This is a genomic window from Leisingera sp. ANG1, assembly GCF_000203975.2.
Lineage (GTDB): Bacteria > Pseudomonadota > Alphaproteobacteria > Rhodobacterales > Rhodobacteraceae > Leisingera.
Window position 1 is genome coordinate 7,327 of record NZ_AFCF02000003.1, and the last position, 57,671, is coordinate 64,997.

46 protein-coding genes and 1 pseudogene are annotated in these 57,671 nt (G+C 59.1%); 22 read left to right on the forward strand and 25 right to left on the reverse strand.

Annotation, left to right across the window (positions count from 1 at the left end):
• Window positions 1–81 precede the first annotated feature (81 nt).
• Window positions 82–846 (forward strand): hypothetical protein, encoded by a 765-nt coding sequence (locus tag GC1_RS06215; protein ID WP_156131904.1) that lies wholly within the window; start codon window positions 82–84, stop codon window positions 844–846.
• A gap of 204 nt (window positions 847–1,050) precedes the next feature.
• On the opposite strand, the gene GC1_RS06220 is transcribed toward GC1_RS06215, so the two are convergent.
• From GC1_RS06220 to GC1_RS06235, 4 genes are read right to left on the reverse strand one after another with little or no spacing between them, the layout of a single operon-like run.
• The gene (locus GC1_RS06220; protein ID WP_019294775.1) at window positions 1,051–2,235 is read right to left on the reverse strand and encodes an acetyl-CoA C-acyltransferase; all 1,185 of its coding nucleotides are present in this window, start codon (window positions 2,233–2,235) and stop codon (window positions 1,051–1,053) included.
• Window positions 2,232–4,352, reverse strand: a complete 2,121-nt coding sequence (locus GC1_RS06225) for a 3-hydroxyacyl-CoA dehydrogenase NAD-binding domain-containing protein (protein ID WP_019294774.1) — start codon at window positions 4,350–4,352, stop codon at window positions 2,232–2,234. Before GC1_RS06225 ends, GC1_RS06220 begins: the two co-directional genes overlap by 4 nt.
• An 11-nt stretch (window positions 4,353–4,363) precedes the next feature.
• Window positions 4,364–5,050 (reverse strand): dimethylsulfonioproprionate lyase family protein, encoded by a 687-nt coding sequence (locus tag GC1_RS06230; RefSeq protein WP_019294773.1) that lies wholly within the window; start codon window positions 5,048–5,050, stop codon window positions 4,364–4,366.
• Window positions 5,047–6,693 carry a fatty acid--CoA ligase gene (locus GC1_RS06235; RefSeq protein ID WP_019294772.1) on the reverse strand — a complete coding sequence of 549 codons (1,647 nt, stop codon included), beginning with the start codon at window positions 6,691–6,693 and terminating at the stop codon, window positions 5,047–5,049. The genes GC1_RS06230 and GC1_RS06235 overlap by 4 nt, the downstream gene beginning before the upstream one ends.
• Before the next feature lie 192 nt (window positions 6,694–6,885).
• Here GC1_RS06235 and GC1_RS06240 point away from each other — a divergent pair, with 192 nt between their 5' ends.
• Window positions 6,886–7,815: a LysR substrate-binding domain-containing protein gene (locus tag GC1_RS06240; RefSeq protein ID WP_152612437.1), complete on the forward strand. Its 930-nt coding sequence runs from the start codon at window positions 6,886–6,888 to the stop codon at window positions 7,813–7,815.
• Between the two features lie 74 nt (window positions 7,816–7,889).
• Here the strand turns inward: GC1_RS06240 and GC1_RS06245 are convergent, their stop codons facing one another.
• From GC1_RS06245 to GC1_RS06260, 4 genes are all read right to left on the reverse strand, one after another.
• A complete protein-coding gene (locus tag GC1_RS06245) occupies window positions 7,890–8,891 on the reverse strand; it encodes a sterol desaturase family protein (protein ID WP_019294770.1) in 1,002 nt (333 codons plus the stop codon).
• A gap of 9 nt (window positions 8,892–8,900) precedes the next feature.
• Window positions 8,901–10,568 carry an ABC transporter substrate-binding protein gene (locus tag GC1_RS06250; protein ID WP_019294769.1) on the reverse strand — a complete coding sequence of 556 codons (1,668 nt, stop codon included), beginning with the start codon at window positions 10,566–10,568 and terminating at the stop codon, window positions 8,901–8,903.
• Window positions 10,569–11,575: 1,007 nt separating this feature from the next.
• A complete protein-coding gene (locus GC1_RS06255; RefSeq protein WP_019294768.1) occupies window positions 11,576–12,475 on the reverse strand; it encodes a c-type cytochrome in 900 nt (299 codons plus the stop codon).
• Window positions 12,476–12,484: 9 nt separating this feature from the next.
• A complete protein-coding gene (locus GC1_RS06260) occupies window positions 12,485–13,084 on the reverse strand; it encodes a c-type cytochrome (protein ID WP_019294767.1) in 600 nt (199 codons plus the stop codon).
• A gap of 224 nt (window positions 13,085–13,308) precedes the next feature.
• On the opposite strand from GC1_RS06260, the gene GC1_RS06265 reads away from it, so the two are divergent.
• Entirely contained in the window at window positions 13,309–13,659 is a 351-nt protein-coding gene (locus tag GC1_RS06265) for a hypothetical protein (protein WP_193748118.1), read from the forward strand.
• Between the two features lie 120 nt (window positions 13,660–13,779).
• Here the strand turns inward: GC1_RS06265 and GC1_RS06270 are convergent, their stop codons facing one another.
• Entirely contained in the window at window positions 13,780–14,277 is a 498-nt protein-coding gene (locus GC1_RS06270) for a c-type cytochrome (RefSeq protein ID WP_237754564.1), read from the reverse strand.
• Between the two features lie 747 nt (window positions 14,278–15,024).
• On the opposite strand from GC1_RS06270, the gene GC1_RS06280 reads away from it, so the two are divergent.
• The 4 genes from GC1_RS06280 (at window position 15,025) to GC1_RS22370 (ending at window position 21,900) form a co-directional block, all read left to right on the forward strand.
• On the forward strand, window positions 15,025–17,226 hold the full coding sequence (locus GC1_RS06280) for an efflux RND transporter periplasmic adaptor subunit (protein ID WP_029204661.1): 2,202 nt from the start codon (window positions 15,025–15,027) through the stop codon (window positions 17,224–17,226).
• The gene (locus GC1_RS06285) at window positions 17,223–20,402 is read left to right on the forward strand and encodes an efflux RND transporter permease subunit (protein WP_029204660.1); all 3,180 of its coding nucleotides are present in this window, start codon (window positions 17,223–17,225) and stop codon (window positions 20,400–20,402) included. The genes GC1_RS06280 and GC1_RS06285 overlap by 4 nt, the downstream gene beginning before the upstream one ends.
• A gap of 35 nt (window positions 20,403–20,437) precedes the next feature.
• Window positions 20,438–20,782, forward strand: a complete 345-nt coding sequence (locus tag GC1_RS06290) for a copper-binding protein (RefSeq protein WP_029204659.1) — start codon at window positions 20,438–20,440, stop codon at window positions 20,780–20,782.
• 824 nt (window positions 20,783–21,606) lie between these two features.
• Entirely contained in the window at window positions 21,607–21,900 is a 294-nt protein-coding gene (locus GC1_RS22370) for a hypothetical protein (RefSeq protein ID WP_152610521.1), read from the forward strand.
• A 146-nt stretch (window positions 21,901–22,046) separates the two neighbouring features.
• On the opposite strand, the gene ctlX is transcribed toward GC1_RS22370, so the two are convergent.
• On the reverse strand, window positions 22,047–22,982 hold the full coding sequence (ctlX, locus tag GC1_RS06295; protein WP_039137114.1) for a citrulline utilization hydrolase CtlX: 936 nt from the start codon (window positions 22,980–22,982) through the stop codon (window positions 22,047–22,049).
• Entirely contained in the window at window positions 22,979–24,049 is a 1,071-nt protein-coding gene (locus GC1_RS06300; protein ID WP_029205077.1) for an ornithine cyclodeaminase, read from the reverse strand. Before GC1_RS06300 ends, ctlX begins: the two co-directional genes overlap by 4 nt.
• Window positions 24,050–24,190: 141 nt before the next feature.
• Here GC1_RS06300 and GC1_RS06305 point away from each other — a divergent pair, with 141 nt between their 5' ends.
• Together GC1_RS06305 and GC1_RS06310 are read left to right on the forward strand one after the other, a co-directional pair.
• Window positions 24,191–24,634, forward strand: a complete 444-nt coding sequence (locus tag GC1_RS06305) for an Lrp/AsnC family transcriptional regulator (RefSeq protein ID WP_019298505.1) — start codon at window positions 24,191–24,193, stop codon at window positions 24,632–24,634.
• A 56-nt stretch (window positions 24,635–24,690) separates the two neighbouring features.
• Window positions 24,691–25,623: a LysR family transcriptional regulator gene (locus tag GC1_RS06310; RefSeq protein ID WP_082008910.1), complete on the forward strand. Its 933-nt coding sequence runs from the start codon at window positions 24,691–24,693 to the stop codon at window positions 25,621–25,623.
• Here GC1_RS06310 and GC1_RS06315 read toward each other — a convergent pair.
• Window positions 25,620–26,336: a hypothetical protein gene (locus GC1_RS06315; protein ID WP_152610522.1), complete on the reverse strand. Its 717-nt coding sequence runs from the start codon at window positions 26,334–26,336 to the stop codon at window positions 25,620–25,622. The genes GC1_RS06310 and GC1_RS06315 overlap by 4 nt on opposite strands.
• 167 nt (window positions 26,337–26,503) lie before the next feature.
• Here GC1_RS06315 and GC1_RS06320 point away from each other — a divergent pair, with 167 nt between their 5' ends.
• Entirely contained in the window at window positions 26,504–27,571 is a 1,068-nt protein-coding gene (locus GC1_RS06320; RefSeq protein ID WP_019298508.1) for an Ldh family oxidoreductase, read from the forward strand.
• A 48-nt stretch (window positions 27,572–27,619) separates the two neighbouring features.
• On the opposite strand, the gene GC1_RS06325 is transcribed toward GC1_RS06320, so the two are convergent.
• The 4 genes from GC1_RS06325 to dctP form a co-directional block, all read right to left on the reverse strand.
• Window positions 27,620–28,057, reverse strand: a complete 438-nt coding sequence (locus tag GC1_RS06325) for a universal stress protein (protein ID WP_019298509.1) — start codon at window positions 28,055–28,057, stop codon at window positions 27,620–27,622.
• A gap of 21 nt (window positions 28,058–28,078) precedes the next feature.
• A complete protein-coding gene (locus GC1_RS06330) occupies window positions 28,079–29,362 on the reverse strand; it encodes a TRAP transporter large permease (protein ID WP_029205078.1) in 1,284 nt (427 codons plus the stop codon).
• A gap of 9 nt (window positions 29,363–29,371) precedes the next feature.
• On the reverse strand, window positions 29,372–29,956 hold the full coding sequence (locus GC1_RS06335) for a TRAP transporter small permease (RefSeq protein WP_019298511.1): 585 nt from the start codon (window positions 29,954–29,956) through the stop codon (window positions 29,372–29,374).
• 75 nt (window positions 29,957–30,031) lie between these two features.
• Window positions 30,032–31,069: a TRAP transporter substrate-binding protein DctP gene (gene dctP, locus GC1_RS06340; RefSeq protein ID WP_019298512.1), complete on the reverse strand. Its 1,038-nt coding sequence runs from the start codon at window positions 31,067–31,069 to the stop codon at window positions 30,032–30,034.
• A 413-nt stretch (window positions 31,070–31,482) separates the two neighbouring features.
• On the opposite strand from dctP, the gene GC1_RS06345 reads away from it, so the two are divergent.
• Window positions 31,483–32,439, forward strand: a complete 957-nt coding sequence (locus GC1_RS06345; RefSeq protein WP_019298513.1) for an arginase family protein — start codon at window positions 31,483–31,485, stop codon at window positions 32,437–32,439.
• Between the two features lie 367 nt (window positions 32,440–32,806).
• Here GC1_RS06345 and GC1_RS06350 read toward each other — a convergent pair whose 3' ends face one another.
• Window positions 32,807–33,685 carry a zinc ribbon domain-containing protein gene (locus GC1_RS06350; protein WP_052260494.1) on the reverse strand — a complete coding sequence of 293 codons (879 nt, stop codon included), beginning with the start codon at window positions 33,683–33,685 and terminating at the stop codon, window positions 32,807–32,809.
• A 33-nt stretch (window positions 33,686–33,718) separates the two neighbouring features.
• On the opposite strand from GC1_RS06350, the gene GC1_RS06355 reads away from it, so the two are divergent.
• On the forward strand, window positions 33,719–35,374 hold the full coding sequence (locus tag GC1_RS06355; RefSeq protein WP_039498495.1) for a plasmid recombination protein: 1,656 nt from the start codon (window positions 33,719–33,721) through the stop codon (window positions 35,372–35,374).
• Between the two features lie 148 nt (window positions 35,375–35,522).
• On the opposite strand, the gene GC1_RS06360 is transcribed toward GC1_RS06355, so the two are convergent.
• The 3 genes from GC1_RS06360 to GC1_RS06370 all read right to left on the reverse strand — a co-directional run bounded on the left by GC1_RS06360 (window position 35,523) and on the right by GC1_RS06370 (window position 41,464).
• A complete protein-coding gene (locus GC1_RS06360; RefSeq protein ID WP_029204626.1) occupies window positions 35,523–36,173 on the reverse strand; it encodes a hypothetical protein in 651 nt (216 codons plus the stop codon).
• 882 nt (window positions 36,174–37,055) lie between these two features.
• Window positions 37,056–38,693, reverse strand: a complete 1,638-nt coding sequence (locus GC1_RS06365) for a N,N-dimethylformamidase beta subunit family domain-containing protein (RefSeq protein ID WP_019294459.1) — start codon at window positions 38,691–38,693, stop codon at window positions 37,056–37,058.
• Between the two features lie 302 nt (window positions 38,694–38,995).
• On the reverse strand, window positions 38,996–41,464 hold the full coding sequence (locus GC1_RS06370) for a CoA transferase (RefSeq protein ID WP_019294457.1): 2,469 nt from the start codon (window positions 41,462–41,464) through the stop codon (window positions 38,996–38,998).
• A gap of 121 nt (window positions 41,465–41,585) precedes the next feature.
• Between GC1_RS06370 and GC1_RS06375 the strand changes: the two genes are divergently transcribed.
• Window positions 41,586–42,521, forward strand: a complete 936-nt coding sequence (locus GC1_RS06375; RefSeq protein ID WP_029204625.1) for a GlxA family transcriptional regulator — start codon at window positions 41,586–41,588, stop codon at window positions 42,519–42,521.
• 206 nt (window positions 42,522–42,727) lie between these two features.
• On the opposite strand, the gene leuB is transcribed toward GC1_RS06375, so the two are convergent.
• Together leuB and GC1_RS06385 are read right to left on the reverse strand one after the other, a co-directional pair.
• Window positions 42,728–43,840 (reverse strand): 3-isopropylmalate dehydrogenase, encoded by a 1,113-nt coding sequence (leuB, locus tag GC1_RS06380; RefSeq protein ID WP_019294455.1) that lies wholly within the window; start codon window positions 43,838–43,840, stop codon window positions 42,728–42,730.
• Window positions 43,837–45,030 (reverse strand): TauD/TfdA family dioxygenase, encoded by a 1,194-nt coding sequence (locus GC1_RS06385; protein WP_019294454.1) that lies wholly within the window; start codon window positions 45,028–45,030, stop codon window positions 43,837–43,839. The genes leuB and GC1_RS06385 overlap by 4 nt, the downstream gene beginning before the upstream one ends.
• A gap of 110 nt (window positions 45,031–45,140) precedes the next feature.
• Here GC1_RS06385 and GC1_RS06390 point away from each other — a divergent pair, with 110 nt between their 5' ends.
• From GC1_RS06390 to GC1_RS06430, 9 genes are all read left to right on the forward strand, one after another.
• A complete protein-coding gene (locus GC1_RS06390) occupies window positions 45,141–46,037 on the forward strand; it encodes a LysR family transcriptional regulator (protein WP_019294453.1) in 897 nt (298 codons plus the stop codon).
• Between the two features lie 179 nt (window positions 46,038–46,216).
• Window positions 46,217–47,245: a GlxA family transcriptional regulator gene (locus GC1_RS06395; RefSeq protein WP_019294452.1), complete on the forward strand. Its 1,029-nt coding sequence runs from the start codon at window positions 46,217–46,219 to the stop codon at window positions 47,243–47,245.
• Window positions 47,246–47,340: 95 nt separating this feature from the next.
• The gene (locus tag GC1_RS06400) at window positions 47,341–48,480 is read left to right on the forward strand and encodes an aromatic ring-hydroxylating oxygenase subunit alpha (RefSeq protein WP_029204624.1); all 1,140 of its coding nucleotides are present in this window, start codon (window positions 47,341–47,343) and stop codon (window positions 48,478–48,480) included.
• Window positions 48,477–50,018, forward strand: coding sequence for a choline-sulfatase (betC, locus tag GC1_RS06405; RefSeq protein ID WP_019294450.1), 1,542 nt, complete (start codon window positions 48,477–48,479; stop codon window positions 50,016–50,018). The genes GC1_RS06400 and betC overlap by 4 nt, the downstream gene beginning before the upstream one ends.
• The gene (locus GC1_RS06410; RefSeq protein WP_019294449.1) at window positions 50,002–50,802 is read left to right on the forward strand and encodes an SDR family NAD(P)-dependent oxidoreductase; all 801 of its coding nucleotides are present in this window, start codon (window positions 50,002–50,004) and stop codon (window positions 50,800–50,802) included. The genes betC and GC1_RS06410 overlap by 17 nt, the downstream gene beginning before the upstream one ends.
• A 10-nt stretch (window positions 50,803–50,812) precedes the next feature.
• Window positions 50,813–51,748: a 3-keto-5-aminohexanoate cleavage protein gene (locus tag GC1_RS06415; protein ID WP_019294448.1), complete on the forward strand. Its 936-nt coding sequence runs from the start codon at window positions 50,813–50,815 to the stop codon at window positions 51,746–51,748.
• Between the two features lie 12 nt (window positions 51,749–51,760).
• Entirely contained in the window at window positions 51,761–53,179 is a 1,419-nt protein-coding gene (locus GC1_RS06420; protein ID WP_019294447.1) for an aminobutyraldehyde dehydrogenase, read from the forward strand.
• Complete coding sequence (locus tag GC1_RS06425) at window positions 53,179–53,919, forward strand: SDR family NAD(P)-dependent oxidoreductase (RefSeq protein WP_019294446.1); 741 nt, start codon at window positions 53,179–53,181, stop codon at window positions 53,917–53,919. Before GC1_RS06420 ends, GC1_RS06425 begins: the two co-directional genes overlap by 1 nt.
• Window positions 53,920–53,938: 19 nt before the next feature.
• Window positions 53,939–54,877, forward strand: a complete 939-nt coding sequence (locus GC1_RS06430; RefSeq protein WP_019294445.1) for a 3-hydroxyacyl-CoA dehydrogenase NAD-binding domain-containing protein — start codon at window positions 53,939–53,941, stop codon at window positions 54,875–54,877.
• A gap of 125 nt (window positions 54,878–55,002) precedes the next feature.
• Here the strand turns inward: GC1_RS06430 and GC1_RS22795 are convergent.
• From GC1_RS22795 to GC1_RS06450, 3 genes and pseudogenes are all read right to left on the reverse strand, one after another.
• Window positions 55,003–55,758: pseudogene (locus GC1_RS22795) on the reverse strand (transposase); the annotation flags it as partial.
• 396 nt (window positions 55,759–56,154) lie between these two features.
• Window positions 56,155–56,853: a GntR family transcriptional regulator gene (locus tag GC1_RS06445; RefSeq protein ID WP_019294444.1), complete on the reverse strand. Its 699-nt coding sequence runs from the start codon at window positions 56,851–56,853 to the stop codon at window positions 56,155–56,157.
• 74 nt (window positions 56,854–56,927) lie between these two features.
• Window positions 56,928–57,653, reverse strand: a complete 726-nt coding sequence (locus tag GC1_RS06450; RefSeq protein WP_019294443.1) for a maleate cis-trans isomerase family protein — start codon at window positions 57,651–57,653, stop codon at window positions 56,928–56,930.
• Window positions 57,654–57,671 lie beyond the last annotated feature (18 nt).

The following is a 57,671-nucleotide window of genomic DNA, read 5'->3' on the forward strand; positions in this document are numbered from 1 at the left end:
GCCACGGTCAAGAAATCGCGCAAGCGCGCGGTGAAAGAGGCGCGGGCCCGCAAACAGCGGACCGCGCGGGAAACTGCAAAGATGATCCGCCGCCGCGATACGGCGGAGGCAGAGGCTGTGCAGAATAAAAAAGCGGCTGACGCCGCGAATGCTCTGAAAAAGAAAATTGTGGCCGAGGTCGGGGCATTGGAGCCGAGAGTGAAAGGGTATGAGGCAAGGGCCGAAGAAGCTGCAGAAAAGTACCGGGCCGAGACGGCAGCGCGGAAGTCCGAAGAGGAAAAACGCGCGCGGGTTATGCAAGAAAGGCAACAGGCCGAGCAGATGCTGAACGCCAAGAAGGCTGAGAAATCTAATCTGGCGGCTCAGCTGCTGCAGATGGTTCAGCACCGCGGTCAGGAAGAGAAAGCAGTTGCTGAGGCCCGGGCTGCCCGGCTGGCTGAGGAGAAGAGGCTGCAGGAGGCAGAAGAAAAGGTCCGGTTGAAGGCAACGGAGGCAGAGGTCATCACGGATGCCATCGGGACCGGGTTGGATTTGGTTGCTGATGGGGCGATTTGCTGGCGGGAGGCGTCTGCGGATCAGCAGGCCGGCCTGTCATGGGGCGCGGCCGCTCCGGATACCAAGGGTGCGCGGGATGAAAAGCTGAAAGAAATCCGCCCGGCAATGCGGATGGTCACGCGCATTGCTCAACTGGTGGCCCGGACCGTGAAACGCGCGCTCGCCAACGAACGGCAAAAGCTGAAGCAGGACGCGGATTATGTCCGCGGCTTGCGTCAAAAATGGGAACCGGAAGATGCAGCGCGACTGAAGCGGATCACGCTTGGTGGGATAGATAGCGGACCGAAATAAGACCGATTGCTTCCTTTCGTTGGGTGACAAGCTAAGGTTGGCTGTGCGGGACTTTTCAGACTTTCGCTGCGAGTTCTCAAATGGCTGCTATTTGCACATTGCGTCCGAGATGGGACGTGTCATCTGCGGAAGGCGACCGTCGCAGATGACAGGTCGTCGATGTCTCGGTCAGATAACGCTCCGCTTAAATTTACTTCAGTGGCGTCAGGCGACTTCGAACAACGCTGCGGCCCCCATGCCTCCGCCGACACACATGGACGTAACCACGTATTTTACGCCACGACGCTTGCCCTCAAGCAAAGCATGCCCGACTTGTCTCGCGCCTGTCATGCCGTAGGGGTGGCCAATCGATATAGCACCGCCGTTCACGTTGTAGAGTTCGGGATCAATGCCAAGATGATCGCGGCAATAGAGCGCCTGGCAAGCGAATGCCTCGTTCAACTCCCAAAGCCCGATGTCATCGATACCGAGACCTGCATTCTTTAACAGTTTGGGTATTGCATAGATCGGGCCGATGCCCATCTCTTCCGGTGCATTGCCCGCGACTGCCATGCCGCGGTAGATGCCAAGGGGTGTATGGCCATGCTGGTCAGCCATTTTGCCTTCCATGAGCACACAAGCCGAAGCGCCATCTGAGAGCTGGCTTGCGTTGCCGGCGGTGATAACGCCTCCATCAATGACCGGGTTCAATTGGCTAAGTGTTTCGACCGTCGAGCCCGGCCGGTTGCCTTCGTCTTTTGACAAGGTCACCTCTTCCAGGGTTTCCTCCCCGGATTCGCGGTTCCTGACCCGCTTGTTGGCGGTGATCGGGACAATCTCGTCGTCAAAGGCGCCAGCGGCTTGTGCCCGTGCAGTCCGCTTCTGGGAAAGCGCTGCGTATTCATCCTGAGCGTCGCGGCTTATCCCATATACCCGGGCCACATTCTCCGCCGTCATCAGCATCGGCATATAGGCGTGTTCGCACTGGGCGGTAACGCTTGGGTCCTTCTCATCACCTGCCCACTTCAGATACGCATTCTGCACGGCGGAAATATTCTCCTGCCCGCCTGCAACCGCAACGTTCTGCCCATCCACGATGATCTGCTTTGCGGCCGCCGCAATGGCCATCAATCCTGATGAACATTGCCTGTCGATCGTTTGACCTGACACAGTGACTGGAAGACCAGCTGCCAGCACGGATAAGCGGCCGACATTCAGCCCTCCTGTTCCGGCAGTCAGGACCGACCCGATCACAACATCTTCGATCAATCCTGGGTCCACAGCCGCGCGTTCGACCGCATGGCGAATGGCATGGCCCATCAGCGTTGGTGATTTGATGTTGTTCAGCGCACCCTTGAAGGCAACCCCAATAGGGGTTCGTGCGGTAGAGACGATAACGGCTTCTCTCATGATGTTCCCTTTTTGGCCTCAAAGTGCTCTGCAAGTGTCACGCCCGTGTTTGCGAGTTCCTCCAGCAAAGGCGCGGGTGTGAACCACATCTCGCCATAGGCGCCCAGCGATTGCCGGTAGTGGTTCATGCGGTCCAGAATGCGGGGCAATCCGACTTCATCCGCATACTGCATCGGGCCACCGCGCCAGTTGGGAAAGCCATAGCCGTTGACCCAGATCAGGTCGCAGTCGCCGGAGCGCGTTGCGATGCCTTCTTCCAGGATCAGAAAGCCTTCGTTGATCAAGGGGTACAGACACCGCTCAAGGATTTCCTGATCGTCGATATGTCGGTGCGCTACACCATGCCGTGTGGCCAGTTCTTCGCTGATTTGAACAACCTCGGGATCTTCAACCCGTGTCCGGCCCTCGTAGATATAGCTGCCTCGCCCGGTCTTCTGACCCAGTCGTCCCAATTCAAAAAGCCTGTCCTGGACTGCCTGGTATGCCGGATCATGCGCAATTTCACTTCGCCGCTCCTGACGCACGCGGGCACCCACATCGATCCCTGCCAGATCTGCCATCGCGTGAATGCCCATCGCCATACCGAAGGTCTCAAGGACATCGTCCACGTGTTTCGGCGTCGCTCCCTCAAGCAGCAGCCGGGACCCTTCGCGAAAGTATGGCTCCAGCATCCGGTTCCCGACAAAGCCGTAGCATACGCCCACCGTGACAGGGAGCTTTCGGATCTTCTTTGCGACTGTGATTGCCGTCGCAATGACATCGGGTGCGGTCTTGGCACCGCGCACCACCTCCAGCAAGCGCATGACATTGGCCGGGCTGAAGAAATGGAGACCAATCACATCCTCCGGACGGGACGTGAACGCGGCGATTTCATCGAGATCCAAGGTCGAAGTGTTCGAGGCCAGTATCGCGCCAGGTTTTGCGTGCCGGTCTAACGCTTCGAAAATCTGGCGTTTGACATTCATGCTTTCAAACGCTGCTTCGATGATCAGGTCGGCATCTGCGAGGTCTGCATAGCTGAGCGTCCCTGTGGCGTTGGATGCAATAGCCTCTGCCTGATCGGGACTGAGCCGTCCCTTGTCAGCTGCACGCTGGAAGTGCTTTGAAACCTGATTCAGCCCCTGTTCCAGCGCCCCCTGTGTGGTTTCCAAAAGCGTTACCGGAAACCCCACCTGAAGAAAGGCGATGGCGATGCCGCGCCCCATTGTTCCCGCGCCGATCACGGCGACCGATGCAATGTCACGTGGTCGCTGCCCGCGCGAAACGCCGGGAACTTTGGTGCATTCACGCTCTGCAAAGAACAGGTGACGGCCCGCGCGTGATTGGGATGTGTCGAGCAATTCGGCAAATCCTGCCTTTTCCTGCGCCAGCCCCTGGGGCAGCGGCAATTCGCAGGCGGCTTGAAGCGATTTCAGGCATCGTTCAGGGGCGACAAGGTTTTTGGATCTTGGCGCGATCTCGGTCCGGAAACCCGCGAGAAAACCCTTCGGATCAGGGTGTGCGACGGTCATATCCGCGCAACTGCGCTTCGGATCCCCCTCACGCGCAATCCTGGTGGCGAACTCTATAGCATGTGCGCGAAAATCCTGGCCGCTTTCGAACAGTGCGTCGACCAGCCCGCAGGACAGAGCAAAATCGCCTTTCACAGGGTCACCGGAAAGGATCATCCGTGTCGCCGCTTCCAGCCCGGCAATCCGTGGCAGTCGTTGGGTCCCGCCTGCACCGGGCAGCAGCCCCAGTTTGATTTCGGGCAGGCCCATCAATGCCTCCGGCGCGGCAACACGGTAGTCACAGGCAAGTGCGATCTCCAGTGCGCCACCCATCGCAGGGCCTGCAATAGCCGCGACAACAGGCTTCCTGCTGGTTTCAATCGTTACGCACAGGTCTGGCAGATCCGGTTTGTCCCAGACTGCCCCTGTGCGGAACTCGGCGATATCGGCGCCGCCGCAAAAAAGCGGCAGTGCAGAACATAAAACAATAGCTTTGACCTGCTCGTCAGCTTCCAACTCATGAACGGCCGAAGAGAGCGCTTGCCGCATCTTCAGGCCAAGTGCGTTCACTGGCGGGGCGTTCAGCTCGATGACTGCAACGCTGCCGCTGCGTTCTATAGAAAACATTTTGGGAAACCTCAGATGGACTTTTGGGCAAGACCTTGTTCGATCTCGGCCCAATCGTCGAAGTGGATGACATTGCAGCGTGAACTCACGTTCTCAAGCCAGACAAAGACCGAGAGGAACGGTTGATCATAGACCCGGGTGGCATGGGGCTCGCCCGCGGCGTTCCAGATAAGCGATCCAGCAGGATAGTCCTGCCATTCGCCGGATCTGAACCGCCAGCCGGATCTCTCGGACATGTTCAGATAAAGCTCAGGCGCGTCGTGGTTATGGTCGCGGTACAACGTCCGCGGACCCAGCATGAAGATACCCAGGCTAAAGTCCGAGTGGTGATGCCCGCAGGCGTCGGCGCCAATCAGCAAGGAATGCAAGTTGCACTTGATATAACCCTCTCCCAGGTCGGCGCCGGGCGGATAGAACTGCGCGTTGTCCTCGCGCCAGACCAGGTCATCCTTAGCCGCAGACAGGCATTTTGCGATTTCAAGTAGTTTGGGCTCGGTGATGCCGGCGATGGCTTGTGTCAGCACCTGATCATGACGGGTACCCTGGGGAGGGACATCACGCTGCCGCCTGCAGGAAAGATCCATGGCTGCAAGCTTGTCCAGCGTCAGATCAACACCGGGCGCATCGCTGCGGTGGGTCTCCAGATACGCGACAATGGCTCGGATGAGGGCCTGAATTCGGTGCTGCTTGTCTGTCATGGTTTCACATCCGCGCCTGTATAAATCTCTTGCCGTAAGAGCTTCTTGTCGAGCTTGCCAACACTGGTCCTGGGAAGCCGTTCGACAAAGAATATTCGGTCTGGCACCGCCCACTTCGACAGGTCCCCCATGTCAGCGCGCGACTGGAATTCTTCCAGGATGACTTGGCGCACCTGATCCGGTTCGGCATTCTTTGCAAGCTGAGCAACCAGCACCGGCCTTTCGCCCCACTTGGCATGTGGCAGGCCAATCGCGGCCACGTCTTCGACGCCGGCACAAGCGGAGGCTATGTTTTCCAATGCCAGTGACGAAATCCATTCGCCGCCGGTTTTGATCACATCCTTGAGCCGGTCAGTGATCTGCAACGATCCATTTTCACGGATGTAGCCAACATCCCCGGTGTGCAGATACCCCCCGGCCCACAGTTCGTCAGAGGCTTGCTCGTTGCCGAAATAACCCTGGGTCAGCCAGGGTGCCCGGGCAACAACTTCGCCGGTTGTTTCACCGTCAAGCGGGACGTCCTTCATATCTGGCGTCACAACACGAAGGTCGACAAGCGGGCCGGGAAAGCCGGTTTGCGCCTGTCTCTCCGGATCATCGCTGGACAGATCTGCCACCGTCAGAAACGGACAGGTTTCGGACATTCCATAAGCCGCATGCAATGATATGCCAGCCGCAGCAGCGCGGTCCTGCAGGCCGCGCGGCAAGGCGGCCCCGCCAATGATTACTTTCCACTGGCTCAGGTCTGTCTGCGGGCAGCCGGGATGGTCGAGCACCATGGACAGAATGGTGGGCACGCAATGGGAAAAAGTGACGCCTTCATCAGCAATCAGCCGCAGAACTTCGTCTGGCGTGTAGCGGCCGGGATAGACTTGGCGCACGCCCATCATCGTCGCAGCATATGGAAACCCCCATCCATGGACGTGAAACAGAGGTGTCAGCGGCATGTAGACGTCGCCGCGGTGAAACCCGGCGTTTCCGGGAAATGCGCCAAAACCAGCGATCAGGCCCAAAGTGTGAAGCACCAGCTGGCGATGGGAATAGCTCACCCCTTTGGGGTTGCCAGTGGTTCCAGTCGTATAGAACAGTGTTGCGGTTCGGCTTTCGTCAAAATCAGGAAATTCAAACCCGGTTGGAGCGCCCCCGATCCAGTCTTCGTAACCGTCTCCGTTTCCGATGGGGACAATGGTGATGTCCCGGTCAAAATCCGATTTGATCTCATCAATAAGCGGCATGAAATCCTGATGCACTATGATCAGGTCCGGCTGCCCATGGTTGATTGTGTAAAGGACCTGCGCAGGCGACAAACGCACGTTGATCGTGTGCAGCACAGCGCCCATCATCGGAACCGCAAAGAAACACTCAAGATAGCGGTGCGTATCCCAGTCCATGACACCAACACGCATGCCCTCGCCAATACCGCTGGTCTTGAGGGCATTGGCAAGCTGGCCGATGCGTTCGTTGAGCTGAGCATAGGTCAACCGCATATTGGAGCCGCTGACGATCTCTTGCCTGGCGGAGACCAGCCTGGAACGCGTCAGCAGCTGCTTGATCAGCAACGGGTAGCCATATGCATTCAGCGAAGGTGACGTGACGGACATACAGAAGGAATCCTTGGCTTTCTTCACTTGCCAATCTGCCATCTCTCAACGAGCCGAAGAATTGAAAGATTTTTGCATTCATCAAGGATTCCTAACCGGTGCGTTGAATGTGAAAATACCGTTTGACGGCATGTAAAGTTGGGCAAATATTCAATTCCACCCGCCGCCATAAATTTTGCCGCCAGTTAGGCAAGCTAAAGGATGACAGGCTGCATTCATCAAGGAGGCTCGCCGGTGACGACCCATATGCCAACATTGGTATCTCTGCGCGCCTTTGAAGCCGTGGCGCGTCACAAAAGCTTTCGCAAGGCAGCTGACGAGATCTGTGTGACGCACGCGGCCGTCAGCCATCAGATCAAGGCACTGGAAAATTCAATCGGGGTTCAACTGCTTGAACGCTCAAGCCGGTCCGTCGAACTGACGCCAGCCGGCGAACAGTATTATCCGCCAATCCGTGAACACATTCAGGGGATAATCAAGGCCACCCGGCGCATACAGGCGCCGGACGAGCCCGATGTGCTGCTCGTCCAGTCTTATGCGAGTTTCAATACAATGTGGCTGCAGCCCAGGCTTGCCGATTTCCTTCAGGACAATCCGAACACCCGCGTGCGCATAATCTCAACCTTTGAAGACGGTGACTATGATGCGCACAGATTTGACGCGGGTATCTTCAATGCTCCGCCTTTTGACAAGAGATTTAACTACAGCCCGTTGTTTGAAACCGACATTTACCCGGTGTGCGCTCCTGAGGCTTTGCGTGATCCGGACATGGGCATGACACTTGATGAATTAGAGAGATTCTTGCTGCTGAGCGTCCCAACCACGCCGTCAGATGTGGATGACTGGACCTGCTGGCTGGAGGCGGCAGGCCTCAGCCGCGACGACATGAAATTCGGATCCGTTTTTGACAATTATCCGCTTGTTCGTGAGGCAGTCCTGAAAAACCATGGGATTGGAATGGCGAGAGCGCCGTTCTGCGCTCGTGACCTTGAGAGAGGGCGCTTGGTACGACCGTTCGGTCTCTCCGTACCAGAGCCGAGTCAATGGTACCTTGCAACGCCAAGAAACCGTGCAGCGAACCCGAAACTGGCTTTGTTCACCAAGTGGCTTGAAGAGAAAATCGAAGCTGACCCGACGATGAGACGCATTCCAGCCAATGTTTAGGCGCCGTCATTCAGGAACCACCGGTCAGCGCGTTCCAGATCAACGCTGACCGTCCTGGGGTGTCACCAGGCCACTCATTTTGCGTGCATGCGTTTTTTGGTTTCGCGCACACGTTCCGTTGCCTCCGGGCTGCCATCATGAAAGCTGCCGAACCAGTTGTCCCAGGGCATTTCCGGGCCACCATAATTGCATTCGAAATACCGATGATGCAGTTGGTGATGGAACGACCCGATCTTCAGGTGGGCCTTGTCCCCCAACACCAGGTTTTCAAACCCGGCATGCGACGTGGCTGAAGCAAGCGCCAACGAAAATCCGATGAAGAGGAAGTGGATCGGATGCGCGGGCACAACCAAGAAGATCAGCAACAGGCTCATGTAGCCAACATGCTCAATCGGATGCATGGAAAAGCCAGACCACGGTGCGACTGAAACACTGCGATGATGCACCGAATGCACGCGTTTATAGATCCATGGGATGTGCAGTGCGCGGTGCAGCCAGTAGAAATGGAAGGATTGTACAACAGGCAACAAAAGAAACAGGGCAAAGAACCAGACCGGATTGCTCCCGGCCGTGATCATCGGTGCCCATCCATTGGCGTAAGCCATCCAAACGATGGCATCATAGAACGTCCAAACGGTCACGCCAGATAGGAGCGCGTAGGTGACATTGTCCCAATACTGATCGTTCCACAGGAAGATGCGTGCATTCCTGGCTGGTCCGCGCCGGTCGAACTTGTAGTCCTCGCCTTGCTTCTTCCATCCGTAAAGCCACAGATGCAGCCCTTGGGCAAAGAAGGTCATCAGGATCAGGTTGCGTGCCCAAAGCTGCAATACCCATCCCCAGCTCAAATGCTGCATCTGCTCCAACGGTGGCACCAGCCACGCCCAAATGGCCCAGGCCATCAGGGCGTAGATCAGGTATTCGGTGATCGGCAGCCAGTTAGTCGCAAACCACCGGAGTGTGGCGATAGGCCTTGGCGGCCACGAGAAAAGTGGCGTTACGGCGACAGGCAGGTCTGGATGCCAGTTCCATTCTTTGCTTGCGCCAGCTTTCAGGTGCTTTTCAGTGGCCGACATGGGCGCCCCCTATGCGTCCAGCCAGATCTTATCCATGTGAATTTCAAAAGTGGGGTGCATGCCCATCCCTTTCACATTTGGGCGGCTGTGATTGTAAAGGGAACGCCAATAGGGCTGCGTGATCACACCTTCGTCCAGCATGATCCTTTCCAGTTTGGCCATGATCCCTTTGCGTTTGTCAGCATCAGGGGTTGCCAGCGCGTCTGCCAGCAATTGATCGAATTCAGCATTGTTGAATCCTGTCTCGTTCCAGGCTTCGCCGGACCGGTAGGCCAATGCCAGAATTTGCACGCCAAGCGGGCGCATGTTCCAATTGGTCGAGCTGAAGGGAAATTTCGCCCAGTCATTCCAGAAAGACGCCCCAGGAACAACTGTTCGCTTCACCTTGATCCCGGCTTCCCGCAATTGTGCAGCCATGGCGTCGGTTGTGTTGCGGCGCCAGTCATCGTCGATCGAAATCAGCTCGTGCTCATAGTCTTCCATCCCTGCTTCCTTGAGAAGCTCCATGGCCCCGGTAGGATCGTGAGGTATCCGGTCGACTTCGGCATATTCGGGATGAATCGGACAGACATGATGGTTCTGTGCCGGTATCCCCAGCCCGTTGACCCCCAATTCGAGCAATACGGAATTGTCGACCGCCATTGACAGGGCGCGGCGCACACGTGCGTCGGCATAAGGTGCTTGCCCGTTCACTTCGGTGACCTGATTGGGGCGGATAACAATGGTCGCTGCCGTCACGGCTTCGTTTTGCTGCAGGCCCAGCCCGGTCAGCACCGCAACAAAATCACCGCTGGATTCGTAGTTGGCGTCGATTTCTTCCGCTTCATAGGAAGATAGGATGGTGGTCGGGTCGGTGCCAACGTCATGATATTCGATCCGGTCCAAATAGGCCCCCTGGCCCTCGTTCCACCACGTGTGGCCGTCTTTGCGGACCAGCACGGCTTTAACGCCGACTTCATGGCTTTCCAGGGTGTAGGGACCTGTCCCCAGTGGCGCCTTGAAAGGATCTGCACTGCCGGCGTCTGGATGCACGATAGCTGCGGGATAGTCCGCCATGCCGGCGATCAGTGTAATATCCGGGTTCGGCAGGTTCAGCCGTACGGTCGAGGCGTCGACCACTTCGATGGTTCCCTCAGCCGCCTTTGACGTATCGGGATCAATCAATGTCCCGAACCGGCCCGCCATGGAATTGCCTTCGGCCCCCTTATCGCACCACCGTTCAATATTGTATGCGACATGCTCCGCGGTAAGTGGATCGCCGTTGTGCCAGGTCACCCCGGGGCGCACATTCAGAATGTAGGTCTTTGCATCTTCGCTGATTTCCCAGCTTTCCAGAAGCATCGGCTCAAAGGTGAACTGATGCGTGTAGCGCACCAGATACTCAAGCCAGCCCCGGCTGATGTTGGCTTGCGGGCTGTCATCATAAGACCGCGGATCCTTGCCTTCCCGAACAACCATCCCGATCCGCAGCGTTCCGCCGGTCTTTGGTGTTTCTGACGCGAACGCCGGCGCATTCATGCCCAGCATGGCGTAGGCTGTTGCGGTAGTTGCCCCGAACGTTGTCGCCATGGCAAGGAATTCACGCCGGCTGACTTCGTCATTTCGACGCTTTGCATTGTGAGCAGAATCTTCGAGGGTTGTGGGCAGTATGTCACAGCCGGACTTGTAAAGTTTCATGATTTCCTCCCGGGTTGGCAGGAGGCAAACGCCGCGACCAGAGCCGGAAGGGCTTCTGGAATCATGAACGCTTACTTCCCATTGTCGTTGGCACGCCTGGGGTGAAACAAAGTCCAAGCCAAGGTTATGCCTTATTTGTAATGGCAATATGTATCGGCAGGCCCGCGTTCGAAGAACTGAAAAGATTTTTGGATCATGTACAATCAGTAACCGGTGCCGGATTGGAGCCGAACTTATGCACAGGTAATCTCGTTCCAAATTTGGCGAATATGAGCACCGGTACGACTGCTGGCGAGAACCTGTGGGAGGTGTCATCCTTCCTGTGAATGTCTCTTTTGCGCCGTTCACACTTATTCAAGCGTACTGCAGCATTGGCCGACTTGGGCTCTGACTGGGCATTCGCCGCACCAAGTGTGAACGACGGCAGGCAGCCCAAACGCGACCTTCGTATCAGGCGCAGTGCCAGCTCCGCTGCGGGTGCGAAGCATTTGGGTTATTTTCCCGAAAGCGGCCATCCAGCAGGTGGCGGCGGCCCCGGCTGCAGCTGCGCTCCACACCAGGTGACGCGATGCGCAGGAAGCGCCCTTTGCAAACTCGACCGTTTGACGCAACCGACCGAGGTTTTATGCTGCGGCGCAGCCCGCCGTTTCTGCCGTTCGCTGCGGCCGCGAGGTTCTGGAACCGGTGAAATTACACAGTGCGGGACTTTGCTGCCATTGCCCTTCCAGTTGTTTGCGGACGCAGCATTCTATTGCAGATGCGGCACGCTCATCGCTGCGATGCAGCCGATGTTGCCAGAGCGGTTATTGAAAGCCGATCATTCAGGAGCGGGACATCGGACAGCCAACAACTCGTTCTCAGCACAGAAATCTGAGCTGTCCGTCAGATCAAGTCTAAAGTTTTACAACTATAGCATTTCTAATTTAACCTAAGACACTGCGGCCTGCCGGCGATTGAGGTTATGCCATCCTTCTTTTCTGTGCCGGACTTACTTTTCCGCAAAAGCTTCAACCACCGGAATGATCACCCAGAAGATAGGTCGCCATAGCCTTACGGTCGTTCTCTGTCAGAAAGGCAGTTCCATATAGAACAACCTCCCCCATCGTTCCGCCAAATGCGTCACCATCCGGCATCACGCCAGTACGCAGTGCGTAAGCCAGGCTGTCGACGGTCCAGCCGCGTTTTTGAAGCGACAAGTAGTCGATGGCCGGAGCTTTCCCGCCGCCAGGCAGGGCATCACTACCCTTTAAGTGCTCTGTGTCTGTTTTCCGGGCTCCGGCCAAATTGCGCCCGGTGTGGCACGCCGCACAATGCGCGGCTCCCTCAACCAGAAGCCGCCCTCGGTTCCAAACATCACCGCTCCCAGGGACAGGTTCCGTTCTTGGAGGTTCAAGAAACGCCGCGCGCCAGAGCTTCAGCCCCCATCGCTGGTTGAACGGAAAAGCCATCTCTTGCTGCCTGGACGGCTGAGCCACAGCCGGAACCGTCTGAAAGGCAGCCCAAAGATCAGCAATATCCTGATCAGTGAAGTTCCCGTAGAACGGGTAGGTGAAGGCCGGATAATAGGGCTGTCCGTCAGGGGAAACGCCCTGGCGGACAGCCTGCGCAAACTCTTCAACCGTCCAGCTGCCGAGTCCATGTTCGCTGTCCGATGTGATGTTAGGCGAGTACAGAGTACCGAATGGAGTTTCTAGCTTTACACCACCCGCCAAAGGTGCTCCGCCATTAGAAAAGTCGGTGTGGCAAGCGATACAGCCAGATGCTCTAGCCAGATAGGCTCCGCGGTTCACATCTCCCTCGAGGTTAAGCTCGCTCAGCGGCACGCCGATAGGCCAAGCGACCACTGCGGCGAGAGCTGCCGACGCAGCAACTGCGGTGCCAAGGGCAAAACGTAACATGCGCATCATGTGCCAGCCTCACTCCTCACGGAAACGGGTATGGCAGGCTGAACAGGTTTGGCTCAGCATCATGAACACACCGTCGGCAGGCATCTGGGACAGGGCCTCAGAACTTGGACGCGCCCCCATCATTGCGCCGCCGCCCATCATGCTGCCGCCCATCATGCTTCCGGAACCCATATGGGATGATCCCATCATTGTGCCGTTGGACATCATGCCCGTCCCTTGGGCTTCTGACATCATCAACCCGTTCTCCGCCGCCGAGGCCAGACCATCAGAATAGGTCTGCAATCTTTCCGCGAGATCGACGAAACCTTCCCAATCGCTCCATATTTCAGCCTTGGCTTCAGATGGATGCCCATTTGATCCCTCTGGAAAGAGCGTCGTCAGGACATCACCCGCATGGGCTCTGATTTTTTTTGCTTCTCTTCGAACTGCTGCTGCATCATAGGCTGTTTTTCCCTGCATCATCGGAGCCAGCACTTTCATGCTGTCTTTCATAACTCCCATGCCATCCATCCGTTCCTTTACGATTCCTGTTGCACCGCTATGGGCATGAGCAGCTAAAGCAATGAGCGACGCCAATGCGGCGCCGGAAACCAGTTTAGAAAGTGTCATCTTGTTTTCCTGAAATAGTTTGAGATTGCGCTTTGAAGGCGCAGGATCAGTGTTCAGGAAAGATAACGGGGAGGCGGCGGATCAAAGCCAGTGATCGTAAACGGCTTCAATAGGGCTATCGGCATATCATCACGAGAGATTTGCTTGCTTGGCCTCGTTGAAAGGCAATTGCCTATGAGAACAGCAAAACCGCCACAGAGTGGACTGCCATGGCAGTGTTCAGTATGGCTACTGCCCGCCTGTTCTTGATCAATGTCCTGATCGGTGACAGCGGTATGCGCTCTCCCGGTAGCCTCGTGTGCATTTGCCTGATTTGCAGACAGGAAGACAACTGCGACGAGGAAACCCGCCGCCAGCAGCAAATACCCGATTTCAAGTCTGCCAAAGAGGCGCACTGCTCAGTTTACCCTGTTTTTGTGGCTAAGTTCACGGACACAGACAACGATGCCTTTCCCACCCATCCGGGTCAAGCGGCCGACCGTCGCAATTCACTCTACCGGACCACGCGGCTCATTCATGTGGGGGCTTCACTCAATACGCTCGAAGATAGGCCGAAATGCTCTCCTGCAGGGTAGACAACCTCACTCTACCCGTTCTCTGCTGAGTATTTTCCTTACTGTGCGAATAACCGCCGCCTCTCTGCAGCAGTTCGAGCATATTCGCAGGCGGATCCATTCAGCCAAGCCCGCTCAGGTTCAGTTGATCCCGTTTGCGCGCTGCAGTTCGCGCACATAACGTGTCACAAGACCCACTTCGCCATCAGTCATGCCGGGCACTGGCGGCATGTTTCCGAACCGCCAATGATGAGCTCGCACACCGTTTTTCGAAGCAAGTAGGAATGCGGTATCGGAGTGGTGGCTTGGTTCATAGATCTGGTGGACCAGTGGTGGGGCAACCCCTTCCTGACCAGCGGCGCTTTCTCCATGGCAGGACGCGCATTTGGCATCGAAGATACGTTTTCCGATCAGCGCGTTCTCAGACAGGGCTTCGGGCAGTTTCACCTCCACAATAGCTGCGCGCTCCAAAACGGCTTCCGATGCATCCGGTTTCTGCTCCCTTGGACGAGAAACAAGCCACATGGCCAGTCCACCTACTGCAATCACTGCTATAGCAAGCACACGGCTGGTTTTGTTCATATTTTCTCCATCCAATTCCAATGCTGCGGCCGAAGCCATCCTTACGGCCAACAGCATTGCCGCCTTCCAGCGCAGGAAAGTCAACGCCTGCGCGGTCAGTAATTTGCAACAGAGCATATCCTTCAGTTACTGGCATCACGGCCTAACTGGCAGAGTAAACTGCACCCAAGACTTGGGAAGCAATGCGCCCAAAAAGCTAACCTTTGCATCGCTCTGGTGTTACTGGCTCAGGAGCAGGAAACCTGATGGTCTTCATTTCGCACCGAAAGGGGTTGTGCCGAAGAAAAATTTCATTATGTGCCACACTATGGCAGTTACTGTGTTCAGGAGTGACTTTGGTCGGTTGATACGCACCGTTGCGTCAACCATCCTTGTTGTTGTGGTTTTCCTGAACACACTTGCGGCAATTTCCGCTCATGCATCGCCTCCCGCAAATGAAGTCACCGCTGTTTCTGACGTACAGCACAAGACATGCACTTTGCACAAAGCGGAAAAAAGAATGCCGCACAGGCATCATCAAAGTGGCACCTGCGAAATCCCTGATGAAGAGCGGCATGCCACTTGTTCGGTAGCCGCTTGCTGTTTTCACGAGTTCAATGCAGCACCAATTATGTCTGTTGAGCGCCGCCTGGTAACTGTTCAACTTGTGATAGCGAGCTCGGCCGGAGTAATTTCCAGGTCAGAACTCCCGCATGATCGTCCTCCCCGTTCAATCTGATTGAATTCGCTTGGCGCTCAATCGAGTGCGCCATCTGTTTCTGATCAGACAAGGCTTGCATGCCGCAAGCCAAAACGAGGTTTTCCATGCGTGGACGCTATTTTGCTCTCGGTCTTCTTGCGCTTGCTGCAGGGACTACGGGAGGCATCTCTCTCGAAAGACTTATCCTCAACCCGGCATCAATGACTGGGGCGAACGAGGCTGAGATCTTGTATTGGGTTGCACCGATGGATCCGAACTTCCGGCAACCAGGGCCGGGTAAATCCCCCATGGGCATGGATCTTGTTCCTGTATATGCAGGCCAAGAGCCTTCCGGGGATCCTGCAGAAGTGCAGCTATCTGCGGCAGAGATTAACGCCATTGGCGTCCGTACCGCGATTTCACGGATGTCCGAGGTTTCCGGCAAGATCGAAACCGTTGGCTTTGTTGGCTATGACGAGCACCGGACAAGCCATGTTCACACTCGCGTGGACGGTTGGATTGAAAAGCTGAATGTACGCGCTGTCGGAGACCCCGTTCAAAAGGGCGACGTCTTATTTGAGATGTTCTCCCCTCAGATCGGCTCATCAGCTGGTGACCTGGTTCGCGCTATTGAAGCAGGCAAATCGCAGATCATTGATGCCGCGCGTAACAAACTGCGCAGTCACGGCATGTCTGACAGGCAAATCAAGCGTATTGAAACCAGCGGCATTCCCGAGCGTAATATTGAAGTCGAGGCTCCTCAGGACGGCGTTGTGATTTCACTTGAGGCTGCGGACGGTATGTTTCTGCAGCCCGGCACACGCGCTGCATCGCTAACAGAACTTTCTACCGTGTGGCTAATTGTCGATGTTTTTGAGCGCGACATTGCAAAGCTGACTGACAATATGCGTGCTGAAGCGCGGTTTGAACATTTGCCCGGCCGTGTCTTCAAAGGTTCAGTTGACTACATCTATCCTGAACTTGACGCAGTGACCCGGACTCTTCCCGTTCGCTTGCAATTTGACAACTCCGACATGCTGCTACGCCCGAACATGTTCGGCACGGTCAGCCTGATCCCGTCAGAAAACCGCATGGCGCTCACGGTCCCGACCGAGGCTGTTATCCGAACCGGCGCCGCAGAACGGGTGATACTGAAAACCGGCGACGGCACTTTCAAACCCCGCCTCATCACCGCGGGGCTGCGTGACAATTTCGGCGGCGGCGGGCGGACAGAAGTCGCACAGGGGCTGGCGCCGGGGGAAGAGGTTGTTGCCTCGGCCCAATTCCTGATCGACAGCGAAAGCGCACTGAGCGCCGGGCTCATGCGCATGGCGCCGACTGATGAGGCCCCTGCACGTGGGTCAGGCGAGCTGGTTGCGCTGGATCCTGAGGCCCGGACCGCACAGATCCGGCACGGAGCCCTGGACAGCCTCGACTGGCCGGAAATGATGTCTAGTTTCCCGATCCGGGCTGATGTTTCTCTTTCGCGTTTGGCTGAAGGTCAACAGGTGTCGTTTCGGCTGTCTCGTGGAGCAGATGGCCTGCTCGGGCTCATTGAGCTTGGTCCAGACGACGGTGTTGCTGCCACAGGCACCGGCATTGTGAGTGGCGTGACAACGGACGGAAAGCTGTCGCTCTCACATGAACCTATTCCGGAACTCGGCTGGCCTGCAATGCAAATGGATATGCCAGTGGCAGGCCTAGACACTGCCGAAGTACCCATGAATGTGCCAGTCGAGTTCGATCTCTCAAAAAGTGATGACGGGATGTTCACAATTACCGCTGTCCGGGCTGCAGGCTCCCAGCCCATTGCAGACACACCTCCAGAGACCAATGAGCCAAACACCTCCGAGGGAGCTTCAGAGGTTCTCGTTTCAGGAACCATTGACCAGGTCGACGCGGAAACCCGCATGGTGACGATAACTCACGGCCCTATCATGGAAATTGGTATGCCAGGCATGACCATGAATTTCCAAGTGGGTGAAGAGCTGGAAATTACCAGCCTTCCGGTCGGCAAAGAAGTGGCGCTGACCTTTGCGCGGCCGGACGGCATGACCATGGTGCTCACCGGGGTAGAAACCGCCTCTCCGCCGATGGAGGTGTTGGGCAAGATCAATAGTGTCGACTCCGCAAAGCGGACGGTGAACATCACCCACGGTCCAGTGACGCAGATTGGCATGCCCGGTATGACCATGGACTTCTCGATTGATCCAGCCCTCGACTTAACTGGATTGTCGGATGGACAAGAAGTGACTCTGCTTTTCACCCAGAATGCAGACTTCTCAATGACCCTGGTAGGCACAAAGCCGGTTGAGGTGACGCAATGATCGCTTCTGTAATACGGGCTTCTGTTGCAAATCGCTTCGTCGTTCTAGCACTTGCAGTCATGATGGGCGTGATCGGTGTCTGGGCGGTCCGCGATACTCCCGTAGATGCTATTCCCGACTTGTCGGATGTTCAGGTCATTGTCCGCACGCCTTATGCCGGGCAAGCCCCCCAGGTCGTTGAAGATCAGGTCACTTACCCCATTGCCACTGCAATGCTTGCTGTGCCCGGAGCCAGTGACGTGAGGGGGTTTTCCTTTTTCGGCGACAGCTACGTCTATGTCGTTTTTGAGGACGGCACGGACCTTTACTGGGCTCGCACCCGCGTTCTCGAATATCTGGGTCAGATTACTGCGAACCTTCCAGAAGGGGTTTCGCCCCAGCTCGGGCCGGATGCAACCGGTGTCGGCTGGATCTACCAATATACACTTATTGACAGGACTGGCGGGCACGACCTGGCCCAGCTGCGGACACTCCAAGACTGGTTTTTGAAGTATGAGCTGCAAACCGTCGACGGTGTGTCCGAGGTCGCAACCATAGGCGGGATGGTCAAACAGTATCAGGTCGTTGTGGACCCGAACAAACTGCGCGCCTTTGACGTCACCCTGCCGCAAATCCGCAGTGCCATTCAAAACGCCAACCGCGAGACCGGCGGTTCCGTGATCGAAATGGGCGAAGCGGAATTCATGATCCGCTCTACAGGCTATGTTGATGAACTGGCGGACCTGGCCAAAGCACCCCTCATGGTCAACGAACGCGGTGCAGCACTGACAGTTGGCGACGTGGCAGACATCCGCCTGGGGCCGGAAATGCGACGCGGCGTCGGGGAGTTTAACGGCGAAGGCGATGCCGTTGGCGGTGTCGTCATCCTGCGCTGGGGCGGGAACGCCCTGGCCACGATCAAGGCTGTAGAGGCGCGTATCGAAGAGTTGCGGGAAAACCTGCCTGAAGGCGTTGAGCTTGTCACAACCTACAACCGCGCGGGTGTTATCGAGCGTGCAATCGAGAACCTCGAAACAAAGCTGACCGAAGAATTTATCGTTGTCGTTTTGGTCTGTGCAGCCTTCCTGCTGCACATCCGCTCGTCCCTAGTGATCCTTCTGTCACTGCCTCTCGGCATCTTTGCAGCCTTCATCATCATGAAGCTGCAGGGGGTGAATGCCAACATCATGAGTTTGGGCGGGATTGCCATCGCCATCGGCGCGATGGTGGACGCGGCCATCGTCATGATCGAAGCCATGCACCGAAGGCTAGAGAAGGAAAAGCTGACCAATCAGAACCGCTGGCGCCTCGTCACCGAATGCGCAACCGAAGTGGGGCCAGCACTTTTCTTCTCCCTGGCAATCATCACCGTGAGCTTTTTGCCGGTATTTGTTCTGGAAAGCCAGGAAGGGCGGCTTTTCAAGCCGCTGGCCTTCACAAAGACCTACGCAATGGCAGCGGCGGCGATCCTTTCCATCACGCTGGTGCCGGTTCTGATGGGATACTTTGTGCGCGGCCGGATTCTTTCGGAGCACAAGAACCCTCTGAACCGTATCGTGATCTGGATCTACCGGCCCTTTCTGGATGCTGCTGTCGCGTGGCCCTGGGCCACGACGTTGCTCGCCGGTGTGCTTGTCGCTTCCATGTGGTGGCCGCTGCAGCGTATCGGGACCGAGTTCATGCCAGAGCTGAACGAGGGGGATTTCCTCTACATGCCGACACTGTATCCCGGTGTCTCCATCGGCAAGGCACGCGAAGTGCTGCAGCAATCTGACCGGCTGATTGCTACGGTCCCTGAGGTCGCGACGGTGCATGGTAAGCTTGGACGCGCCGATACCGCCACGGATCCCGCCCCGCTCACAATGATCGAGACGACGATTCAGCTGAAACCTGAATCCGAATGGCGCGCAGGCATGACGATGGAAGGCATACGCGACGAGCTTGACCGCGCCGTGCAAATTCCTGGTGTGACCAATGTCTGGATTCAGCCGATTAAGAACCGCATCGACATGCTTGCCACAGGGATCAAGACACCCGTCGGTGTCAAAATCTCCGGCGCTGATTTGAGCGTCATCGAGCAGATTGGTGTCGATATCGAACGCGTGGTTGCAGGTATCGACGGCACGGCATCAGCCTATGCAGAGCGGCCTGTAGGAGGGCGGTTTGTGGAGATCGACGTCAACCGAGATGCCGCTGCGCGCTATATGATGAGCGTACGTGAAGTGCAGGATGTTGTTCAGACCGCAATCGGCGGGATGCAGGTGTCGGAATCCGTGGAAGGTCTTGAGCGGTTTCCAATAAACCTGCGCTACCCCCAGGAATGGCGGAACAGCCCCGAACGCCTGCGCGACCTTCCGGTGGTCACACCGTCCGGCGCGCATATCCCCCTTGGCAACCTGGCAGAGATCAAAGTGGTGGACGGACCCGGTATGATCCGATCCGAAAACGCACGCCGCACTGGTTTTGTCTTCATCGACATCGCGGGCCGGGACCTGGGAGGCTACGTAACCGAAGCCCGTCAACTGGTTGCGGCTGAGGTGGAATTGCCGCCTGGCTACTCGATCACATGGTCCGGTCAGTACGAGTACATTGAGCGCATGCAGGAGCGACTGAAGCTGGTTGCACCGGCAACGCTGCTTATCATCACACTGATGCTCTTTCTGGCCTTCAATCGAGTAATCGAGGTTGGGATCATCCTTGCCGCGTTGCCGGTTGCCCTCGCAGGAGGCGTCTGGTTCCTGTGGTACTTGAGCTTCGACATCTCTGTCGCTGTTCTGGTGGGATTCATTGCGCTTGCCGGTGTCGCGGTTGAAACCGCGATTGTTATGCTGCTGTATCTCAATCTAGCTTGGGAAAAGCGAAAAAACCTCGCGGCTGAGGCACAGCGCAAATTGACAACCGATGATGTCGAAGAGGTGGTATTCGAAGGAGCACTTCTACGAGTACGCCCCAAGGTTATGACAGTGGCGACAATCTTCGCCGGCCTAATTCCGATCATGTATGGCCAAGGCACCGGTTCGGAGATCATGCAGCGCATTGCAGCCCCTATGGTAGGCGGGATGGCGACTGCCACGCTGCTAACTCTTTTCGTCATTCCTTCAATCTTTGTGATCTGGAAGCGGTTGGCTCTTGCACGGGTCAACCGAACCCTGCTGCAGGAACCCGGCCGAGAGGCATCACCGGTACCGGCAGAATAGCCCGAATTGTGAAATCACCCTAAGAGGACAATCCAATGAAAAAACTTGCTGTAACCCTAGTTGCCTCGCTTTTGGCTGCACCAATCGCGTCCGCTCAGACGAGCCATAGCACAATGGACCATTCCAACATGGAGATGAGTGATGCCCAAATGGAAGGTGCTGTTCATACAAAGGCGATCATCAATTCGATTGACGAAAACTCTGCAAACGTCAGTCACGAGCCAATCCCTGAAATCGGTTGGCCTGCAATGACAATGGATCTCAACTTGGCCCCAAATGTTCAGATGATGGGTGGCATATCAGAGGGTGCTTCAGTAACTCTGATGCTGGTCAAGAGCGACAACGGAATGTACGAGATCGGCGCGATGATGCCTGAATAGGCAGATAAGTGAGTGGCAGATCACATAGTCTCTGCCACTCGCGAAGGTTGGAAATGCAAGGCGGCAACTGTTCCCCTGCTCCGTACAAACCGACGTTTTGCCGTGAAGATCTAGCCATCGAAGCAATTCTAGCGAACATGGTATGAGAGCTATCCACGCATGCCTCCGGGCTCAGAAGACTGGTTTCGACTTAAAGCTGGCAACGTAAAGTGGGCAGTAGAAAGTCCGCTTCCCGGCCCTCTAGCCTGAGACAGCCATTCTTTGCCGCGCCTGCGACGAGTGGCCGGAAAGTCCAGGACCCTGTAATTGCCCTCCTCGATCTTGCTGCGGCATGCATGAACGGCTGCTGTTATCCTTGTGAGGCGGCGCGAAATTTTACGCTGTTGCGGCAAGATCGGCGCCATGAGCGCACGCAGCACGAATTTGAGAGGTCCGGTGTGGGCTCTCTGCCGCCATGCGGCGGCACAGCACCGAGAATCCAGCACCAGCCTGCCCCAGGCCAGTTTTGATCGGCTCAAGCCAGCCCGAAGCGGCCCCATGCCTGGCGACCAGCCTGACGGGCCAGCACATGCAGGTCGGGCGGAAACCAGACTTTAGCTGCGTTCGCAAAGCTATCATGCACATCGGGCAGAGCGGACATTCCAAAGCCTCGGGCAGTCTACATCGAATGCACCAAAAAGATATCCAAGAAGCCTCTTGGCGGTTAGACCGATACTGTTCTAATGAAAGATGGACTGGGGCTGGGATTTGGCGCTTCTAGCTGGATCATTTGGGAACCCACCCTCACATTGAGTTTCTAATCAGCGGAATCGGCATTAATTTAAATGATCAACCTTCAAGAGATTAATGGTTTCGAAACCGGACGACGGGACTCGTTTGAAGCTTTGGTAAAAGTTCTCGCGCGAAGAGAGCCACCAGAAAACGCTCATGAATTTCAGCCCAATGATGGGCGGGGCGGCGATGGCGGTGTTGAGGCTATCTGGTTACTAAATAACGGCGACAAGATTGGTTATCAGTCGAAGTTTTTTGAAACTCTTGGCGACGCTCAATGGAAACAAATGGAAAAGTCTGTCCAGCAAACCGCGCCGCCTCTTTGCGAGGTCGCCCCAATATGCTGAAGCTAGGGCGAAGGTCCGGAAGGGGCCGCTCCGTACCGATCTTTACTCGACAGTCCCTTGGGAAGCGGCAAGGGGCTGTGACCGGCCAGATATAGGAAACAATGGTAGACCCGCTCAAGTTCTGAGCGGGTGTTTTGCTGCTCTCTCTAGCCGCGGCTGGCCAGGTGGATGCCCGCAATGGTGCAGCGCACCGACCCGCCTGCCATTTCGATGGTCGGGATCTCCAGCGGCGCCAGTATGGCATGGACTTCGATGCGGCTGCGCTGCCCGGGTGTCAGCACGTCATAGGCCGCTTGGGACAGCGCCAGCACCGGGCCGTTCCAGCCCATCAGCTCGATGGCATTGCCGGCAAAACCGGCGATCTGGGCTGCGCTGAGCTCGATCACATCCCGGCCGGTTTCACCCAGCCTTGCGACGACTTCGGCCCGCCGGGCGGGATCGGTGATCATGCCAGTGCCGATCAGGGCAAAGCCGGTGCCGATGCACATCAGGACATTGGTGTGATAGACCGGCGTGCCCCGGCTGTCCTGGGCCTCGAACACCATCGGCTCAAAGTTGAAATGGGTGCAGAACCGTTCCAGCGCCACCGGGTTGGTGCGGTCGCTGGCCACCGCGTAAGCCACCCGGTTGATGTGGTCGAGCACCATCGCGCCGGTGCCTTCCAGAAACAGCCCGTCCGGCTCCAGCCCGGAATAGTCGATGATGTCCTGCACCCGGTACTCGGCCTTGAGCATCTCCAGAATGTCCTGGCGCCGTTCCAGCCGCCGGTTTTGAGCCTTCATCGGATAGACGGCCACATGACCGCCTGCGTGAGTTGAGAACCAGTTGTTGGGAAAGACGCAATCGGGTGTGGCCGGGTCTTCGCCTTCGAACACATGCACGCGCACACCATGCTCGCGCAGAACCTCCACCGCGCGGGAGTGTTCATCATAGGCGCGCCGGGCGGTGTCCGCTTCATCCCGGCCATTGGCGTTCGCAACCGCCTGGAACGCGTTGTCAGCCGCGGTTTCGGTGTTCACCGTAAAGTGGTGGGGACGCACCATCACCACGGCGCCGGGGGCCTGTACTGAAGAACGGATCATGCCGGCCCCTCCGCAACCGGAGCAGCGCGCAGCACCATGCCGAACAGATCGCGCGGATCATCCGGGTCGGCCAGCATATCGAGTTTTTGATAGAGGCCTGTTCCCTCCAGCTGATCACGGACATAGCGCAGGGCCGAGAAATCCTCGGTGGCAAAGCCCACTCCGTCAAACAGGGTAATTTGGCGGTCATCGGTGCGCCCTGCAGCCTGGCCGGTGATGACCTTCCACATTTCGGTAACCGGGAAATCCTCGGGCATCTGCTGGATCTCACCTTCGATCCGGGTTTGCGGCGGGTATTCGACGAACACATCGGCGCGGCTCAGGATCGCGCTGGCCAGCTCGGTCTTGCCGGGGCAGTCGCCGCCGATTGCGTTGATATGCACGCCGGCGCCGACCATGTTGTCGTTGAGAACAGTGGCGTTCTGCTTGTCGGCGGTGCAGGTGGTGATGATTTCGGCACCTTGAACCGCCTCTTCAGCGCTGGTGCAGGATGCAATGGAGAGACCGCGTCCCTCAAGGTTGCGCATCAGTTTCTTAGTGGCCTGCGGATCAATGTCATAAAGGCGCAGGCTGTCGACGCCGCAGATTTCCTTCATTGCTAGTGCCTGGAATTCTGATTGCGCGCCGTTGCCGATCATCGCCATGGTGCGGGCCCCCTTGGGCGCCAGGTGTTTTGCCACCACGGCTGAGGTGGCAGCGGTGCGCAGGGCGGTCAGCACGGTCATTTCTGTCAGCAGCAGCGGGTAGCCGGTGTAAACATCGGCCAGCAGCCCAAAGGCGGTAACCGTCTGCAGGCCCTCCTTGGTGTTCTTGGGATGGCCATTCACGTATTTGAACCCGTAGGTGGTGCCGTCCGATGTCGGCATCAGCTCGATCACACCTTCCTTTGAGTGCGCCGCCACGCGCGGGGTTTTGTCAAATAGCTCCCAGCGGCGGAAGTCCTCTTCGACATAGGTGGCGATACCGGCCAGCATGGGTTCGATGCCGATCCGGTGGATCAGCTGCATCATGTTGTCGACGCTGACAAAGGGAACGTAGGCGCGTTCCGATGGGGCGGGTGCGGACATGGCGTCATCCTGTTTTTCGTTTTGACTTGCCGTCAGCATCCGTCATGCAGATTGCAGAGAAAATCCAAACTTTGCTAAGTTTGAGGCACCTCTATAGAGCAATATGCTGGAGGTGATTGAGCAATTTGCGGGACGGGGACGATGCAGCGAAGCAGCGCCAAACATATCTTCGACGATCACGACCGGCTGCTGATCAGCCTGTTGCGCAAGGACGGGCGCGCGCCGGTATCGAAACTGGCCGAGATTATGGGCGTGTCGCGCGGCACCGTGCAGACCCGCCTCGACCGGCTGCTGGAGAGCGGTGCGCTGCTGGGGTTCACCGCCCGTGTGCGTGATGATTATGAAGCCGACCAGATCCGCGCCATCATGATGATTGAGGTGATGGGCAAGAACACTTCGCAGGTGATCCGCAAGATGCGCGGCCTGCCGGAACTGACGCTGATGCATACCACGAGTGGAAAGTGGGATCTGATCGCAGAAATAACAGTTGCCAGCTTGCAGGAGTTCGACCGTGTCTTGCGCGAAGTCCGGCTGATCGATGGTGTCATGAACAGCGAGACCAGCATTTTGCTCTCAAGCGTTTGACTTTTACATTGGCAAAAGGGAACTTTTAGCCCCGATTCATTCAGAGCGATCGATGAATGCCCAGCTTAAGATCACGCCCGATTCCAAACCTTCAAGACATTGACCTCCGGCTATTGCGAGTGTTTGTGAGCGTTGCACGAAATCGCGGATTTTCGGCGGCACAGACCGAATTGAATATCGGGCAATCCACGATCAGCGGGTACATCACCAAGCTCGAAGACCGCCTCGGGGTTAAGCTCTGTCTGCGCGGCCGGTCCGGGTTCCGCCTCACCGACGCGGGTGAAAAGCTCTATGATGCGGCGATCGAACTGTTTGAAGATCTCGACAGGTTCCGCCTGAAGGTCGGAGAGGTGCGCGACGATCTGACTGGCAACTTCTATGCCGGGACGGTGGACAGCGTTGTGCAGGTCAAGGACAGCGTCATTCCGAAACTGCTTGGCGCTTTTGCCGAGAAAGCCCCGAACCTTCACCTAGACTTGCGGCTGGCCTCCCCGCAAGCGCTGGTGCGGGAGTTGACCGCCAAACGCTTCAGCGTGATCATTCTGCCTGTTTTCAGACCTTTGGCTGGTCTGAAGGTGCTGGAGCTGGAAGCCAGGAACCCTCAGATCCTGTTCTGCGCGCGCAACCACCCTCTCTACGGTAAGTCACCAGCCGAGGAGGAGCTGCGCGCCGCCCCCTTTGCCGACAGGGCGCATATGGAAGGGTGGGCACCCTATTCCTCGCGGGCGTTGAACGTGGCGGCGACAACCGTGGATGTCGAATGCCAGCTGCTGTTGATCCTGTCGGGCAAGTTCATCGGCTACCTGCCTGCACGCCATGTCAGTAGCTATGTGGCCTCAGGCGACCTGTGGCCGCTGTCCCACCCGGAAATGGACTATGATTCACGCATGTGCCTCGCGGTGCGAGCTGATGATGAAAGCTCGGCAACGCAGATATTCACCAGCCTTGCCTCGGGTTTGACGGGGAACGTGCTGCAAAGCGAGAGCTAGAAATACGCCTTTCGGTGGGTGACCTGCCGGGCGTGATCGATGAGCGATACGAAATCAAAGACCGGAACGTCGATTGCCTGCTGCAGCCGGGCCGCATAAGGGGTAAAGACCGCGCATTCCAGCAGCAGCGCGCCGACATCCTCCGGGCCGTTGCACAGTGCGCGCACGGCCTGCTCCAATCGGTGCCCGAAAGCTTCCGTATCCAGGTCCTGATGCTGCATGCTGCGGAATTCAGGCGTGGTCTCGATACTTGACACAACCAACCCGGCATCATCTGGCAGGCCCGCCAGGCGCAGCACATCCGGCGTCAGCCTGTCCGCAAAGGCCGTCAGGATCGCGATGTTCTGCCGCGGTCGGATCGACCTGGCAATCAGCGGCAATTGCAGCAGGCTGGAGAGGAAAACCGGCACGTTGACGGCCTCCCGGACTGCATCCTGATAATGCAGCATGAAGCCGCAATTGCTGGAAATCGCCTTCACCCCCATGCGCTCCAGCTCAACCGCGGCGGCAACGATTTCCTGTTCGATGGATTTGTCGCCGCGGGTCACCCGCCCGGCATCGGCCGTCTCCACCACCTTCATAAGCACCGGGTATTCGTAGGTGCCCGCATGGGCGGTGTCGCCAGGTACATGCGTTTCGACGAGGTTCAGCAGCAGCAGGCCGATCTCATAGCCATAGCCCTGCGCCTGGGGAAGCAATCGATAGACAGTCATTTCTCACCTGTAGCGTTGACAGGGACAGGCTGGCATCCGCGCCGCCGCGCTGAAACCGCAAAGCCGCGAAGTGAACATCGCTGCCCGGCTATTGTTCGACAGGTGTCTCTCTCTACCGTCCGGCGGGCCCCCTACAGGCGGGGCATATCTGGCCTTTGGAGAATGTCATGCGGATTGAAGAAGATAAGCTGAAATCACTCTACACGGGCTTTGCCCGCAAACTGGGGGCGGACGGCCGCGAGGCAGCGACCTTTGCCACCTGCCTTCTGCGTGCGGACATCCGCGGGCACACGACGCAAGGGATGGGGCTGCTGCCCTATCTGGTTGAACTGTTCGACGCAGGGGCAATGGCCTTTGGCCGGGCGCCGGAAATCATCCGGGACAATCCCGCCTCGGCGCTTGTCGATGGCAAACGGGGCATGGGGCAGATCAGCGGCACATTCGCGATGGATTTGGCCATTGAAAAGGCCTGCGCCTGCGGCATCGGATTTGTCAGTCTGCGCGGCGGCGCGGACTACGGCATGGCCTCCAACTACGCGATCCAGGCGATGGAACAGGGACTGATCGGCATGTCGATGAGCACCGGGCCGGTACTGGTCGCGCCATGGGGTGGCCGCGATGCCTGGTTCTGCACCAACCCGATCTCGCTCGCGGTGCCTGCCGGCAGCCGGGATCCCATCGTGATCGACATGGCCACCAGCGCCAATTCGATGGGTCGGACCGTGCTGGCGGCCCGCGATGGTCACAAACTGTCTGGGAGGCAACTGGTTGATACGCAAGGGAATTACACCGACGACCCGACGCAGGTCATTCTGAACCCGATGGACCGGGAGTCGCCCATGGCCGGGGCGCTGCTCCCGGACGGGCCCAAGGGATTCGGCATGGTGCTGATCGTCGAACTGCTCGCCTCGCTCCTGAGCGGCGAACGCAGCTGGCAGGATGAGCATCCTTCGGACGGGGTGAACCGGCAGGCGTTCTATGGCCAGACCTTCATCGCCATCGATATCGCCAAGTTCCAGGATCCGGCGGAGTTCGCAGGCTCGGCGGAGCGGATGGTTGAAACCCTCAATTCTTCGCGTGCGGCCAATGGGTTCGACCGCGTGCGCCTGCATGGCGGCAAGGCGGCGGAGGCAATGCGTGACAACCTAGCCCATGGCATTTTTGTGCGGGATGAAGAATGGCAGCTGGCGGCATCCGCTGCCCGCAAGCTCGGCGTCGAACTACCCGCAGTGTAGCAAGCAGCCTTGGGCACGGCCGTCAGGCCGTGCCGCTCCGGCGGCCGCTCAGGTGACCAGCACCGAACATTTCGCGAGGCTGGTGACCTTGTGCGAGACGCTGCCGAGCAGGTAGTTTTCCGAATCCCCGGACCCGCGCCCGCCCAGAACGATGAGGTCGGCGCCGTTCTGTTCTGCAAAGCCAAGGATCGTCCGCGCAGGCGGGCCGCGTTTCACCACCGCGCGGACATTGTTTGCACCGCTTTGCAAAGCTGCCGACTTTGCCTTGTCACAGATGCTCACCGCATGGGTCCGCAGCACATCCTCCACCGTGTCCGGATCATCCACGTCGACCATGGACAGAGACGCGTCGAGCAGGCTGTGATGACGGAACACGGTCAGTATCAGCAGCTGGGCCTGCGTCAGCCTTGCGAGCTTTGCCGCATCGTCCAGGGCTTTGCCGGACCCATCGGAGCCGTCCACCGGGCATAGGATTTTCTGGTACATGGTGCTACTCCTGCTGCTTGCCTACCGGAACGCCACATCGCGGAGGAACAATGCGATCTGCGGAAAGAAGATCAGCGCCGCCGCCACGCTCAGGAGGATGAAAGTGAACGGGAATATTCCGCGGATGACGTCTGCGTAGGGCCGTTTGAAGATCGCAATCGCCGTGAAGATATCGCAGCCGAACGGCGGTGTGGCGGAGCCGATTGCCACCTGCAGGGTGATGATTGTCCCGACCAGGACCGGATCCAGCGCGTTGGCTTCAACGACCGGCGCAAAAATCGGCACAAGGATCAGGATCACCACGATCGGATCAACGAACATGCAGCCCACAAAGAACGACAGCGAGATCACCGCCAGCACCATCTTCGGACTCATCCCGTCGATGCCGATCGACCCGAGAATTGTCTGCGGCACCTGGGCGAAGGAGATGACCCAGGAAAAGGCGGCGCCCGCGGCGATGAGGACAAACACCACCGATGTGATCAATCCGGTGGATTTTGCGATCTTGTAGAGATCCGCCAGCCTGAGCGTCTTGAAGATGACGAATTCCAGAACGATGGCGTAAAGCACGCAGGCCCCGGCCGCTTCGGTCGGGCTGAACACCCCGCCATAGATGCCGCCGACAATGATGACGGGGAAGCCCATCGGCCAGAAGGCTGCCCGCAACGCGGCCAGGCGCGCGCGCCAGCTGCTTTTAGGCTCTTTCGGCACGTTGTTCCTGCTGGCATGGATGACGCAATAGACCGAAAACAGCACCATGATCAGAAGGCCAGGCCCGATGCCGGCAATGAAGAGCTCGGCAATCGAGGTGCCCGAGATCACGCCGTAGATGATCATGCCAATGCTGGGTGGGATCAGGAAGGCGATATCGCTGGCATTGATGATCAGCGCCAGGGTGAAGGAATCCTTGTAGCCAGATTGCAGCATACGCGGCCGCAGCGGCGAGCCAACGGCGACAACGGTGGCTTGCGTCGACCCCGACACCGCGCCGAACAGGGTGCAGGCAACGGCGGTGGATACGGCAAGGCCGCCGCGGATATGGCCGATGAAGGTCATCACCAGGTCGATCAGCCGCGACGCCGATTGCCCGCGTGTCATGATCTCCGCCGCGAGAATGAAGATCGGCACCGCCACCAGCGAGGCGGGGCGGATCCCGGCAAGCATCTGCTGCACCATGAAATCCATTTTTCCGAAGCCCCCGAAGGTCTCGTAGAACCCGTAGCCCGAGCCCAGCAGCAAAGGGACCATCATCGGAAAACCTGCCAGCAGCAGGACGATCATTATGGAGGTAATCTTGAGTGCCATCGGCGGGTCCTACAGCTCGATTTCGTCCTGGTCGTACCCCTCGCGCACATGGGTCGACAGATAGGTTCCGGTGCCGGACAGGTTCTTCAGCGCGGTCAGCGCGTATTGCGTTCCGGCGATGAAAAACCCCAGCGGCACCAGGAGATAGGACCAGTAGACAGGTATGCCCAAGGCAGGCAGCACCCGGCCCTTGGGGGCGACGTTAAAAAACACGTAGTCGATGGAAAACCAGAACAGCACATACATCACCGCCGCGGTGACCAGCGCGATCACGATCATCATCTTCTTGCGCAGCGCGGAGGGCAGCGCATCAAAGACCGCCGACATGCGGATGTGGCGGCCATGGCGCGCCGCATAGCCGATCCCGGAAAAGGTGACGAGGATGATCAGGATCCTGTTCAACTCCTCGGAGAAGAAGAGGCTCTGCTGAAAGAAGTAACGGCCTACCACATTAGACACGGTGTTCACCGCCATCAGCATGACCGCCGCGGCCAGCAGAAAGGCTTCGATCCGGCTGACCCATGTGTCGACTGCCCCCGGTATGCCCGGCAGGGCCGAGCTGTATTTCGAAGATTTGGATGTGTCCTGCGCCATCGAACGTCTCCCCTGCACCTGGCGGGGCTGACCACAGACCGGCGGTCAGCCCCTGTTCCGGAACGTCGGTCTGCGTTATTGCATCGCGGCGGAGATATCCGCCTTCATCTGTTCCAGGATCGCAGCACCGCGGTCGCCGGTCATCTCGACGAACTTTGCTTCCACCGCCTTGGCAGCCGTGCGGAACGGCGCCCGTTCCTCTTCGCTCAGCACGACAACCTGCATGTCCGGCTTGGCCTCAAGGATCTTCTTCAGGGACTCCTCTTCCAGGCCTTTCTGGTACGCGACGATATACTCGAAGGCTGCCGAAACGGCATTGCGCACAACTTCCTTGTCCGCCTCGCTGAGCTCGTCAAAGAACTCTTTGTTGGCCATGAAGGCGGTGGTGAAGTTGCTGTGGCCAGTAAAGGTGATCACGTCGGTCACCTCGTACAGCTTGGTAGACCAGACAAAGGATGTCGGGTTTTCCTGCCCCTGCACGATATTGGTCTGCAGCCCGCCGTAGACCTCGCCCCAAGGCAGCGGTGTCGGCACCGCGCCGAACGCTTTGTAGGCCTCCACCAGCAGCGGGTTGGTCATCACGCGAAACTTGACCTCGTTGAGGTCGGCCGGACTGTGAACTTCGCTCTTGGTGGTCATTACAACTTCGCCGGTCGGGAACATTTGCAACAGTTCCAGACCCTGTTCTGCATAGATCCCCTTGAAGGTTTCGTTGATCGCCACGCTGTCGCGGAAAAAATTGGCCAGATGCTCCGGACTGTTGGGCAGCAGATATGGAACAAAGAAAACCTGGGCCTCGGGGATCAGGGCGCCAGTGAAGCCGGGGGATTGAATGATGAATTCCAGAATGCCCGCCTGGCCCTGTTCCATCACATCGTCGGACTCGCCCAGCGTGCCATAGGGAAACAGTTGAAGTGTGTGATCCGAATTCTGTTCGATTTCCGCCTTGAGGCGCTGCGCAAATTTGCCCTGGACCTCGTCAATCGCCTCCTCAAAGGCAAATTTCCATGTATCCGCACGCGCGCCGGAGGCGGCCAGGCCGATGGTTGCCGCTACCGCGGCTGCAATGGCGCTTGCCGCCAGTTTCCGGGGTTCTGCTTTCCACCACTTCATGTGTTCACTCCCTATCCTGCAGTGATCGGCGCGGGCGGTCGGACCCGCACCATTCGAGCTGTGTTGTCCCGTCTGCCCGGCAGGCGCATGTGCGCCGCCTCGCCGGTCAAAGGGGTCGGCCAAAAGTCCTGTTCCAGAGCGACAAGTTAAATTCCGCGCGTGCGATGTTCACTTCGCCCAAAGGCGACACATCCGGCCGCCGCGGCTGCCAAACACCCGTTGCAGCCCCAACCCAGCAAGTACACTTTGCCGATCACAGATGTTTCGGAACGGTCTCATTGCCTAGTCTGATCCGGAAATGAGCAGTCCAGGGCGCTGCCGTCTCCTGGCCCTGTCGCTGCGGTGGCAGGGCCACGTATTTGCAACGCGGAGGGGCAGGCCTGGATCTGGAGGAAGCCAAGGGACATAGGAACATGACAGATAAACCCGATCTCGCAGCACTGTTTGGAGCAACCTCCGCAGAGACATTCCTCGGCCTGAAGGCTTGCAGCGATCTGACCCGGATCGACGCCTCCTCCGTTTTCATCGGCGCACCCTGCGCGACGCCCTACGGCTCGGTCGGCGCCTACTGCCGCAACGGGCCGGACTCGCTGCGCCGCGCCATTGCCTCCCTGACCGCAAACATTGAACGCCACAATTTCGATCTGGGCGGCCCCACCTTCCCGCCCGGCACCAAACCGGCGGTGGACTGCGGGGATCTGCCCTGGAGCGAGACCGATTTCGCCGCCAACCGCGCCGCAATCCGTGAGGCGATCTCGGCGGTTGCCGGCCGCGGTGTGGTCCCGGTCCTGGTCGGCGGCGACGATTCCGTACCCGTCCCCATGCTGGAGGCGCTCGCAGAGACGGGCAAGACCTACACCGTTCTGCAGATCGATGCCCATATCGACTGGCGGCATGAGCATATGGGGGAAACCCAGGGGCTGTCGTCAACCATGCGCCGTGCCTCCGAAATGGATCACATCTGCAAAATCATCCAGGTCGGAGCGCGCAGCATCGGCTCGGCCCATACGGATGACTACAAGGATGCGCTGACTTGGGGGGTGAAATTCTTTACTGGCCCTGATGTACACCGCAATGGGATCGAACCTGCACTGGCAGAAATTGAATCCGGTGCAAATGTGATTGTCTGTCTCGACATCGACGCTATGGATCCCAGCATTGCGCCCAATACAATCGGGCGGGCGCCGGGCGGCCTGAGTTATTATCAGGTGCTGGATCTTATCCGGGGGGCGTCAGAGCGCGGATCCATCGCGGCAATCGATTTTACCGAGATCATGCCAGAAGTGGATGTGGATGGCATTGGCGGTATCACGGTATCGCGGCTCGTCGCTGCAACGATGGGGATTATCGCGCGCCAGCAGATGGCATAATCTTTCCATTTGGCTATTGTCACTTTCTTCGAGCGGACCGGAGTCCGCTTCGGATAGTCGGTATGGCCTGATAAGGGCCAATGACTTTTCTGAAGCACCGAGGTTAAGGCGATCTGGGCTGTGTTTAGCAATCATGCGGTACAGCCCAGATCGCCTCTGCAACAAATTGCTGAATTTTCCTGCCCATAGGGCACTAGCCAGTTTGAAATGCTGCAGCCGAGTGCGAAGGGCCGCTTTGGTGACCGCTGCAATGCGGCGAATGGATGGTAACGAGTGTCCCTTATGGGCCGGTCGCGCCGATCCGCAATGCCCAGCCGCCTTTGCCTCGCAAAGGCAGAAAACTGCGCACAGCGGACGTACGAGAAAACTAGACTACGCTTGCAACGGATGGCGGTTGGCGACGCAGTCGTAAGTTATCGGGCTTGAATGAAACAGTGTCCAAATCCTGCTCCCGCAACCACCGTTTCCGACCAAGCCTCCGCAAACAGCGGGGGCTTTTTCGATTCCGGCTGCCCAAAGCCATCAGCCCAGCCAATTCCCCAACAAGTTCAAGCTGATGACCGCCCGGCGCAGCACCGTCCGGAACCATCCGAGCCTCCGAAATCAGCGCCCGCAGCGCCGCCGTCGCCTCCCGCCGTACCTCCGGCGCATTCAGAGCGTCTGCAAGATCGTCGATCAGCCGTGACACCCGTTCGCGGTAGGCTTCCGCCATTGACGGGTGAAACACCACCGTGTCCGGGGCAGGGGTCTGCTCCAGCTCCCGTTCCAGCTGCTGGCGCCGTGCGTCGAGCTCGATCATCCGGTCCTTCACCTGGTCTGCGGGAATGCCCGCAATGATCGCATCCACTAGCTTCTGGTGGTCGCGCTTGGCACGGGCGAGCGCTTGTTCCTTTTCCTTGCGGTTCCCGGCGGCTGCCGCCTTCAGCCGGTTGCGCTCGGCAGTGTATTCTTCGCAGAAGACCTGCACCGCGTCCGGATCCATCAGGTGGTTCGCCAGTGCATCCAAAACCCGGGCTTCCAGGTCGGCCTGTTTGATCGTGCGCTTGTTGCTGCAGACCGCGGCCCCTTTGTTCCGTGCCGGGGAACAGCCGAAGCTGTCCTTGGAAATCTTGGCAAAGCCGCCGCCGCAGCAGCCGCAGGCCATCAGGCCGGAGAACAGCGTCTTCGGGCGGCGCCGGTCCCAGACCGGCACATTGGTGCCCGCGGTCTTCAGTTCGCCCTGACCGTACAGCCCAAGTTTATTCAAGCCCAGCCCGTAATTATTGATGAAGCACCGGTTGTGCTGCGCTTTGCAGGCTTGTTCCCGCAGGGCCTCGGCAAGTTCAAGATACATGACGAGCGCGGCGGCGGCGACCTGGATCATGTCGACCAGGAGCTGTCCCGGCTGAACCAGGTGCTGGCCGGCGAACCGGGCTGGCAGCAGCAGATACGTGATGAAATTGCTGAGATGCGCCGTCACAATCATGAGGAGCATTTGCGCGCGCTGAAGGCCAAGTCACGCATGAAGGACGCCAGGAAGCTGGAGGCGGAAGGGCCTGCAGACCCCTGGCGGTCCTGCAGCAGGGGTCCGCTTCGGGAAGGCATCATCACAGTCAACAAAGATTGGCTGGGCGGGGCAGGGCTCTCTGAATGGGATCCGGAACGTGTCTCTGCTTTCCGCAAAACCGCCATGTCGTTCCTCCGTGAAAACTTTCCAAATGGTCAGCTGCGCTATGCCAGTGCCCACGTTGATGAAGAGGCTTATCACATCCATTTTGTCGTGGCCGTTTGGACCGAGAAGCCATCCGCCAACCGGGGGCATCAGATCCTGCTGCAGGCATCTGAGAACCCGCTCATCAAGAGCTATGAGCATGCCCAGGATCTTGCCGGAGAGGCCTTCGAGACAATCGGGATCACCAGGGGGGAGCGTCGTGCCGAAGCCCGGCGCCAGGCGCGGGCAGAGGGAAAACCTCTGCCCGAGAAGCGGCAGCATGTGCCGCCATCAAAATGGCGTGCTGAGGAGCGCCAAAAGGCGCAAGCAGAGAAGAAACGCATCCTGGGCGATGCCCAGGAAGAAGCAAAGGCGGCCGTTGAAAACGGCCGGGACCTGGCCAAGGCCACGGTCAAGAAATCGCGCAAACGCGCGGTGAAAGAGGCACGGGTCCGCAAACAGCGGACCGCGCGGGAAACTGCAAAGATGATCCGCCGCCGCGATATGGCGGAGGCAGAGGCTGTGCAGAAGGAAAAAGCGGCTGACGCCGCGAATGCTCTGAAAAAGAAAATTGTGGCTGAGGTCGGGGCATTGGAGCCGAGAGTGAAAGGGTATGAGGCAAGGGCAGAAGAAGCTGCAGAAAAGTACCGGGCCGAAACGGCAGCGCGGAAGGCCGAAGAGGAAAAACGCGCGCGGGTTATGCAAGAAAGGCAACAGGCCGAGCAGGTGCTGAACGCCGCGAAGGCGGAAAAATCTGATCTGGCCGCTCGGCTGCGGCAGATGGTTCAGCACCGCCGTCAGGCAGAGAAAGCGGCTGCTGAGGCCCGGGCTGCCCGGCTGACTGAGGAGAAGAGGCTGCAGGAGGCAGAAGAAAAGGTCCGGTTGAAGGCAACGGAGGCAGAGGTCATCACGGATGCCATCGAGACCGGATTGGATCTGGTTGCTGATGGGGCGGTCTTCTGGCGGGAGGCGTCTGCGGATCAGCAGGCAGGCTTGGCTTGGGGCGCTACCGCTCCGGATACCAAGGGTGCGCGGGATGAAACGCTGAGAGAAATCCGCCCAGCACTGCGGATGGTCACACGCATTGCGCAAATGGTGGCGCGGACCGTTAAGCGTGTCCTCGCCAAGGAGCGGCAAAAGCTGAAGAATGACGCGGATTATGTTCGCGGTTTGCGTCAGGAATGGGAGCCGGAAGATGATGCGCGGCTGAAGCGGATCTCGCGTGGGGAGCCGGGCAATGGCTAGGTGTAAGCAGACACGTGAATTACATGCTTAAATGACAGAGCCGCAACCAGAGAAAACAGAGGGCGGAAAACACTCAGAGCCCCATGCCAAGAAGTCACATCACAGTTGCCCGACACGTTCGCCGGGCAACCTTCACACTTTGGGGAGATTAATTTTCAGCGGCGTCAAACGCCTCCTGAATCATTCCGTACGGAACCCCCAAAATTTTGAAATTGTCGGTTTCTTCCGCCTCTTGAGCGGCCGCCACCGCCCGCTCGAAGTCGTTGTAACTCATGCCAGACGAGTACAGTTTGGTCATTTCTTCGAGAGCCCAGTGGTCTTCGCAATCGACGATATCCACGTCTTGATCGGACCAAGAATCTTCTGCCACGAAGTTCCCGAACTCCATTTCCAATTCCTCTGCGGCTTCTTCAGCTGCGCCGTTCATAATGCGCACGAATACGTTGTTGGAATGATCATAGGTGAACACGCTGTTGTTGTTGATTTTACGGCACAAAGGCAACATTTGCTTAGCAAATGCTTCCACGGCATTGATGTCGACAACAAACCCAACCTGAGCTCCATAGTTGAAAATCGAACGGCGAAACTGGAGGGTGGGCGGCTCTTGAAAAACCCTGTAGATATGCGGCGAACGGAAGAAATCGATACGCGGAAGAACCCTTTCTTGGTCGAGATTAAAGGTTACCAGAGCTTCCGTTTCAAGAGAATCGATAAGCTCTTTGGCTTCGACATTGGTCACCTGAGAAGAGCGAGCCATTCCTTTTCCTTTCATGGCTGTCTTGATCTTCAGAAACGCCAATCATGACACTCTGGCTCGAGAGCAGAATGCTCTCCGCGCCAGCAGCGCAAAGTCAGCTACGTGTTTCTGTCGCCGTCGACGACGGCAAATCAAACAGCCGCAGGAAAGCAGCTTCAAAACGAGCCCACACTCGCTATGGTGGTGGCAACTCGTCTGACGAACATAATAAGGTATTAAAACGGCTGAGGTAAACGGGTCCTGACCATAAGATGTGAAAATATTTAACCAGCCGTAATCATCCTGTTCGGTAAGATGAAGATAGCCCTGATCCAGTCGCCGCCCTTCAGGCGTAGAGTGGACCGCAGGCGGCCTCCATTCTGACCGATCAAGCCCGGTGCGGACCTTCGTCCAGGGCGCAGCACTTTGCCGGGTCCGTCAGGTGAACGGCGGACTGCTGACTTTTGCTGCGTGACAAGCCAAGGTTTGCTGTGCCGGACTTTGCTGCCGTTGCCCTTCCGGGTGTTTGCTGACACAGCATTCGCTTGCAACTGCGGCGTGGTTTCGCTGTGAATCAGCAGGTGTCAGCGAAGCAGCCGTTCAGCCGGGGGTGAGATCGTAAGTTGAAACCGTACTTTCGCCGCGCGGTGACGGAACCAAGACAGGGAAGGACAATGCCGACTTTCAATTTCGTTGAGCGACCTGAAACTGCGGCACCGCATGGCAGCATGGCGCCCGGAGCGGACACGACCTTTGCTTCCTTTCCACCTTCTGCCCCCGGGAAAGGCGGCAAGTTCGAATTCGCTGCGCCTGCGAAAGCTAACCCTCTGAACTACGAAATGGGGCCACACGTGTGCAGTGTTGCAGCCGGAGGAGCACCGGTGAAGAGCGGCAACGGAGCAGGCCGCGGTTCAAGGCTTCGAGAGACTTCCTCGCTTCGCCCCTTTATCGGCAGAACCGGTCCAGGACATTGCGGGTGATGATCTCTACCTGACTGTCACGGCGCGTCAGCCCGGCGACCCATTCGCAGGTTCCGGCGCAAAACACTTCGCCATTGCCCTTTTCCCAGTAGATGACTGCCCCGTTGCCGCGGCTGGATTTGTCCAGCGTCTCTGCCGTCAGTTCACCGTGCATCGTCAGTGCTTTAAATTCAGCATCGGCGGTTCCGATGTAGAGGGTCTCGCCCCAGTGGGCGAAATTCGCCTCGACATTCGTCGCCATGCCTAAAGCAATGATCTCGACTGATCCGGCGGTGCCGTCCCGGCCAGTCGGATAAGGCAGCCCGTCGTCAAAGGTGAAATCCACCCCATCCACCTCGTAGCCGAAAATCCGCGATGCCGCGCCTAACTGGTCGCCGTAGCCAAGCCGCGCGCCGTCCAGCGACCAATGGTCCGGGCGGTAGACCGTGAACCCGCCGCTGCCTTGGCCGACGCAATTCCCGAGACCTGCATAAACACCTTTCAGGCCATTCACGCCGAAGGTCTGCGCGCCGGGCCGGTTGACTGGCGGGGCATCCCAGGCACCGGTCAGAAGGTGTTCCTGATCGCTTCCCATAAGGGGGTCGGCTTCCTTGGCCGTGTATTTGTAGCAGACCTGTGTTTGCGCGTTGTTTTCGAGCCGCGTCTGCCACAAAAAGTTACCGGCGAAGCGCGCGACCCGGCCCCCGTTTTCGGTAAAACGCTCTACCCGTTCGCGCATAGCCGCTGTCCAGTATTCGTCATGGCCGACGAAGACCGCACACCGGTGGCCCGCCAGAAGGTCCGGCTCCAGTTCCAGGTCGTGCTGCGTGACGATTTCGAAATTGTAGCCTTCGGCCTCCGCCCAGCGGCCAAAGTGGCGTTCATAGCTGGCCCAGCCAGCCGAGGCGTATTTCTTTGAATACCCGTAGGCGTAAGCCCACTCCATATAAGGGTAACGCACCATGCCGCCGGGATCGGCCGGCCTCTCGGTCAAGGCGCGGGGAGCACCTTGGGGCAGCTTGCAGAACCCGCGGGTCCAGGGCCGCTGATTCGACAGCACAGGGGAAAAGGCATTGCGTCTCGGCCCCGTAATGCCTTCATAGGCGCTGGATCCACCCCAGCAGTTATAGGCAAGCCAGGTTCCCGTTGCGCAGATCAGTACCATAGGGGCTGGTTCGGCATTTGCAGCCCGCCGGACAAAGATCACATGGTGTTCTTCGACAGAATCGTCTGCGTGGTCTGCCCGCAGGGTGATCAGATAGGCGCCTGCCGCCCAGTCATCCGGAATAACAAACGAATGACTGATATCCCAGCCGCAGCCATTGACCGAGCAGTCCAGGGGCGTGTCCTGATGCCGGCCCGGCAGGTTTTCCGCCCGCAGCACAGGGACATAATCCGCCCCGTCCCGTCCCACCTCCAGAGACCAGGTTTCGGCAGATGTCGACACCCGCAAACCCACAGTTTCGCCGGGCCGGAAGCTGTAGCGGCCGGTGTAGCCCCAGATTTCAAGCACCCGTTCATCTCGGGCAGGACCGATGTAATAGTGATCCAGAATATGGCGTGCCCGCGCTCGGGTGCGCGGTGTGATAGCGGGGCCTGCGCTTTCCTGTTCCGGCTGAATCACAATTCCAATCCTTGTTGTTCTGTGCCATGGCCAGGCGCACCGGCGCTGACAAAACCCGGAGGCCATATGTGCCTGGCGCACCGCATTTTGCACACTGCGTTCAGGCACACTATGCGGCTTGAGAAATGGCTGCGGCAAGATCCAGACGGAACCTAAGATGCTCGTTCAGGCAAGGCAGTGTTTATAGAGCGGGAGGCCTTTTAGGGCCTCCCAGTGCCCGTTGGCCTGCCGGCCCTGCACTTCGCCGCAGACGCCTTCCACGAATTCGTTGAACACCGGGCAGATCCGGCCGCCTTCTTCACTCACTCGGGGAGATATTTGTCCGCCCATTGCGTGGCGGCGGCCCCCGAGGCGATTAATTTCTCGATGGCCTCTTCATCCAGTCCAAGGCGGGTCAGGATTTCCCGCGTGTGCTGCCCGTATTTTGGCAGATACAACGGGATGGCGATGCGGCTTCGCTCGGGCCGGACGGCATTCGGAGCCACCAGATCGCACCAGCGCCCCATCGGGTGCTGGTCATGGCGGATCACCCGAAAGGTGTCCTTCGACAGATCAATCGCCCCCCCGCTCTCCAGCTGCAAAGAGGCATCGCGGGTCGCATGCAGGGATCCTAGCGGAACCGCTGCGCTGGAAGTGCCGGACAAGGCTGCACTCCAGAAGGCTGCGGGCTGGGTTGCAAAACGCTCGGCCAATGCCGGTTGCAGTTCTGTCTCTCGCAGATCAGCCAGATCGCTTAGTTCCGCAACAGCGGCAAGGGCGGTTTGGCGCTCCTTCGGGGCGGCAAAGAACATCCAGCCGTCGGCAGCCTTATAGCAATGATAAAACGCATCCCAGCCAAGCGCTTCACGCCCCGCGGGCTCGTCGAAGGGCGCACGCCCGTTGAAATCATACATGAACTCGGCCTGGATCAGATTGCCAGCCCCCGCCAGGGCAGCCCGTGCGATGCTGCCTTCTCCGGTGCGCCGCAGCTTGATCAAGGCGCCGCCAAGCGCAACGCAGGCGCAATACCCGGTTAGCACGTCGATGGTGCCGAAATGCGCGTGCTCCTCCGGCGTGTCCATACCGCCCCCGAACCGCAGCATCACACCAGTGGCGGCCTGCGCCAGGTCGTCATAGCCAAGGTGGTTCGACTTCGGCCCCTGCAGCGGCCCGCCGAAGGCGTCAAGCTGGACCAGGATCAGCTGCGGATTAATCTCCTTCATCCGCTCCGGCGACAGGCCGAGCGCATCGCGCTGCGCATCTGTGCCGTTCATGGTGACCACATCAGCTTCGGCAATCAGCCGGGCCAGAACGTCCTGTCCCTCGCCGCTGCGCAGGTTGAGCAGGATGCTCTCCTTGCCGCGGTGCGCATGCAGGCCAAAGACCACAGCGTTCCACGGATCCACCGACGGGGAAACAGGCTGAACCAGCGTAACCTCGGCCCCGAACCGGGCCAGGGTCGAGCCGATGGTTGGACCGGCGATGACATTGGTGAGGTCAAGCACCTTGATCCCTTCAAGCCACCCTTGATTGCCAGTTTCACCAACCGCGGTGGAGCGCGGCTCTTCCGCCAGCAGCATATCCAGATCCGCGGGGCGGGCTGGCTGCTTGACGGCCGCACCACGGTCATCCGCCAGCCAGGCGATGTTGCCCATCTGGCGCATTTCGCCATGCTTGGGGTCGTCAACCTTCAGCACCAGGCCGGAAGCCAGCGCATGCGGATCGTCCAGCCACTCCTTGGTGGTCCGCTGTGCCGTGGCGGGTGCTTTGGCCGCCCCAAACCGCGCTTCCCATTCATGTGCCGGACGGGTCAGAAAAGCTTCTTTCATGGCGCTGGACACGCGCGCTCGATCGGACACGCCGACCGGGTAGCTGCGCATCGACCAGTCCGCCGGCCAATCGGATTGATCCAAGTAAGCATCGAAGTCCGGCAGCTCACTCACCAGTTCGCCCAGCCCGAGCGTCTCCAGCGCCCGTTCGGGGTGGCCCTTGATACTGCAGGCCACAACATAAAATCCGCGACCGTCGGCGCAGGGATAGGTGCGGTAGAACGGGTCAAGGAACTCAGACAGTTCCTCGAACTCCAGATTCATCGGCAACCCTGCCGCCGCGCGCCGCTCCAGCTCTACTTCGCGCGGGGATTTATAACGCTCCGGGTAGTCCTCAATCTGTTCGCAATTGTAGACAAGGCCTTCCAGCAGGGCTGACGCCAGCGGCACCTCGATGTGCTCCCCGCCGTTGCGGCCGCGGGAATGAAGCGCAAACAGGACCGACATCGCGCCAAAGGTCGACCCGTAGGCCGAGGCGAGCGCCAGCGGCGTGAAGGAGGGATTGATCCCCATCAGCCGCCGGTTCAGCCCCATATCCGTGAATTGGCCGGTCCGCGCAGCAATTACCGCCTCCCAGGCGGCGACATCCGCAAGTTCCGGGTCCGCAGACGCAAAGCCCGGCATCGACAGGGAGATGACCGCCGGATTGATGGAGCGCATCGCCTCCGGTCCAAGCCCCAGGCGGCTCATTACACCTGGGCGGAAATTGTCGATTACAACATCAGAGCGTTCAACGAGGCGAAGAGCGGTCTCCAGCCCCTCTGCCGTCTTCAGGTTCAGCTCAAGAAAGGATTTGCCCCGCGACAGCATGTCTGCCGCGGGGGATTTGAGCCGCGGCCCGCCGGGCGGATCAATGCGGATCACTTCAGCTCCCATGTCGGCAAGCATCATGCCAACAAGCGGCCCAGCCAGGTACTGGCCAAAATCGAGAACCCGGACATTCGACAAGGGACGGTCGTACATATGGTCAAAGTCTCCCGCTTGTTTGGACGGTGAATCGGTCGAACTTCCGGGAAGGTTAGCCTTGATACTCGCATCAAATTTGTCCAAAAATGCCAAAATTTAATCCATTTCGGACGAATTGATGTCTCTTAAGGTCAACATCCTTCTCTTCGAGAAGTTCTCAAACATGCTCTTGGCTTGTTTGCTGGAGCCTCTGCGGGTAGTGCGTGACCAGACTGGAGCCAATATTTCCTGGTCCATCCTCACTCCCAAAGATACTTCGGTCCGCAGTTCAAGCGGCCTGCGTCTTTCTCCAGACATACCGCGCGCTGACGCGGAAAGGTGCGATCTGCTTATGGTCGTTGGCGGCGATGACTTCCGGCAGGACGCTGCTGATCCCGTCAGCAGGAAGTGCGTCACACTCACCAAACGAGCCAAGACGGTCATTGGGGCTGACACCGGTGCCTGGATCCTTGCCTCCTGGGGGCTGCTTGAAGGCCGCAAGGCCACTTTGCACTGGCAGACACTCGCAGAATTTTCCGAGGTTTTTCCGAATGTTGAAGTTCTGCCTGACCGTTTCGTGCGGGATGATCAAATCTGGACCTGCGGCGGTGCTTCAACGGCGATGGATCTAATGATCGCCCTCATTTCAGAACTCTATGGCGACGCGCTGGCCCATGATGCCGCCAGCATGTTCCTGCACGACGGCTCTCGCTTTGAAGGCCAAGGTGCGGGATCCATGCAACCCAAGGGCTCGCATAACCTGCGGCGCTGCACAGCCATCATGGCCAAGAACATCGAGGTCCCCTTGTCCACTGAAACCATTTCCAAACAGGCCAACCTTTCGGTCCGGTCCATGTCGCGGATTTTCGTCAGGGAGCTGGGCATGCCTCCACAGCGCTACTATCAGCTGATGCGTCTGACGCGCGCCCGCGATCTTGTGGCACACACGGATCTGACGCTGAACGAAGTCGCGCTGCGGAGCGGTTATTCTTCCGCACAGTCGCTTTCCAAAGCATTCTCACGCCAGTTCGGGGTCAGTATTGGATCAACCCGCAAACACAAGCAAATCTGGTGACAAAATTGCACAGCTCCGAACACCTGTAAGGATGCGGTTTCGCGGGGCAAGCTGGCATCGCCGCCTGATTTAACAGCTGTAAATGCAGAAACACATTTGAAGCATAAACCGGTCTTTTCCAGTTTTGTGGGTTCACAGGGAGCCTTAGCTCGCACCGTGTTTGCCGAGAACTCAATAAATGTCCTGAACTCAGGTTGGCGCGGCACCTAGGCGTTTTTTGAGAGTAAGTTGATCAAAACGGCCTGCGTGACTTGGGCTGTGCCGGCATGCCCGCCCAAATCGGGTGTGAGATGACCGGAATTCAGAGCTTTCTCCACAGCCCGTTCGATGGCACGCGCGGCCTGAGGCAAACCAAAACCATGCTCGAACATCATCGCAACCGACAGGATCGCGCCGATCGGGTTGGCTATGCCTTGGCCGGAGATATCCGGAGCGCTGCCATGAGTCGGCTCGTAAAGGCCGCCTTTCACCGGGTGCCCTGCGCTCGCAGCGGTGGGCAGGGTTGCGGAAGGCAGCATGCCTAGCGACCCGGAGACCACCGCGATCAGATCCGAGATGAGATCGCCGAACAGGTTGTCCGCCAGCAGCACGTCAAAGTTCCGCGGCGCGCGGGCCACGGCGAAGAGCGCATAATCCATCAGCAGATGGCTGAGTTTGACATCGGGGTACTCGTCGCGCCCGATCCGTTCCACCGTTTGACGCCAAAGCTTGCCGCTCTCCATCACATTGGACTTGTCCAGCGAGGTAACATGCCCGCGCCGCCCGCGTGCCGCCTCAAACGCGCAGCGGGCGATGCGCTCGATTTCATGGGTACGGTATTCGCTGATTTCGAAGGCCCGGATCTGGCCGTCACTCAGGACCTCGCGCCCGCGGGGCTCACCATAGTAGATGCCACCCGAATTTTCCCGCACGACCATCAGGTCAGCACCTTCCGCGACCTCCTGCCGGTAGGGTGTGTGCGGAAGAAGCGCGGACCATGCACGCGCGGGGCGCAACGCGTTGTAGACATCCAGCTCAATCCGAAGGCGGGTCAGGCCGTCCGTTTCCGTGACCGGCCCGTCGATCCTGATACCGTCCCATTCCGGCCCGCCGACCGCACCGACCAGAATGGCGTCTGCGGATCGTGCTTTGGCCGCAACTGCATCCGTGCAGAATGTGCCATGCACGTCCCAGGATGCGCCGCCAAGCAGATCTTCCTCAATCTCGACCGCCACTCCGAATTGATCCGCGGCTTGACGAAGCACCGCCAGCCCGCTGGCCACGACCTCAGGGCCGACGTGGTCGCCGCCGAGGGCCAGCACTTTGAACGGGCCGCTCATCCCGCCATCCCCTGCTGCAGCTCCAGATGCATGGCATCCGGGTCCAGATCACGTTGCAGCAAGCGCATGCTGGAATGGAAGTCATCCAGATCAACCGAAGACGTCAGCACAGCGCGTGGCGGAGTTTCGGGCGTGAACCCGGTCCGGCCGTGCAGCAGCCGCTGATTGTCGAACAGCAGGCCCTCACCCGCCTTCAGATTCAAGGTCAGGCGCAGATCCTCACTATAGAGAATCTCAAACAGCCGTTTCAGCGCGCGGTAGACCGGCACCACTTGATCGGCAGGCACATCCAGTGGTGAGATTTGCCGCTCGTTCATCCGCACCCCGCAGACCTTGCCCCGGTCATCCAGCCGGATGACCGGCAGGCGGGACTTGTACCAGCGCATGTTGCCATGGCTGTTGTCGCCAGGGTCGAAGCGCTGACAGGTGATCGGCGTTTTGCACAGAAGTTCGAAATCCTCCGGCCATTGCTCTTTCAGGTGCCGCGCGGCTTCGAACCCGTCCACCAGGGTCGAGGCGCCTCCGTTCGAGCTGGGCCGCAGAACCTGAAACACGGTGATCCCGATGGCCGCATAACGGTAGGGTTCGTCCACATGCGGATCCAGCGGACCGGTGGTATCGCCCACATTGGTCACGGTCGTCTTCTTCTTCAGCGTATAGGTGCCGAAATGTGTCTGCCGCTGGGCGCCGGCCAGCCGGATCATGCGCTGGCTTTCCTCACGGTTGGCCGGCGCATCCACGATTTTGCAGAACCCGTAGTCACGCACCATTTCAAGAATTTTCAAACGGGCTGCCGGGTCCGCCTCGGCCTCAATCAGCGATCCGACCGGAATATCCGAGCTGAGAGTTCTGTCCCACAGAACAGGCTGCACTTGCCTGCGGGCACGCTCTGCATCCGAATAGCAGTGATTGCGCAGCCAGCGAGCAGCATATTCGGAACGATGCCCATCCGGCCAAGTCACCTGAACGCCGTTTCCCTCCACCACCGCACTCTCGATGGAGATCCCTTCGTCGATATGGTGCAGTCGGATGCCGCGAACACCGGTCTCCGGGGTGCCGCAGTCCGGACACCAGCATTGGTGCCTCAGCCAGATGGGATGAAACCGGCTTTCGTGGCTATCCTCCCAGGTTAAAACCAAGAGGCCGTTTTCGATAGCAACGGACCGGATGCTGTGGCGTGCAGATAGCATTGGACTGTTCCTCGCGGGTTACCTGACCGCCATAAGGTCCTCAGCGAATACAATTGACAAATTCCAATTCAACACATGATGGTTGAGCCAAGCTCACACATGGAACGCACATGCTGCCCAACGCCAAAGATCCTTCCTACCTGGGTGCCCTGGTCTATTTTCATCATGCCGCTGAAAGCCTGAGCTTTTCCCGCGCGGCCCAGGTCCTGAATGTAACACCTTCGGCAGTCAGCCACCGCATTACGGCGCTTGAAAACGCTCTTGGAATACGGTTGTTCGAACGCCGCGTGCGCGAAGTCCGGCTCACGCAGGATGGTGCTGAACTGGCACGCGCAACAGAAGTGATCTGGAACGAGCTCAAAGAGATCACCGGGAAGCTGACGGCCCAGGAAGTGCTGCGGGTCTCGGTCGGGCCCTATCTCTCATCGCAATGGCTGCTGCCCCGTATCGGCGCATTCGAAGCGCAGCATCCTGGTCTGAGAGTGGATCTGATCCACACGATCGGACCGCCGGATGCGGGTCTGGCGGACGTCTCAATCATTTGGGCCGAACTGGATAGCCCTGCATCCGACGCAGAACTGCTGTTTGATACCAAAGCTGTCCCGGTTGCTGCCCCCGGGGTGCAGTTGCCCGATGCGTTTTGGAACGGGCACCTGCCGCCCATTCACTATAGGGATCGCAGCACATGGCGGCACTGGCTCGCGGCTGCTGGGGCACCGGCCGAGTTTGCAGACCGCGGAGAGGTTCTGGAGGAGCCGCATATTGTCCTCGAGGCAGCGGCCTATGGCCGGGGGATTGCGATAGGCTTTCTCCCCTTCATCAGAAAGTTCTTTGAACAGGGCCGGCTCGTCCCGGCAAGCCCGCAAACAGTCCGCTCTAGCCGTGGTTATTCAATGATCAGCAATGCCGGCGACAGGCCAATGGTAGGCAAGTTTTCAAAGTGGGTTTGCGAAGAGGCTGGCAGGGAAGTTGTTTCGGCGGGAAATCCAAGGCTCACATTCGATTGACCTGTTCGTTCGGGCAAAGAGACGTTGTTGAGAATTTCCTCAGAAACGGCAGGGCTGTTCTTCGAAAGACACGGAAGGTTTGCAACCGCTTCCCTGTCCTTCGAAGACTGGTTTTTCTGTAAAGGGAATGGTTTCCTTAGGTCGTGCTCGAGCATCCCGTAAACCGCTGCGGTCAGGCCATGTTAAAGAGAAATGATACCACCGAGATTCTGATCCTGGTCACGCCGCATTTCAATCTTGCGGCGACAATGGCGTTTCTGGACCCGTTCCGGGCAGCAAACTATCTGGCCGGAAAGCAGCTTTTTCAATGGCAAATCGCCAGCGAGGCCGGGACGCTGTGCCGGGCCAGCAATGGCCTGGAAATTGCCGTCAGCCCGCTGGATCGGCCGAAACAGATGCAGCCTGATATCGTTGTTGTTTCCAGTAGCTGGACGCCTGAAGCTTTCGCTGGCGAGCCGCTGCTGTCCCTGATCCGGAAACACGCGCGGGCGGGCAGCTATACCGCCGGGCTCGACACCGCGGCCTTTATCCTGGCCGAGGCGGGCCTGCTGCGGGGGAAGCGCGCGACGGTTCACTACGAGCATATCGACGCCCTTAGGGAGAAATACCCCGAAGTTGATGTATGCGAGGACCTGTTCGTTCACGAGGGCAGCACCGGAACCTGCTGCGGCGGCGCGGCAACCGGAGAGTTTGCGCTGTTCCTGCTGCACGGGATCGTTGGCGATGCGCTGACAAACGACTGCGCGAAGTACCTGTTTTACCGGAACTTGCGGGGGCTGGGCGCACATCAGACCGATGGTCAGCTGGAGCCGATGGGGCTGGCGGCGCCGCCTAAGGTCCGCAAAGCCATCGCGATCATGGAGCGCCACCTGGAAACGCTGATCAGTATTCCCGAGCTGTGCAGGCTGGCCGGGGTGTCGCAGCGCCAGTTGAACCGGCTGTTCCAGGAATATGTGCGAACCAGTCCGCAGCTGTACTACCGGGATATCCGGCTGGACCGGTCGCGCGGGCTGGTCACCCAGACCGAGCTGCCGATTTCAGAGATTGCCCAAGCCTGCGGCTTTCCCAGTCATGTGCATTTCGCGCGCGCCTACAAGCAACGTTTCGGGTTGCCGCCGCGGCAGGACCGGATCGAAGGCAGGGTGCCCTTTGAGTTCCGGGCCTGGCCCATGTACCGCCCGTCTATGGTATCACAAAATGTCGAATGAGGTTCAGTAAAAGGCAATTAGGGTGCGGTAATAGGTGTCTTTTTCGCGGATCATATCTTTGACGCCTTCACGAGGCAGGCAAAGGAGTGTTCACCGTGACAGACCTACCGACCAAGGCACAGTTCGCATCTATCGCTGAAGGCTATTCCGCGGATGCAGGCAATTCGCAGTCACTCAAGGCGGATGCATACGTTCAGCGGGAATGGTTTGCCGCTGATCAGCGGGAAATCATCGCCAAGTCATGGCAATGGGTCTGCCATGTAGAAAAGCTGCGCGAGCCGGGTTCCTACGTCGCCGTGGAAATCGCGGGCCAGCCGGTGGCCGTGGTCCGGGACCGCGCGGGTGTGCTGCGCGCCTTCTACAACGTCTGCAAGCACCGTGCGCATGAGCTGCTGAAGGGTGAGGGCAGCACTACCCGCATCATGTGCCCTTACCACGCCTGGGTCTACAAACTGGACGGCCAGCTGGTGCGGGCGCCGGAAACCGAACATCTGGAGAATTTCGGCACCGGTGACATCTGCCTGGACCAGGTGCAGGCCGAGGAGTTCGCGGGCTTTGTCTACGTCAACCTGGATCCAACGGCTGCGTCGCTGAAAGAACAGTCCGGCAATCTGGAAACCGAAATCCGCCATTGGGCACCGGATATCGACCAGCTGACTTTCGGCCACCGCTTGACCTACGATATCAAGTCAAACTGGAAGAACGTGGTCGACAATTTTCTGGAATGCTACCACTGCCCGACCGCGCACAAGGATTTCTGCGATCTGGTGGACATGGACACCTACAAGGTGACCACGCACGGGATTTACTCCAGCCACATGGCGGATGCGGGGAAATCCGCGAACACTGCCTATGATGTTTCCAATGCCACCGTGCGCACCCATGCGGTCTGGTGGCTGTGGCCGACCACTTGCCTGATGCGCTATCCAGGGCGCTCCAGCATGATTGTTCTGAACATCATTCCGGTGGGGCCGGACCGGACGCTGGAGACCTATGACTTCTTCCTGGAAACGCCGGAACCCGACGCGGGCGAGCTGGATGCTATCCGCTATCTGGACGAGGTGCTGCAGGTCGAGGACATCAATCTGGTGGAAAGCGTCCAGCGCGGCATGAATACGCCCGCGTTCACCCAGGGGCGCATCGTCAACGACCCCACGGGGTCAGGGAAGTCGGAGCACGCGGTCCATCATTTTCACGGGCTGGTGCTGGAGGCCTATGCCGGGGCTGCGGGATGACCCAGCCCAACATCGTTGTCATCATGGCCGACCAGCTGGCGCCGCAGTGGACCGGGGCCTATGGCCACCCTGCGGCGAAGACCCCGCATATCGATGCGCTGGCGTCTCGCGGCATGCGGTTTGATGCGGCCTACTGCAACTCGCCGCTGTGCGCACCGTCACGGTTTGCCTTCATGTCCGGACAGCTGATCAGCCGGATTGCCGCCTATGACAACGCCAGCGAGTTCCGCGCCTCGGTCCCGACATTTGCCCACTACCTGAAGGCGCTGGGGTACCGGACCTGCCTGTCCGGCAAAATGCATTTTGTAGGCCCGGATCAAAAACACGGGTTTCAGGACCGGGTGACCACTGACATCTACCCGGCCGATTTTGCCTGGACCCCGGATTGGGAGGCCCCGGATGAGCGTATCGGCAAGTGGTATCACAATATGCAGACGGTCAAGGAAAGCGGTGTAGCTGTCGCCACCTATCAGACCGACTACGATGACGAGGTCGGGTTTGCCGCGCGCCGCTGGCTGATCGACCGGGGGCGGGAACGGGCAGTGGGAGAGGCCGCTCCTTTCTGCCTGGTGGCGAGTTTCATTCATCCGCATGATCCTTATGTCGCGAAACCCGAATGGTGGGACCTCTACGCCGGCGTGGAGATCCCGATGCCTGAGTTTACCCCAGCGCTCGAAGATCAGGATCCATTCTCGCGCCGGGTGATGGATGGGATCGAGGCCAGCATCATCCCTTTAAGTGAAGTGGAGGTGCGCCGCGCGCGGCGCGCCTATCTGGCCAATGTCAGTTATTTCGACAGCAAGGTCGGTGAAATCGTCAAAGCCATTGAAGACATTGGTGCAGCCGAAGACACAATCATCATCGTCACCGCCGACCATGGCGACATGCTGGGCGAACGCGGGCTGTGGTACAAGATGAACTTCTTTGAGCATTCCGCCCGGGTGCCGCTGGTGATGGCGGGGCCGGGCATTGCGCACGGCACGGCAGCCAATGCCTGCTCCTTGCTCGACCTGCTGCCGACTTTCGTGGAAATTGCGGGTGGTGATGAGACGATCCTTGGCGAGCCGGTGGATGGCCGGTCGCTGCTGCCGCTGGCGCAGGGAGAAACGGACCCCGTGGACGAGGCCATCGGAGAGTATTGCGCCGAGATGACGCCCTACCCGGTCTTCATGATCCGTCGCGGACCGCTCAAATACATTCACTGCGATCCGGACCCGCCGCAACTCTATGACCTTGCGCAGGACCCGCTGGAGACCCGCAATCTGGCCCAGGATCCGGCTTATGCGCAAGCCGCGCGCACCTTTGCCGCCGAAGTCGCTGAACGCTGGAACAGCGAGAAGCTGCGCTGCAACATCATCGCCACCCAGAAGTCCCGCCGTGCGCTTCATGCCGCAATGGAAGCAGGCGCCGGAGAGCATTGGGATTACAATCCGCCCTCCGACGCCAGCCAGCAGTATGTGCGCAACCACATGGACTGGACCGTGGCTGCTGAGCATTACCGTTTGAACCCGGGGAACACAGATGACAGGAAAACTTGAAGGCAAAACCGCGTTGGTCACTGGCGGCCGCGGCGGGATCGGGCGCGCCATTGTTGCACGGTTTCTGCGCGAAGGCGCGCGGGTCTATGCGGCAGACCTGACCCCGCAGGGAACATTGGCGGCGCATGACGAGGACGGCAGCACCTTTGTCAAACTGGATGTCACCCAAGAGGCCGATGCCATCGCCGCGATGGAACAGGTGGCGTCCGATGCCGGGAGGCTGGACATTCTGGTCAACGCCGCCGGGATCGAGATTGAAAAGACCATCGAGGACACCACGCTGGAGGAGTGGAACCGCAGCTTTGCGGTGAACTGCACCGGCACCTTCCTGGCGTCGAAATACGCGCTGCCATTGCTGCGCGCCGCGGCCAAATCGGGCAGCAGCGCCAGCATCATCAACTTCGGCTCCTATGACGGGTTCATCGCCGATCCCGGCCTGGCTGCATATTGCGCCACCAAGGGCGCGGTGCATGCGTTGACCCGGGCGATGGCCTGCGATCACGGCCCCGAGGGCATCCGTGTAAACGCCATCTGCCCCGGCTATATCGACACGCCGATGCTGCAAAGCTTCTTCACCGGCGACGGGTCCGGCGGGGGCGGCAAGACCATTGATCAGCTGCAACAGGCAGTGCGCGATGTCCATCCGATGCGCACCTATGGCACCCCGGAGGATATCGCCAATCTGGTCAACTGGCTGGCCTCGGACGAGGCGCGTTATGCCTCGGGCCAGCTGTGGGTGCTGGACGGCGGATTGTCTGCCCAGGTGCAGCAGATGAAGCTCTGAGGACGCAACCATGGTCAAGCAGAAATCTGTCATCATCACCTGCGCCCCGACCGGCGGGATACATACCCCGACCATGTCCGAGCATCTGCCCATCACGCCCAGCGAGATCGCCGCCGCCTCGATCGAGGCAGCAGAGGCTGGGGCCTCGATCATCCACCTGCATGCGCGCGACCCGGAAACCGGCAAGCCCGATCCGGACCCGGATCTGTTCATGGACTTCCTGCCGCGGATCAAACAGGCGACAGATGCGGTGATGAATGTCTCCACCGGCGGCGGGCTGGGGATGACCCGCGAGGAACGGCTGCGCGCCGCCACCCGCGCCTCACCCGAGATGGCCAGCATGAATATCGGGTCGATGAACTTCGGCATATTCCCGATGAAGGACAAATATTCAAACTGGAAACACGCGTGGGAGCCGGAATTCCTGGAGATGACCCGCGACTTCATCTTCCGCAACACATTTGCGGATATCGAGTATTGCCTGAAAGAACTGGGCCAGGGCCACGGCACCAGGTTCGAGTTTGAATGCTATGACCTGGGCCATCTGTATAACCTTGCGTGGATCCGCGACCAGGGCTGGATCGACGGCCCGATCTTTGTGCAGATGGTGTTTGGCATCCTGGGTGGTGCCGGGGCCGATCTGGACAACCTGATGCACATGCACACCATCGCCAACAAGCTTTTCGGCGACGACTACGAATGGTCGGTTCTGGCGGCCGGGCGCCACCAGATGCCCTTCACCACCCAAAGCGCCCTGCTGGGCGGCAATGTCCGCGTCGGGATGGAGGACAGCCTGTACATCGGGCCGGGCGAAAAAGCCGTGTCCAGCGCGCAGCAGGTCAAGAAAATCCGCAGTATCATCGAAAATCTGGGCCACAAGGTTGCCACCCCGGCAGAGGCGCGCGCGCGTCTTGGCCTGAAGGGCGGCGATCAGGTCGCATTCTAAGGGGGAGAGACCATGCAGACCAAGATGCTGATCAACGGCGAACTGGTTGCCGGTGACGGGGCGGCGCTGCCGGTCACCGACCCGGCCACGGGGACTGAGATCACCCAAGTGCGGGAAGCCAGCCCGGAACAGGTGGAGGCCGCGGTGTGGTACTCCGAGGAGGCATTTGACAGCTTTTCGCGCAGCACCCCGGCGGAGCGGTCGGCCCTGCTGCTGGCAATTGCGGACTGCCTGGAGGCACATCAGGATGAGCTGGCCGGGCTTGAAAGCCTGAATGCCGGCAAGCCCTGGCCCTCTGCCCGCGACGACGAGATGCCGCTGACCATTGACACGTTCCGCTTCTTTGCAGGCGCGGCACGCACCATGACCGGTTCTGCCGCCGGGGAATATGTGGCAGGCCACACCAGCATGATCCGCCGCGATCCGGTGGGTCCGGTGGCCGCCATCGCGCCCTGGAATTATCCGCTGATGATGGCGGCCTGGAAACTGGCGGCGCCGATAGCGGCGGGCTGCACCGTGGTGCTGAAACCCTCTGAGCTGACGCCTTTATCGACGCTGCGCCTGGCGGAGCTGTTGAACGGGGTCCTGCCGAAGGGCGTGCTGAATGTGATCCACGGCACCGGGCCGGGTATCGGCGATCAGCTGATCAACAGCCCGCAGATGGAGGCCATCACCGTCACTGGCAGCCCGGCCACCGGCATGGCGGCGATGCGCGCGGCGGGCAATCAAATCCGCCATGTGCATTTGGAGCTGGGCGGCAAGGCGCCGGTGATCGTCTTTGACGATGCGGATATCGGGGCGGTTGCCGAAACCATCCGCTACGGCAGTTTCTTCAATGCGGGCCAGGACTGCGCCCAGCCCTGCCGGGTGCTGGCGCAGGATGGCATCTATGACAAGCTGGTCGCGGCAATCGGCGCTCAGGTCAGCCAGATCCGTACCGGCGCGCAAAAGGCCGAAGGCACGGAAATGGGTCCGGTAATCTCAGCGGCTCAGCGCGACCGGGTAGCTGGATTTGTCGATCGCGCTCGCGCGGCTTGTGAGGTTGTGGCAGGCGGCTCATCAGGGGAAGGAGATGGGTTCTTCTACAGCCCGACGGTACTGGCCAATGTCAGCAACGATGCCGAGGTCGCAACCAGCGAGGTCTTCGGACCCGTCGTTTCCATCTCCCGCTTCAGCGAGGCCGAAGATGCCCTGCGCATCGCTAACAGCGGGCGCTACGGACTGGCGTCGTCGGTCTGGACTGCCAATGTCGGACGCGCGATGGAGATGACCAGCCGCCTGCGCTATGGTTTCACTTGGGTCAACACCCACGGCGTCGGCACACCGGAGATGCCCTGGGCGGCGATGAAAGGGTCCGGCACCGGCTGCGACATGAGCGTCTATGCGCTCGATGCCTATACCTCGGTCCGGCATGTGATGGTGGCGCACTGATGCGGCTTGCAGGGAAAAGAGCGCTGATCACCGGCGGACGTCAGGGGATCGGCCGGGGAATTGCTGAGGCTTTCCGCAAGGAAGGAGCAGCGGTGATGGTTGGCGGGCGTGGAGAACGCCCCGATGATCTGGATGCAAATATCGCATGGTTCACCTTGGATGTGACAGACGTCAAAGCCGTGAACGAGCTTGCCGAGGATCTGGGAGGGTTGGAGGTTCTGGTCAACAACGCCGGTGTCCAGGTCGAAAAGACCGTTGCGGACAGCACCGACGCCGATTGGGAGCTGGTCATGGGCGTGAACTGCCGGGGCGTGTTCAACATGTGCCGGGCATTCATTCCGGTCATGTCCAAGGGGGCGTCGATCATCAATATCGGCTCCATCTCAGGCAACACTGCGGATCCCTCGATGGCGCTTTATAACGCATCCAAGGCCTTTGTGCATGGGCTGACACGCTCCATCGCCGTGGACCATGGGCCCGATGTGCGCTGCAATGCGATCTGCCCGGGCTGGATCGAAACCGGCATGCTGGAGGCCGGCTTCGACCTGTCGGGGGATCCGCAGGCGGCGCGTCAGGACGCTCTGGCCCGGCACGCTGCCCGCCGTTTCGGCCAGCCTTCTGATATCGCCGCAATGGCGGTCTGGCTGGCCTCGGACGAAGCGGGATTTGCCACCGGGCAGCTGTTCACCATAGACGGCGGCATGACCGCTGCATCACCAATCAACACCGGGTTGTTTTAGTCGAAGCGGAGCTGTTCAGATGGCGGATATTACACACACAGCGGTGCTGGGCGCCGGCACCATCGGCGCCAGCTGGGCGGCGCTGTTCCTGGCCTCTGGCCGGTCGGTTGCGGTCTACGACCCTGCCGAAGGCACTCAGGGCGCCGTGCAAGCCTACATCGATCAGGCTTGGGAGGCCATGAGCGAACTGGGGCTGACCGCGCGGGGAAACCGGGACCGGATCACCTTTGCGCGTTCAGCGCGAGAGGCGGTTGAAGACGCTGGTTTCATTCAGGAAAACGTGCCCGAACGGCTGCCGGTCAAACATGCGCTCTTTGCCGAAATCGAGCCGGTAATTGCTCCGGATGCTATTGTGGCAAGTTCTGCCTCCGGTTTGACGCTTGGCCAGATGCAGGCCGGCTGGCAAAACCCCGGCCGGTTCATTCTGGGCCACCCCTTCAATCCTCCGCATCTGATCCCCCTGGTTGAGGTGATGGGAAACGGCCTGACTGATCCGGACGCAGTGCCGGCAGCTGTGCGGTTTTACAAGGATATCGGCAAGGTCACCATCCGGGTGAAAAAGGAAGTACCCGGCCACGTCGCCAACCGGTTGCAGGCAGCAGTCTGGCGCGAGGCGATCCATCTGGTGCAGACTGGCGTGGCCAGTGTGGGCGATGTCGACAAGGCGATGTCGGCAGGGCCTGGTCTGCGGTGGGCGGCGATGGGGCCGACAACCCTGTTCAGCCTTGGCGCAGGATCCGGCGGGCTGCCGGCATTCTGCGATCATTTCGCTGATACGTTCAACGGCTGGTGGGATGACCTCGGCAAGCCTAAGCTGACCTCTGAAATATCAGAAATGCTCGCAGAGGGTTTAGCCAGCGCAAATGGCGATACGTCAATGGAAAGACTGGCAGCACTCCGAGACCTGAAGATTGTAAAAATGCAAGTGGCTTTGGCAAGCGTGAAAGAGGTCGAGTAAACCCGGAAGGAAAAATTCGGGATGTGGAATTGCCGCTAACTCACCATGCCCGATTGCGGAACTGCAGCCCCGGCGCTGTTGCGCAAATCCGGGTCTGAGGGCAGCCCCACTTTCCCCGGACGGATTTACTCTACGGGCCCTGTGACAGGTATACCGAGAGCGGTGCAGCCGTTCAGAACGGCGATGCGAACTTAAAGCTCGGCGACCTGGCGTTCGAAGCCTTTTGCCATCAGGGATTGGCCGAGCAGCTTGATGCAGTTCATCTTTGACTCGACCCGGCTCGGGCGGTGAAATCCGCTCCACGCCGCCAAGATGGCGCGGCCGGGATACTTTGATGCGCGCAGGACTTCGTTTCGTGCCTCCGCGCCCGGGCTCGTTGGCTTCCTGGGAGTGGCATTTTTGCGGGGCGGGATAACAGCGTCGGAACCACGGGCGGCAATCGTCTCGTGGCATCATAGGCCCCGTCGGCGATCACGGAACCAATCTCTTCGCCTGCCGGGCAGGGGCTGTGTTTCTTGCGCCAAATGCGCGGCTTGGGGCCACCCGCTGCCCGGCAGTGTATCACGCAGTGATGTCCCGAGAGGGGATCAGCAGATTCAGCGGACCCGCGCCGCCACGGAACGGGACAGCCACGTTCAACTTTCGTGGCGGCGACACAGTGTACTGAAGTCCGGCACGGCCCAGCCCAGACCGGCCAGCCGCAGCAGGTTTTGTACGAAGCCCGCCGTCTGCCTCAGTGGCATCCCGAACAGTACTTTCAGGGTTAGACAGGTTTGGATCGCGGCGCCGCTGAACTGGCACCGGCGGCCGCGCTTGCCGGCCGGCGGCGGCGTCCAGGTCATCCTCGGATCAAACCAGATGGTCAGAGATCCGCGTTGCTTCCAGGGAGCAAATTGGGCTGATGCCGCAAATTCACCGCGCCGGGCGCGAATGGCTGTCCTCCGGGACAGAGGCCGTTCGCCTGGTCGGGCTTGGACTAGCATTGAGCGGGACTTTGCTGCCGTTGCCTTTTCGGATGTTTGCCGACGCCGCATCTGCTCGCAGATGCGGCCCGCTCATCGCTGCGTTGCAGCCAATGAAGTCAGAGTGGTTATTCAAAGCTTCGTCGATGCCGAATTCTCAAACCGTCTTTTCGCTGGATTGCCCCATCTGAACTGGTCCACCGCAAGGTTTAGAAAACGGAGGACTGAGAATGGCGAACTAGCGACACAAGCCAGAGGAAATAGTTCAAAAGCTGCGGCAGGTTGATGTGCTTGTCGGACAACTGCCTTTGATAGTCAAAGGTCTGTTTCTCTGAACATGAACTTCTTGATGCGGGCATAGCCATAACCGATGTGAATGCGCTGGATGTATCCGACGGCCAGGATGTCATTCTCTGCCAGCGCGTTTTCGAGATCCACAAGCTCGGCAACCAAAGCATCGGCCACTTCAGCACCAGCGCGGTCGACAACCCTGTGCCAGGTGCTGGCGGCCTGATAATAGGCCTGGGTCCAGAAGGAACGCAGGACCGAGTTTCCGATCAGATCGCTGATCAGCGTGTTCAGCTGATCATTGACGATGACATATTGCCGGGAGTCGACTTGGTCGCCGAGTAGATGGGCCTGCTGCAGCAAGTCCCGGGCGCGGTCCTGGTGGCTCTCTTCGATCTGCGCGGGTGTTGTTGCGCCGATCAAGGCGGCCAGATGCAGCCGCATTTCGTAGACTTGCGCAATCTTCTGCGGCGGCAGCTCCATCACCACATTGCCGACGCCGTTGATCGTTTCCACCAGCCCGAGGTGGTTGATCCGGCTGATGGCATCGCGCACCGGCGTTCGACTGACGCCGAACTCCTTGGCCAGTTCCGCCTCCTTCAACCGGTCGCCGGGGGTGTATTCAAGGAAGCAGATCCGCTTGAGGATCAGGCGCTGAATGTCCTCGACACCAGGCTTGCGGTCGCCCCAACCGGGCGGTGTCAGTAATGTGGCATCTGCAGACAAGGCGGCTCCCTTTCCTGAGCGGCTTCGGGTCCTGCAGTACTAGCAAGGCTGTTTGCAGCAAAGAAGAGGCGATTTCAGTGATCCCGGAGCAGCCGCCCGTATCCCTCGATACGGTCCGGAAGGCCGGCCAGGCGCAGAACGTGCCACATCATCGCCTGGTTGGAGCAGATCACCGGCTTGCCTAGACGCTGCTCCAGCCGGTCAACGATCTCCAGCGACCGCAGCGCGCCGCAGCTGATGAACAGCGCGTCGCTGTCCGGCGTGTCCGCCTGCCGGGCGAATTCTGCCAGATACTCCGGGCTGACCCGAACCATATCGCTGTCTTTCTCGAGTTGCAGCCCCTGGATCTGCGTCACCTGGAACCCCGCGTTTTCAAGGTATTGGACCTCCTGGCGGTTAATCTCTTCCAGATAGGGCGTTGCCACGGCAATACGTCTTGCAGCTATCGCCCGCAATGCCGCAATCACCGCTGTGATCAGGCTGGTGGGCTTGGCATTCGGCGCCCCCTTGGACAGTTCGGCGGCGACGCGGTCCTCACCAATCACTAGGCTTCCAGAGGTGCAGCCATAGCAGATCACATCAAGACTGCCGTCCGGCAGCAGCGTCGCAGAGGCACGAGCCAGATCCCCGGCGTGGCGGCTGAGACTGGCGGCCGTGATGCTGTCTTCGATCCAGGCACGGGTGAAATGCAGCCCGATCCCGTCAGGGCAAAGCTGGAACATATCCCTCTCGATTGTCTGCTCGGTGGCGAGCAGCACAAAGCCGATTTTCGCTCGGTGATGGCGGCCTTTATCAAACATTTTTCTCTCCTTGAATTC

Coding starts and splice junctions, on each gene's coding strand:
- GC1_RS06235 (WP_019294772.1), bottom strand. CDS start 6,693: ATGGCAGATTGGCAAGTGAAGAAAGCCAAGGATTCCTTCTGTATGTCC.
- GC1_RS06325 (WP_019298509.1), bottom strand. CDS start 28,057: ATGTACCAGAAAATCCTATGCCCGGTGGACGGCTCCGATGGGTCCGGC.
- GC1_RS06255 (WP_019294768.1), bottom strand. CDS start 12,475: ATGATGCGCATGTTACGTTTTGCCCTTGGCACCGCAGTTGCTGCGTCG.
- GC1_RS06415 (WP_019294448.1), top strand. CDS start 50,813: ATGGTCAAGCAGAAATCTGTCATCATCACCTGCGCCCCGACCGGCGGG.
- GC1_RS06345 (WP_019298513.1), top strand. CDS start 31,483: ATGACAGATAAACCCGATCTCGCAGCACTGTTTGGAGCAACCTCCGCA.
- GC1_RS06315 (WP_152610522.1), bottom strand. CDS start 26,336: ATGACTGTCTATCGATTGCTTCCCCAGGCGCAGGGCTATGGCTATGAG.
- GC1_RS06330 (WP_029205078.1), bottom strand. CDS start 29,362: ATGGCACTCAAGATTACCTCCATAATGATCGTCCTGCTGCTGGCAGGT.
- GC1_RS06230 (WP_019294773.1), bottom strand. CDS start 5,050: ATGACAGACAAGCAGCACCGAATTCAGGCCCTCATCCGAGCCATTGTC.
- GC1_RS06290 (WP_029204659.1), top strand. CDS start 20,438: ATGAAAAAACTTGCTGTAACCCTAGTTGCCTCGCTTTTGGCTGCACCA.
- dctP (WP_019298512.1), bottom strand. CDS start 31,069: ATGAAGTGGTGGAAAGCAGAACCCCGGAAACTGGCGGCAAGCGCCATT.
- GC1_RS06310 (WP_082008910.1), top strand. CDS start 24,691: ATGCCCAGCTTAAGATCACGCCCGATTCCAAACCTTCAAGACATTGAC.
- ctlX (WP_039137114.1), bottom strand. CDS start 22,982: ATGATCCGTTCTTCAGTACAGGCCCCCGGCGCCGTGGTGATGGTGCGT.
- GC1_RS06270 (WP_237754564.1), bottom strand. CDS start 14,277: ATGCTGTTGGCCGTAAGGATGGCTTCGGCCGCAGCATTGGAATTGGAT.
- GC1_RS06425 (WP_019294446.1), top strand. CDS start 53,179: ATGCGGCTTGCAGGGAAAAGAGCGCTGATCACCGGCGGACGTCAGGGG.
- GC1_RS06370 (WP_019294457.1), bottom strand. CDS start 41,464: ATGTACGACCGTCCCTTGTCGAATGTCCGGGTTCTCGATTTTGGCCAG.
- GC1_RS06335 (WP_019298511.1), bottom strand. CDS start 29,956: ATGGCGCAGGACACATCCAAATCTTCGAAATACAGCTCGGCCCTGCCG.
- GC1_RS06305 (WP_019298505.1), top strand. CDS start 24,191: ATGCAGCGAAGCAGCGCCAAACATATCTTCGACGATCACGACCGGCTG.
- GC1_RS06260 (WP_019294767.1), bottom strand. CDS start 13,084: ATGACACTTTCTAAACTGGTTTCCGGCGCCGCATTGGCGTCGCTCATT.
- GC1_RS06265 (WP_193748118.1), top strand. CDS start 13,309: ATGGCTACTGCCCGCCTGTTCTTGATCAATGTCCTGATCGGTGACAGC.
- GC1_RS06215 (WP_156131904.1), top strand. CDS start 82: ATGATCCGCCGCCGCGATACGGCGGAGGCAGAGGCTGTGCAGAATAAA.
- GC1_RS06300 (WP_029205077.1), bottom strand. CDS start 24,049: ATGTCCGCACCCGCCCCATCGGAACGCGCCTACGTTCCCTTTGTCAGC.
- GC1_RS06385 (WP_019294454.1), bottom strand. CDS start 45,030: ATGCTATCTGCACGCCACAGCATCCGGTCCGTTGCTATCGAAAACGGC.
- GC1_RS06220 (WP_019294775.1), bottom strand. CDS start 2,235: ATGAGAGAAGCCGTTATCGTCTCTACCGCACGAACCCCTATTGGGGTT.
- GC1_RS06390 (WP_019294453.1), top strand. CDS start 45,141: ATGCTGCCCAACGCCAAAGATCCTTCCTACCTGGGTGCCCTGGTCTAT.
- GC1_RS06410 (WP_019294449.1), top strand. CDS start 50,002: ATGACAGGAAAACTTGAAGGCAAAACCGCGTTGGTCACTGGCGGCCGC.
- leuB (WP_019294455.1), bottom strand. CDS start 43,840: ATGAGCGGCCCGTTCAAAGTGCTGGCCCTCGGCGGCGACCACGTCGGC.
- GC1_RS06225 (WP_019294774.1), bottom strand. CDS start 4,352: ATGTTTTCTATAGAACGCAGCGGCAGCGTTGCAGTCATCGAGCTGAAC.
- betC (WP_019294450.1), top strand. CDS start 48,477: ATGACCCAGCCCAACATCGTTGTCATCATGGCCGACCAGCTGGCGCCG.
- GC1_RS06320 (WP_019298508.1), top strand. CDS start 26,504: ATGCGGATTGAAGAAGATAAGCTGAAATCACTCTACACGGGCTTTGCC.
- GC1_RS06250 (WP_019294769.1), bottom strand. CDS start 10,568: ATGAAACTTTACAAGTCCGGCTGTGACATACTGCCCACAACCCTCGAA.
- GC1_RS06245 (WP_019294770.1), bottom strand. CDS start 8,891: ATGTCGGCCACTGAAAAGCACCTGAAAGCTGGCGCAAGCAAAGAATGG.
- GC1_RS06450 (WP_019294443.1), bottom strand. CDS start 57,653: ATGTTTGATAAAGGCCGCCATCACCGAGCGAAAATCGGCTTTGTGCTG.
- GC1_RS22370 (WP_152610521.1), top strand. CDS start 21,607: ATGATCAACCTTCAAGAGATTAATGGTTTCGAAACCGGACGACGGGAC.
- GC1_RS06395 (WP_019294452.1), top strand. CDS start 46,217: ATGTTAAAGAGAAATGATACCACCGAGATTCTGATCCTGGTCACGCCG.
- GC1_RS06420 (WP_019294447.1), top strand. CDS start 51,761: ATGCAGACCAAGATGCTGATCAACGGCGAACTGGTTGCCGGTGACGGG.
- GC1_RS06285 (WP_029204660.1), top strand. CDS start 17,223: ATGATCGCTTCTGTAATACGGGCTTCTGTTGCAAATCGCTTCGTCGTT.
- GC1_RS06280 (WP_029204661.1), top strand. CDS start 15,025: ATGCGTGGACGCTATTTTGCTCTCGGTCTTCTTGCGCTTGCTGCAGGG.
- GC1_RS06375 (WP_029204625.1), top strand. CDS start 41,586: ATGTCTCTTAAGGTCAACATCCTTCTCTTCGAGAAGTTCTCAAACATG.
- GC1_RS06430 (WP_019294445.1), top strand. CDS start 53,939: ATGGCGGATATTACACACACAGCGGTGCTGGGCGCCGGCACCATCGGC.